Source organism: Polaribacter sp. IC073, assembly GCF_007997075.1.
Classification (GTDB): Bacteria; Bacteroidota; Bacteroidia; order Flavobacteriales; family Flavobacteriaceae; genus Polaribacter.
The window spans coordinates 1-56397 of record NZ_VORS01000012.1; the positions used below are offsets into that span (position 1 = coordinate 1).

General features: G+C 30.9%; 44 protein-coding genes, 3 tRNA genes, 1 rRNA gene, 2 pseudogenes and 1 CRISPR repeat array. Of the genes and pseudogenes, 42 read left to right on the forward strand and 8 right to left on the reverse strand.

Annotated features, from left to right (window positions below; genetic code table 11):
- Positions 1-91 (forward strand): 5S ribosomal RNA (rrf, locus tag ES045_RS14990); the annotation flags it as partial.
- A 222-nt stretch (positions 92-313) separates the two neighbouring features.
- On the opposite strand, the gene ES045_RS14995 is transcribed toward rrf, so the two are convergent.
- A complete protein-coding gene (locus ES045_RS14995) occupies positions 314-499 on the reverse strand; it encodes a transposase (RefSeq protein ID WP_223267273.1) in 186 nt (61 codons plus the stop codon).
- Between the two features lie 1119 nt (positions 500-1618).
- On the opposite strand from ES045_RS14995, the gene ES045_RS15005 reads away from it, so the two are divergent.
- The 19 genes and pseudogenes from ES045_RS15005 to ES045_RS15095 all read left to right on the forward strand — a co-directional run bounded on the left by ES045_RS15005 (position 1619) and on the right by ES045_RS15095 (position 24563).
- Positions 1619-2032: an HYC_CC_PP family protein gene (locus ES045_RS15005; protein ID WP_147117097.1), complete on the forward strand. Its 414-nt coding sequence runs from the start codon at positions 1619-1621 to the stop codon at positions 2030-2032.
- A gap of 109 nt (positions 2033-2141) precedes the next feature.
- Positions 2142-5879 (forward strand): efflux RND transporter permease subunit, encoded by a 3738-nt coding sequence (locus tag ES045_RS15010; RefSeq protein WP_147117098.1) that lies wholly within the window; start codon positions 2142-2144, stop codon positions 5877-5879.
- A complete protein-coding gene (locus ES045_RS15015) occupies positions 5879-7114 on the forward strand; it encodes a TolC family protein (protein WP_147117099.1) in 1236 nt (411 codons plus the stop codon). Before ES045_RS15010 ends, ES045_RS15015 begins: the two co-directional genes overlap by 1 nt.
- 10 nt (positions 7115-7124) lie before the next feature.
- Positions 7125-9481, forward strand: a pseudogene (locus ES045_RS15020) (multicopper oxidase domain-containing protein).
- Between the two features lie 35 nt (positions 9482-9516).
- Positions 9517-9903 (forward strand): DUF302 domain-containing protein, encoded by a 387-nt coding sequence (locus ES045_RS15025; RefSeq protein ID WP_147117100.1) that lies wholly within the window; start codon positions 9517-9519, stop codon positions 9901-9903.
- Between the two features lie 32 nt (positions 9904-9935).
- Positions 9936-10520 (forward strand): DUF3347 domain-containing protein, encoded by a 585-nt coding sequence (locus ES045_RS15030; protein ID WP_147117101.1) that lies wholly within the window; start codon positions 9936-9938, stop codon positions 10518-10520.
- Complete coding sequence (locus tag ES045_RS15035) at positions 10521-10979, forward strand: heme-binding domain-containing protein (RefSeq protein WP_147117102.1); 459 nt, start codon at positions 10521-10523, stop codon at positions 10977-10979.
- Positions 10980-10991: 12 nt separating this feature from the next.
- Positions 10992-13739, forward strand: coding sequence for a heavy metal translocating P-type ATPase (locus ES045_RS15040; protein WP_147117103.1), 2748 nt, complete (start codon positions 10992-10994; stop codon positions 13737-13739).
- Between the two features lie 11 nt (positions 13740-13750).
- Entirely contained in the window at positions 13751-14338 is a 588-nt protein-coding gene (locus ES045_RS15045) for a DUF2911 domain-containing protein (protein ID WP_147117104.1), read from the forward strand.
- A 32-nt stretch (positions 14339-14370) separates the two neighbouring features.
- Complete coding sequence (locus ES045_RS15050) at positions 14371-14853, forward strand: DUF305 domain-containing protein (protein WP_147117105.1); 483 nt, start codon at positions 14371-14373, stop codon at positions 14851-14853.
- Positions 14843-16615: an efflux RND transporter periplasmic adaptor subunit gene (locus tag ES045_RS15055; protein WP_147117106.1), complete on the forward strand. Its 1773-nt coding sequence runs from the start codon at positions 14843-14845 to the stop codon at positions 16613-16615. Before ES045_RS15050 ends, ES045_RS15055 begins: the two co-directional genes overlap by 11 nt.
- Before the next feature lie 21 nt (positions 16616-16636).
- Positions 16637-17050, forward strand: a complete 414-nt coding sequence (locus tag ES045_RS15060) for a heavy-metal-associated domain-containing protein (protein ID WP_147117107.1) — start codon at positions 16637-16639, stop codon at positions 17048-17050.
- A 252-nt stretch (positions 17051-17302) separates the two neighbouring features.
- A complete protein-coding gene (locus tag ES045_RS15065) occupies positions 17303-18517 on the forward strand; it encodes a M24 family metallopeptidase (protein ID WP_147117108.1) in 1215 nt (404 codons plus the stop codon).
- A 35-nt stretch (positions 18518-18552) separates the two neighbouring features.
- Positions 18553-19155 (forward strand): alpha-ketoglutarate-dependent dioxygenase AlkB family protein, encoded by a 603-nt coding sequence (locus ES045_RS15070; protein ID WP_147117109.1) that lies wholly within the window; start codon positions 18553-18555, stop codon positions 19153-19155.
- 33 nt (positions 19156-19188) lie between these two features.
- The gene (gene rluF / locus ES045_RS15075) at positions 19189-20079 is read left to right on the forward strand and encodes a 23S rRNA pseudouridine(2604) synthase RluF (RefSeq protein WP_147117110.1); all 891 of its coding nucleotides are present in this window, start codon (positions 19189-19191) and stop codon (positions 20077-20079) included.
- Positions 20080-20336: 257 nt separating this feature from the next.
- Positions 20337-21467, forward strand: a complete 1131-nt coding sequence (gene tgt / locus ES045_RS15080; RefSeq protein ID WP_147117111.1) for a tRNA guanosine(34) transglycosylase Tgt — start codon at positions 20337-20339, stop codon at positions 21465-21467.
- 76 nt (positions 21468-21543) lie between these two features.
- On the forward strand, positions 21544-22635 hold the full coding sequence (locus tag ES045_RS15085; RefSeq protein WP_189663120.1) for an LptF/LptG family permease: 1092 nt from the start codon (positions 21544-21546) through the stop codon (positions 22633-22635).
- The gene (locus ES045_RS15090; protein ID WP_147117112.1) at positions 22622-23536 is read left to right on the forward strand and encodes a DMT family transporter; all 915 of its coding nucleotides are present in this window, start codon (positions 22622-22624) and stop codon (positions 23534-23536) included. Before ES045_RS15085 ends, ES045_RS15090 begins: the two co-directional genes overlap by 14 nt.
- A 73-nt stretch (positions 23537-23609) precedes the next feature.
- Positions 23610-24563, forward strand: coding sequence for an acetyl-CoA carboxylase carboxyltransferase subunit alpha (locus tag ES045_RS15095; protein WP_147117113.1), 954 nt, complete (start codon positions 23610-23612; stop codon positions 24561-24563).
- Positions 24564-24757: 194 nt separating this feature from the next.
- Here the strand turns inward: ES045_RS15095 and ES045_RS15100 are convergent, their stop codons facing one another.
- The 3 genes from ES045_RS15100 to ES045_RS15110 form a co-directional block, all read right to left on the reverse strand.
- Positions 24758-25786, reverse strand: coding sequence for a TlpA family protein disulfide reductase (locus ES045_RS15100; RefSeq protein ID WP_147117114.1), 1029 nt, complete (start codon positions 25784-25786; stop codon positions 24758-24760).
- Positions 25787-25971: 185 nt separating this feature from the next.
- Positions 25972-27132, reverse strand: a complete 1161-nt coding sequence (locus tag ES045_RS15105; protein ID WP_147117115.1) for a DUF3095 family protein — start codon at positions 27130-27132, stop codon at positions 25972-25974.
- A gap of 97 nt (positions 27133-27229) precedes the next feature.
- On the reverse strand, positions 27230-29800 hold the full coding sequence (locus ES045_RS15110; RefSeq protein WP_147117116.1) for an ATP-dependent Clp protease ATP-binding subunit: 2571 nt from the start codon (positions 29798-29800) through the stop codon (positions 27230-27232).
- A gap of 264 nt (positions 29801-30064) precedes the next feature.
- Here ES045_RS15110 and gyrA point away from each other — a divergent pair, with 264 nt between their 5' ends.
- Positions 30065-32584, forward strand: a complete 2520-nt coding sequence (gene gyrA / locus ES045_RS15115; RefSeq protein ID WP_147117117.1) for a DNA gyrase subunit A — start codon at positions 30065-30067, stop codon at positions 32582-32584.
- 22 nt (positions 32585-32606) lie between these two features.
- A complete protein-coding gene (locus ES045_RS15120; protein WP_147117118.1) occupies positions 32607-33851 on the forward strand; it encodes a tetratricopeptide repeat protein in 1245 nt (414 codons plus the stop codon).
- Positions 33852-33907: 56 nt separating this feature from the next.
- Here ES045_RS15120 and ES045_RS15125 read toward each other — a convergent pair whose 3' ends face one another.
- Positions 33908-34678 carry a C40 family peptidase gene (locus tag ES045_RS15125; RefSeq protein ID WP_147117119.1) on the reverse strand — a complete coding sequence of 257 codons (771 nt, stop codon included), beginning with the start codon at positions 34676-34678 and terminating at the stop codon, positions 33908-33910.
- A 23-nt stretch (positions 34679-34701) separates the two neighbouring features.
- Positions 34702-35877 (reverse strand): acetyl-CoA C-acyltransferase, encoded by a 1176-nt coding sequence (locus ES045_RS15130; protein ID WP_147117120.1) that lies wholly within the window; start codon positions 35875-35877, stop codon positions 34702-34704.
- Between the two features lie 136 nt (positions 35878-36013).
- On the opposite strand from ES045_RS15130, the gene ES045_RS15135 reads away from it, so the two are divergent.
- The 5 genes from ES045_RS15135 (at position 36014) to ES045_RS15155 (ending at position 39826) form a co-directional block, all read left to right on the forward strand.
- On the forward strand, positions 36014-38077 hold the full coding sequence (locus ES045_RS15135; protein ID WP_147117121.1) for an HD family phosphohydrolase: 2064 nt from the start codon (positions 36014-36016) through the stop codon (positions 38075-38077).
- A gap of 100 nt (positions 38078-38177) precedes the next feature.
- Positions 38178-38261: transfer RNA gene (locus ES045_RS15140), tRNA-Ser, on the forward strand.
- Between the two features lie 18 nt (positions 38262-38279).
- A tRNA-Pro gene (locus ES045_RS15145) sits at positions 38280-38354 on the forward strand.
- Between the two features lie 29 nt (positions 38355-38383).
- A tRNA-Arg gene (locus ES045_RS15150) sits at positions 38384-38457 on the forward strand.
- 175 nt (positions 38458-38632) lie between these two features.
- Positions 38633-39826: a site-specific integrase gene (locus ES045_RS15155; RefSeq protein WP_147117122.1), complete on the forward strand. Its 1194-nt coding sequence runs from the start codon at positions 38633-38635 to the stop codon at positions 39824-39826.
- Here ES045_RS15155 and ES045_RS15160 read toward each other — a convergent pair whose 3' ends face one another.
- Together ES045_RS15160 and ES045_RS15165 are read right to left on the reverse strand one after the other, a co-directional pair.
- The gene (locus ES045_RS15160; RefSeq protein WP_147117123.1) at positions 39827-40468 is read right to left on the reverse strand and encodes a hypothetical protein; all 642 of its coding nucleotides are present in this window, start codon (positions 40466-40468) and stop codon (positions 39827-39829) included. It lies immediately after the preceding gene.
- Positions 40469-40576: 108 nt separating this feature from the next.
- The gene (locus tag ES045_RS15165; RefSeq protein WP_147117124.1) at positions 40577-40840 is read right to left on the reverse strand and encodes a helix-turn-helix domain-containing protein; all 264 of its coding nucleotides are present in this window, start codon (positions 40838-40840) and stop codon (positions 40577-40579) included.
- A gap of 50 nt (positions 40841-40890) precedes the next feature.
- On the opposite strand from ES045_RS15165, the gene ES045_RS15170 reads away from it, so the two are divergent.
- The 15 genes and pseudogenes from ES045_RS15170 to cas9 all read left to right on the forward strand — a co-directional run bounded on the left by ES045_RS15170 (position 40891) and on the right by cas9 (position 55198).
- On the forward strand, positions 40891-41688 hold the full coding sequence (locus ES045_RS15170; protein WP_147117125.1) for an RHS repeat domain-containing protein: 798 nt from the start codon (positions 40891-40893) through the stop codon (positions 41686-41688).
- A 367-nt stretch (positions 41689-42055) separates the two neighbouring features.
- Positions 42056-42399, forward strand: a pseudogene (locus ES045_RS15175) (DUF3127 domain-containing protein).
- Between the two features lie 33 nt (positions 42400-42432).
- On the forward strand, positions 42433-43083 hold the full coding sequence (locus ES045_RS15180) for a hypothetical protein (RefSeq protein ID WP_147117126.1): 651 nt from the start codon (positions 42433-42435) through the stop codon (positions 43081-43083).
- A gap of 30 nt (positions 43084-43113) precedes the next feature.
- Positions 43114-43641: an XAC2610-related protein gene (locus ES045_RS15185; protein ID WP_147117127.1), complete on the forward strand. Its 528-nt coding sequence runs from the start codon at positions 43114-43116 to the stop codon at positions 43639-43641.
- Between the two features lie 24 nt (positions 43642-43665).
- Positions 43666-44079: a hypothetical protein gene (locus ES045_RS15190; protein WP_147117128.1), complete on the forward strand. Its 414-nt coding sequence runs from the start codon at positions 43666-43668 to the stop codon at positions 44077-44079.
- Between the two features lie 4 nt (positions 44080-44083).
- Positions 44084-44827: a hypothetical protein gene (locus tag ES045_RS15195; RefSeq protein ID WP_147117129.1), complete on the forward strand. Its 744-nt coding sequence runs from the start codon at positions 44084-44086 to the stop codon at positions 44825-44827.
- A gap of 133 nt (positions 44828-44960) precedes the next feature.
- Positions 44961-45305, forward strand: coding sequence for a hypothetical protein (locus ES045_RS15200; protein ID WP_147117130.1), 345 nt, complete (start codon positions 44961-44963; stop codon positions 45303-45305).
- A 120-nt stretch (positions 45306-45425) separates the two neighbouring features.
- Positions 45426-46316, forward strand: a complete 891-nt coding sequence (locus ES045_RS15205) for an AAA family ATPase (RefSeq protein WP_147117131.1) — start codon at positions 45426-45428, stop codon at positions 46314-46316.
- Positions 46300-47280 carry a DUF3871 family protein gene (locus ES045_RS15210; protein ID WP_147117132.1) on the forward strand — a complete coding sequence of 327 codons (981 nt, stop codon included), beginning with the start codon at positions 46300-46302 and terminating at the stop codon, positions 47278-47280. Before ES045_RS15205 ends, ES045_RS15210 begins: the two co-directional genes overlap by 17 nt.
- 50 nt (positions 47281-47330) lie before the next feature.
- Positions 47331-47576: a hypothetical protein gene (locus ES045_RS15215; protein ID WP_147117133.1), complete on the forward strand. Its 246-nt coding sequence runs from the start codon at positions 47331-47333 to the stop codon at positions 47574-47576.
- A gap of 188 nt (positions 47577-47764) precedes the next feature.
- Positions 47765-48505, forward strand: coding sequence for a hypothetical protein (locus ES045_RS15220; protein ID WP_147117134.1), 741 nt, complete (start codon positions 47765-47767; stop codon positions 48503-48505).
- A 171-nt stretch (positions 48506-48676) separates the two neighbouring features.
- Positions 48677-50077 carry a primase-helicase family protein gene (locus tag ES045_RS15225; protein WP_147117135.1) on the forward strand — a complete coding sequence of 467 codons (1401 nt, stop codon included), beginning with the start codon at positions 48677-48679 and terminating at the stop codon, positions 50075-50077.
- Positions 50061-50498, forward strand: a complete 438-nt coding sequence (locus ES045_RS15230) for a GIY-YIG nuclease family protein (RefSeq protein WP_147117136.1) — start codon at positions 50061-50063, stop codon at positions 50496-50498. The genes ES045_RS15225 and ES045_RS15230 overlap by 17 nt, the downstream gene beginning before the upstream one ends.
- 54 nt (positions 50499-50552) lie before the next feature.
- Positions 50553-50705: an NUMOD1 domain-containing DNA-binding protein gene (locus tag ES045_RS16870; protein ID WP_223267274.1), complete on the forward strand. Its 153-nt coding sequence runs from the start codon at positions 50553-50555 to the stop codon at positions 50703-50705.
- A gap of 212 nt (positions 50706-50917) precedes the next feature.
- A complete protein-coding gene (cas9, locus tag ES045_RS15240; protein WP_147117137.1) occupies positions 50918-55198 on the forward strand; it encodes a type II CRISPR RNA-guided endonuclease Cas9 in 4281 nt (1426 codons plus the stop codon).
- An 86-nt stretch (positions 55199-55284) separates the two neighbouring features.
- A CRISPR array of direct repeats spans positions 55285-56374; the repeat unit is 36 nt; unit sequence GTTGTGGTTTGATTAAAGATTAGAAAAAACGATATT.
- Positions 56375-56397: the final 23 nt, after the last annotated feature.

Consider the following 56397-nt stretch of genomic DNA (forward strand, 5'->3'; position numbering starts at 1 on the left):
GGGCTCACCTCTTCCCATCTCGAACAGAGAAGTTAAGCCCAATCGCGCCGATGGTACTGCATTTATGTGGGAGAGTAGGTCGCCGCCTTTCTTAATTCTGATACAATCAGAATATTACAAACCTCATGTCGAAAGATATGAGGTTTTTTTATGCATTAAAATTAAATAATTGGTGACTTTTTGAACTTTGTTTAGGATAAAAAAAAGGGGGATTAAGAATCAAGTCCATAAATTAGGATCAATACCAAATGTTGTGGAATTTAGATTTTAAGCATAAATATTAGTTAATCTAAACAGGAGAATTCTATATTTCTTACACCTCTAAATTGTGCTCTAAACGCTTTGATTTTGCGTTAAAGGATTTTGCATAAGCATTTGTACTTCTGTTATCAAAATAATTGAGTATATTTTGATAATGTATCGGCATTGTTTTAGAGATACTATTGAAACTTTTAAATTTTGACTTCCTCGCTTCTTTATCCCATTTTGCAAATCTTATTTAAAAAAGCAGCAAAATTACTAGTAAATCTAGTGTTTTTTGCTACTAACTGTCAATCTTTTACAACGCTTTTCTTTAAACTTTATTCTACCCAACGCCGTCTAATAACATGTAGAAAAACGTTTTGCTTCGGTTTGGAAAATCTTGAATAGTCGCTTCCGGAAAAAAACCTTTAGAGCTTAATTTTAGTCTTTTAAATTCTTCAGGAATCGTATTTAATTCTGTGAAATGGAATTGAAGTTCTCATTGTTTTATTTCATGTTCGGTTGGTGTAAAAGAATCAACAAGCATTTCTGGTAATAGTAATTTAGCAAGTTCAATTGAAGTATCCAAAATAGAAATAATTTAAAGCCAAAGTTCTTAATTTTTAATTTACTTCACTACTTTTAGTATTGATCCATAAATCATATATGCAAAGTTGAGCGTTTAAAAAGAAAGAATTCTATGTTCCTCACAGTTCTATATTGTGCTCTAAAAGGCTTAACTTTAGTAATAAGAGATGCTGCAGAAGCATTTATGCTTCCATGATCAAAATAGTTGAGTATACTTTGATCATGAATAGACATTTTTCTAACGATACTATTGAAACAGTTAAACTTTGATTGGCTCACCTTTCATCTCATTTAGTAAGCCTAGTTAACCGATAGTTATGGGATTAAGAGGAAATATGGGAGTAGAGTATCTTTTATAGAGGTCAGTAGTTAGTCAAAAACAAATTATATGTAACTAACTACTGACCTCTAAAATAAAAATTCTGAATAGTTAGTTTACTTCAAAAATTTTGATATTTATTCTTGCATTCTCAATAAAAGAGGACTTACATATTTTATGAAGCACAACTAATAGAGAGTGTTTTAAGTATTGGTTAAAAAGGTCTGCAAGAGAAGGGTGAATAAGTAAGTATTCATAGATTTTTTTATCAAATAATAAGATCTTTTAATTATTGGACTTACTAATTTATTAATAATTTTATGAGTAGAATCATGAGTACCAAACTACCCTTTTTATTATTTATTTTATGTGAAGGGATATATTTGGTCTTATTAAATTTTTGATAAGGTTAAATTTTAGCCAAGTAAAATTACTATTTGTTAAAATTTTTCTATATTTGTAATTCGTATGAAACAAATTTCACATAAAATAATATCAACTGTATTGGCCTTTGTAGTCTTATTTTCTACAATGTCATTTACATTTAGTATGCATTTTTGTGGAGACACACTTGTAGAAACGGCTATGTTTCACAAAGCAGATGGTTGTGGAATGGAAATGGATAAATCTTTAAATGAAGGGTGTGCTATTACCAATGATAATTGTTGTAATGATGAACAATTAGTAGTTGATGGTCAAGACGAATTACAACTTCAAACAGCCCAAGTTTCTTTCGAACAACAAATATTTATAGCTTCTTTTGTATATTCTTATATCAACCTTTTTAAGGGGTTAGATAATGATGTACCATCATTTTTAGTCTACAAATCACCTCTCGTCACTAGTCAAATCTTTAAACTTGACGAGACTTATTTAATTTGATTTTTAAACAGTAGTTTATTTTATCCTATAGCTATAGTGTTATAAGGATAATTTCGTGTATTCGGTGTTTTTTCAGCACCAATTTATAACTGTTTAATAATCAAAACTAATGCTAAATAAAAGTATCAAATTTTTAATAGAAAATAAACTTGTTGCAGTTTTATTACTCCTTCTTTTTGTTGGTTTAGGAACTGTAAATGCTCCGTTTAATTGGGATACAGGCTTCTTACCAAGCAATCCTGTAGCTGTAGATGCTATTCCAGATATTGGAGAAAACCAACAAATTGTCTTTACAAAATGGGACGGTCGTTCTCCGCAAGATATAGAAGACCAAATTACGTACCCTTTAACGACCTCTTTATTGGGGATTCCCGGAGTAAAAACCATTAGAAGTTCTTCTATGTTTGGTTTTTCAAGTATATATATCATTTTTGAGGAAGATATTGAGTTTTACTGGAGTCGTAGTCGAATTCTCGAAAAATTAAACTCTTTGCCAAGTGGTTTACTTCCGGAAGATGTTAATCCTGCTTTAGGACCGGATGCAACTGGTTTAGGTCAAATATTTTGGTACACCTTAGAAGGTCGTGATACAGACGGAAATGTAACTGGAGGCTGGGATTTACAGGAATTACGTAGTATTCAAGATTATTATGTAAAATATGCTTTATCTTCTGCGAGTGGTGTTTCTGAGGTTGCTTCTATTGGTGGATACGTTAAAGAATATCAAGTAGACGTCAATCCAGAATTGATGCGACAGTATAATATTAGTTTAAGTCAGGTTGTAAAAGCGGTTAAAGAAAGTAATAAAGATATTGGTGCACAAACCTTAGAAATTAACCAAGCTGAATATTTGGTTCGTGGCTTGGGGTATGTAAAATCTGTTTCTGATATTGAAAATGCGGTTGTTGCTTCAGAAGATTTTACAGCGATTAAAATAAAAGATATTGGTAAAGTTTCTTTAGGGCCAGCAGCTAGACGTGGTATCTTGGATAAGGAAGGTGCAGAAGTTGTAGGTGCAGTTGTGGTTGCAAGGTATGGGGCAAACCCTATGGAGGTTATTAATAATGTTAAAGAGAAAATTAGTGAATTAAGTGCAGGTTTACCATCAAAGGTTTTAGAAGATGGGCGCACTTCTCAAGTTACAATTATTCCTTTTTATGATAGGTCAGAATTAATTCAAGAAACATTAGGAACACTAAATGAAGCTTTAACCTTAGAAATCTTAATAACTATTTTAGTGATTATTATTATGGTATTTAATTTACGAGCTTCCATTTTAATTTCCGGCCTACTGCCAGTTGCTGTACTAATGGTATTTATTGCCATGAAGTTTTTTAATGTAGATGCAAACATTGTTGCGCTTTCTGGAATTGCAATTGCCATTGGTACTATGGTAGATGTTGGCGTCATACTATCTGAAAATATTCTTAGACACTTAGATGAAAATGATGATAAACTACCAATAAATACGGTTGTTTACAACGCAACGACAGAAGTTTCTGGAGCTATTTTAACAGCTGTAATGACAACTATCATCAGTTTTATTCCAGTATTTACAATGATTGGTGCAGAAGGAAAATTATTTAGACCCTTGGCTTTTACCAAAACCTTTGCTTTAACAGCCTCTATAATTGTAGCCTTATTTTTAATTCCGCCTTTTGCAGCGTTTTTATTTAGAAAGAAAACCATAAAAAAGAATTTTAATTATGCTGTAAATGGAGTTTTGATTGTATTGGGAATTGTTACCATTATTTCTGGTTATTGGTTAGGAATCATTCTAATTGCATTTGGAGTTTCAGGTGTGTTAAAACTTCAGGAGAAGATTAGTGAAAAACGAGCGAATCTATATAATATTATAATCTCTTCGTTAGCGATTGTATTTCTTTTAGCAGAATATTGGAGACCCTTAGGAGTTGATAAAAGTATCTTTTGGAATCTTATTTTTGTAAGTCTTATTTGCTTCGGATTGTTAGGTGTTTTTACTGTTTTTAGAAGTTACTATACACGTATTTTAAGATGGTGTTTAGATCATAAAATTTTATTCTTATCCATACCAACTGCTATTGTTATTGCAGGTGTTTTTATCATGAAAAATACAGGAAAAGAGTTTATGCCCTCTTTAAATGAAGGCTCATTTTTATTAATGCCAACCTCGATGCCACACTCTGGTGTAGTAGAAAATAAACGAGTATTACAGCAATTAGATATGGCTGTAGCAAGTATTCCTGAAATTAAAACGGTTGTTGGTAAAGCAGGTAGAACAGAATCGGCTTTAGATCCTGCTCCTCTGTCTATGTACGAGAATATTATTCAATATAAACCAGAATATATGTTGAATGAATACGGAGAGCGCCAACGTTATAAAGTAAATGATAATGGCCTGTTTGAATTGAAAGACGGAAGGTTAATTTACAATGAAAATTTAATCATCAATTCGAATGCTTTAGAGAACAAAACTGCAACTATTTCGACAGTTCTTAATGTGTCTAACCAACAGTTAATAGAAGATGAATATGGTGAGTTCTATAGAAATTGGCGACCAGAAATTAATTCTCCAGATGATATTTGGAATGAGATTGTAAGAGTTACAAAATTACCAGGTGTTACTTCTGCTCCTAAATTACAACCTATTGAAACTCGATTAGTGATGTTGCAAACAGGTATGCGTGCACCAATGGGAATAAAGGTAAAAGGGCAAGATTTAAAGCAAATTGAGGCTTTTGGAGTTCAGTTAGAAACTATTTTAAAACAAGCAGAAGGAGTTAAGAAAGAAGCTGTTTTTGCAGATCGAATTGTAGGGAAACCGTATTTATTGATTGATATTGATAGAGAAAAAATAGCACGTTATGGTATTTCTATTCAAGATGTACAAGAGGTCTTAAAAGTTGCAGTTGGTGGTATGGTTTTAACGCAAACTGTAGAAGGAAGAGAGCGTTACGGCGTTCGTGTTCGTTATCCTAGAGAATTACGAGCAAACCCTAGTGATTTAGGACAAATTTACATTCCTGTTTCTAGCGGAAGTCCTGTTCCTTTAAGTGAATTGGCAACAATTCGTTATGAGAAAGGTCCGCAAGTAATTAAAAGTGAAGACACCTTTTTAGTTGGTTATGTTTTGTTTGATAAATTAGATGGCTTTGCAGAAGTAGGTGTTGTAGAAAACGCACAAGCTTTAATTCAGCAAAAAATTGATTCCGGTGAATTAATTGTTCCCAAAGGAATCAATTACAAATTTACAGGAACCTATGAGAACCAATTACGTGCAGAAAAAACATTGGCTGTTGTGGTGCCTTTAGCATTGGCAATTATCTTTTTGATTTTGTATTTCCAATTCCGTTCTGTCACCACATCATTAATGGTCTTTACAGGAATAGCTGTGGCATTTTCAGGTGGATTTATAATGATTTGGCTCTATGGACAAGATTGGTTTTTAAACTTTAATTTTTTCGGAGAAAACCTGCGCGATTTATTTCAAATGCATCCTATAAACTTAAGTGTTGCTGTATGGGTTGGTTTTATTGCACTTTTTGGTATTGCAACAGATGATGGTGTTGTAATGGCAACGTATTTAACGCAAACTTTTGATAAAAACACACCAGAAAACAGAAAGGAAATAAGAGCATCTATTGTGGAAGCTGGAGAAAAACGAATTCGTCCTTGTTTAATGACAACTGCCACAACAATTTTGGCATTACTACCTGTTTTAACATCTACAGGACGAGGAAGTGATATTATGATTCCTATGGCAATACCAAGTTTTGGCGGCATGTTAATCGCATTGATAACTTTGTTTATTGTGCCTGTATTATATAGTTGGAAAAAAGAATATCAACTTAAAAAAGCATCCTAATGAAAATGATAAAATTAAATATTAAAGCAGTCTTAATTCTTTGTTCTTTTTTCTTTTATCTAGAAGCGCATTCGCAAGAATTAGAAACGCTTATTAATGAAGCATTAACGAATAGTCCGGAAATTCAAAAATTTGAACTGCAGTATCGTATTGCTACTGAAAAAGTGAATGAAGTAAACACCATACCAAATACAGAGTTTGGTGTTGGTTATTTTGTGAGCGAACCAGAAACAAGAACAGGAGCACAGAGGGCTCGGTTTTCGGTAAAACAAATGTTGCCTTGGTTTGGTACCATTACGGCAAGAGAAAATTATGCGTCTTCTATGGCTGAAGCTGATTATATAGAGATTACGATTGCCAAACGTAAATTGATACTTTCTATATCTCAATTTTATTATCAGCTCTATGAAATAAGAGCGAAACAACTAGTGCTTGATGAAAACATTCAATTATTAAAAACTTACGAACGCCTTGCTCTTAACTCTGTAGAAGTAGGAAAAGCATCTGCTGTTGATGTGCTGAGACTGCAGATAAGACAGAATGAATTACAGCAGGAAAAAGAAGTACTTAGGCAAAAATCTAAAGGATTTCAAGCCGCTATAAATAGTTTATTGAATCGTGACTATGATAAGAATATCACGGTAATTGATACTTTGGAGATACCAGTTGAAGATATTTCGTTTTCATTTGATGCACTTTCTCTAAACCCAGAACTGTTAAAATATGATAAACTCTATGAATCTGTTACACAATCGGAAGTACTTAATTTACGTGAAGCACAACCAACACTAGGTTTTGGATTAGATTATATTTCAGTTTCAGAAAGAACAGATATGAATGTAGTAGATAACGGTAAGGACATTATTATGCCTATGGTTTCTGTTACAATTCCCATTTTTAACAATCGCTACAAGTCTATTTCGAAGCAAAATAAAATGCGTCAACAAGAAATTCAGTTGCAAAAAAATGCTAGATTAAATGTTTTGAAGTCAGAGTTGGCTAGAACTATATCACAACGAAATCAAGCACGTATAAAATTTAATACGCAACATAAAAACCTGAAGCAGGCAAAAAATGCAGAAGAAATTTTAATAAGAAGCTACGAAACAGGTACCATTAATTTTAATGATGTTTTAGATATTCAAGAATTACAATTAAAGTTTCAAATGAATCAAATAGAATCGGTAAAATCATATTATACAGAGACAACAATAATTAATTATTTAACTAATTAAAAAGACCGACATGAAATATATATATAAAATTAAAGAACTAAAACTATTAGTATTTCTGTTAATTTCTCAAGCTATTTTTTCACAATCTGTTGAAGGAAATGTAGACAATTTACCTGTTCATGAATATACCTTAACAATTAAGAAAGGTATGGTTAATAAAGCAGGTAAAATAGTAGAAGGAATTACCGTAAACGGAACCATACCAGGACCTGTTTTAGAATTTACAGAAGGCGAATATGCAGTAATTTATGTAAAAAATGAAATGACTGTAGAAACTTCTGTGCATTGGCACGGACTCTTATTACCTAACTTTTATGATGGGGTACCATACTTAACAACACCACCGATTAAACCGGGTACTACTTTTAAGTACGAATTCGCATTAAATCAATCTGGAACCTATTGGTACCATTCACACACTATGTTGCAAGAACAAAGTGGTGTTTATGGTTCTTTTGTTATCAAACCTAAAACCCCAACATTAGAATATGATAAAGAGCTTGTTTTAATGCTTTCTGATTGGACAAATGAAAAGCCACACAACGTACTGCGTAATTTAAAACGAGGTAATGAGTGGTACAGCATGAAAAAAGGAACATCTACACCTTTAAACAAAGTCATTAGGCGTGGTGCTTTTGGTGCACAACTCAATTTTTGGCGTCAAAGAATGGAAGGAGCCGATGTTGCAGATGTATATTACCCTGCATTTTTAATAAATGGTGAAGAAACTATAGAATACCCCGAATTTAATCCTGGAGAAAAAATAAGATTAAGAATTATTGATGGTGCTGCTTCTACATCCTTTTGGATGACATTTGGTGGTAGCATGCCTATGTTAGTTTCATCAGATGGTTTAGATGTTGTTTCTGTTTCTAAAAATAAAACTTTTATAGGAGTCGCAGAAACTTACGATTTTATAGTAACGGTGCCTGATGATGGTAAAATGGAATTTAGAATTACCGCACAAGATGGTTCTGGTCAAGCTTCAGCTTTTATAGGAAAAGGAAAAGTTATTCCGGCTATTGATGTTACAAGACCAGATAAAATTGGCATGATGAAAAAAATGGCTAAAATGGATATGAAAATGGGAGCACATGCTTTAAAGTTTCAACCAAAAAAAGATGAGCGTTATAAAATTAAAGCAGAATACGGGATGCAAATGGGCGATATGAAAGACATGAATATGTCTGAAAACTCATCAATAAAAGAAAAAACAGACCATTCAAAAATGAATCATTCTGCTATGAACATGACTAAAAGTGTTTCTAAAAACAAGTCTAGTATGCAAATGAAAGATGCTACGGTTAAAGATAGCGATATCAAAATGGGCGAGATGGCAATGTTTTCTGAGTACAACTATGATTACTTAAAATCACTAAAAAAAACCAACTATGATAAAAGTCTTCCTGTAAATGAAATTTTACTAAACCTTACTGGAAATATGAATCGTTATATCTGGAGTATGAATGGTGTACCTCTTAGTGAAGCCGATAATATTAAAATTAAAGGAGGAGCAGTTACCAGAATAACCTTTAATAACCTTTAATAACCTTTAATAACCTTACTATGATGCATCACCCAATGCATTTACATGGACACTTTTTTAGAGTAATTAATAAAAATGGTGATTATTCACCCTTAAAACATACTGTTAATGTGCCCCCAATGCAGGAAATAACAATTGAGTTTGAAGGAGATGAATATGGCGACTGGTTTTTTCATTGCCATATTTTGTACCATATGATGGGAGGTATGGCTCGTGTTGTTAGTTATGATACACCACGCGATGAGAGAATGAAAGATTTTCCGGTGTCTAATTTAATTCATGAGGCAGACATGTTTTACTCTTGGGCTATGGTAGATGCTGGGTCACACATGACTGGATTTAACTTTGTGGCATCAAATATTCGAAATCAATTTAATATTGGTGCAGAATATGGTTGGAATAAAAATATAGAAGCAGAAGTAACTTATGAACGATATCTGCATGATAATTTAAGGGTTTTTGGTGGAGTAAATATCGAAAATGAAACAGAAGGAAGCTTAGATGAAGTTTCTACAACAGCCATTGCGGGAATTCGATTTTTAACACCATACCTATTCAATCTTGATGTTCGTGTGGATCATAAATTACGTCCTCAAATTAGTTTGAGTCGCGAAATTCTAATTTTTCCAAGAACTGCAATTTTTGGTAATTATGAGTATCAAGCAGATTTTGGATGGGTAAATAATCTGTATGGAAATAACTTTGAAAAAGAAGTGGTTTGGAATGCAGGATTGGAATATTTCTTATCCCGAAACTTTTCATTAATGGCAAGTTACGATAACCGATTTGGAGCTGGAGGAGGATTATCTGTAAGATTTTAATGAAATAAACCGAGTACTAATTTAAATTTTAAAAAATGAACTATTATTTTAATAAAACAGTCAACGGAACATTTGAAGAAGTTATAGAGAAAGTAAAAAAAGTATTGAAAGAAGAGGGTTTTGGCATCCTTACAGAAATAGATATAAAAGAAACACTCAAGAAAAAACTTGATGTTGATTTTAAGCAGTATAAAATTTTAGGTGCTTGTAATCCACCATTTGCTTATAAGGCTTTGGAAGCAGAAGATAAAATAGGCACAATGTTGCCTTGTAACGTCATTGTTCAAGAAATAGGAACAGAAATTATTGAGGTGGCTGCTGTTAATCCGATGGCTTCTATGCAAGCAGTTGATAATAAAGAACTTCACACAATAGCGTCTGAGATAACATCAATGTTAGAAGTGGTAATTGAAAAATTATAAAGATTTTAATAATTAGTAAAAAATAAACAAAGATGAAAAAACTAAAAATAACAGTATTGATATTTACATTGTTAAGTCTTACAATAGTGTCTTGTAAAGACATTAAAAAGCAGGAGGTTAAAGAAGAAAACCATTCTAAAATGAACTACGATAATAGCAGTGAATTTAATAAAAAGATGGATTCAGAGGATAAATATTCTGACACAAAACAGGTAATGTCTAATTATATGGTACTTAAAGATGCTTTGGTAGCAACAGATAAAAATGAAGCGGCAAAAGCAGGAAACAAAATGGTAAGTACTTTAAAAGGTTTTGATGTTGAAGTTTACAGTGCGGAAGAGCAAGAAGAGTTAAAAGATATCATTATTGATGCTATAGAACACGCAGAACATATTGCTAAAAGTGAAATGGACCATCAACGTGAGCATTTTAAAACCTTAAGTAAAGACATGATTGATCTGATTGTTATTACTGGAACAGAAAACACACTATATCAACAATTTTGTCCGATGTACGACAAAGGTTCTGCTTGGTTAAGTATGGATAAAGAGATCAAAAATCCATATTACGGTAGCAAAATGTTAACCTGTGGTAAAGTACAAAATGAAATAAATTAAATGAAAACTGTGAAAATCATAGCATTGGTTTTATTGGTTGTTTTTGTGGGAATTCAGTTTGTGCCCAAAGAACTGAACCAAAGTAAAGCTGTGCCAAAGACAGACTTTATGTTGGTTCATAATGTGCCAAAAGCAATTCAGCATAAATTAGAAGCTTCTTGCTATGATTGTCACAGTAATAATACTGCGTATCCTTGGTATAATAAAATACAGCCTGTGGCTTGGTTTTTAGAAGATCATGTTAAAAACGGGAAAGCAGCATTGAATTTTAGTGAATGGGGTACATTATCAAATCGAAGAAAAGCAAGTAAGTTTCGATCAATAATAAAACAGCTAGAAGGTAATAAAATGCCTTTGAGTTCTTATACAGTAATTCATAGTAATGCTATTTTTTCTAGAGTTGAAAAACAGCGTGTTATTCAATATATAACTCAATTGAAAGATAGTTTATCAAATTAATTTTTAAATATCATGAAACATACATATCACATACACGGAATGACTTGCAACGGATGTCGGAGTCACGTTGAAAAAATACTTTCAAAAGTAGCAGGAGTTTCAAAAGCTACCGTCAGTTTAGAAAAAGCAGCGGCAACTATAGAAATGGAAGCACATATTCCGATAGAAACCCTTCAAGAAGCTTTAAAAAATGACGGTGGAGCCTATAGCATTCATGAGTTAGATGATAAGGACCACCTTTCGAGAGTGGCAAAGGAAGGAAAAACAATGAAACATACATATCACATACACGGAATGACTTGCAACGGGTGTCGCAGTCATGTAGAAGAAACACTTTCTAAAGTAAAAGGCGTTTCTAAAGCTACCGTCAATTTAGAGAAAGCAGCGGCAACTATAGAAATGGAAGTACATCTTCCGATAGAAACCTTTCAAGAAGCTTTAAAAAAGGATGGTGGTAGTTACAGTATTCACAAATTAGGAGCACATCAACCTAAAAAAAATAAGGAAGAAGCACCTAAAGGAAAAGGAACGGGTACATTTTATTGTCCGATGCATTGCGAAGGTGAAAAGACCTATGATAAAGCTGGAGATTGCCCTGTTTGCGGAATGGATTTAGTGGAAGAACAAAACCTAGCAACAAATACAATAGAGCAATGGACCTGTTCAATGCACCCAGAAGTTCTAAAAGAGGAGTCTGGTGCTTGTCCTATTTGCGGAATGGATTTAGTGCCAATAGAAGCCGATATTTCATCAGAAGATAAAGCTTATAAAAAGTTATTAAAAAAGTTTTGGATTGCAGTTGCTTTTACATTGCCAATATTTATAATAGCGATGTCAGAAATGATTGAAAACAATCCGTTATACAACATTTTAGAGCAAGAAAAATGGAATTGGATTCAATTTTCATTATCAATTCCGGTTGTTTTCTATGCAACTTGGATGTTTTTTAAACGCGCTTGGACCTCTTTAAAAACAATGAATCTAAATATGTTTACGCTTATCGGTATCGGCTCTGGTATTGCTTGGATATTTAGTGTTTTTGCGATGTTTTTTCCAGAAGTATTTCCGCAAGATTTTAAAACTGCAGATGGTAATGTTTTTGTCTATTTTGAAGCAACCACCGTTATTCTAACATTGGTATTATTAGGGCAGTTATTAGAAGCAAGAGCGCATAGTCAAACAAGTGGAGCTATAAAGGAACTGTTAAAATTAGTACCGGCAACAGCAACTTTAGTTACAGAAGGAGAGGATAAAGTAATTGCAATAGATAAAATTGAAAAAGGTAATTTATTACGAGTAAAACCAGGAGAGAAAATTCCTGTAGATGGAAGTATTGTTGAAGGACAAAGTAGTATAGATGAAGCTATGATTACAGGAGAACCAATTCCTGTTGATAAAGAAGTGGATGATAAAGTGAGCTCGGGTACTATTAATGGTACAAAATCATTTGTAATGAAAGCCGAGAAAGTAGGTTCAGAAACCTTACTTTCTCAAATTATCCACATGGTAAATACGGCAAGTCGCTCTAAAGCACCAATTCAAAAATTAGCAGATAGAATTGCTAAATATTTTGTTCCTACAGTATTTTTAGTTTCAGTAATAACATTTGTTGTTTGGGCAATTTTTGGTCCCGAACCAGCGTATGTTTTTGCTTTTGTAAACGCCATTGCAGTATTAATTATCGCGTGCCCTTGTGCATTAGGTTTAGCAACGCCCATGTCTGTTATGGTTGGTGTTGGTAGAGGTGCACAATCTGGTGTTTTAATCAAAAATGCAGAAGCATTAGAGAAAATGAATAAAGTAGATACGCTTATTGTTGATAAAACAGGAACGATTACAGAAGGAAAACCATCCGTAGAAAAAGTAATTTCTGTTCATGAAATAGAGGAAACAACTTTACTTCAATACATCGCATCTTTAAATCAATATAGTGAGCATCCTTTAGCAGCAGCAATTGTTAATTATGGTAAATCTAAAAAGATCATTATTTCTAAAGTAAATGACTTTGAAGCAATAGCAGGAAAAGGAGTTGTTGGTACGGTTGGTTCTAAAAAAGTAACTTTAGGAAATACGAAATTATTGGAACAGTTTTCTATTGCTATACCAGATAGTTTAATGAACAAGGTAGTTGCCGAACAAGAACATGGTAAAACAGTTTCATTTATCACTGTAGACAATAAAGCGGTAGGTTATGTTACTATTTTCGACGCTATTAAAGCAACGAGTCTAGATGCGATTAAAGAACTACAAGACAATGGCGTAGAAGTTATTATGTTGACTGGTGATAATGCCAATACTGCAAAATCGGTAGCAGAACAACTCAATCTAAAACACTATAAAGCAGAATGTCTGCCCGAAGATAAACTGAACGAAATAAAAAAATTACAAGAACAAGGTAGGGTAGTTGCTATGGCAGGAGATGGTATTAATGATGCACCAGCTTTGGCGCAATCTGATGTTGGTATCGCTATGGGAACAGGAACAGATGTAGCTATTGAAAGTGCCTCAATAACTTTGGTAAAAGGTGATTTACAAGGTATTGTAAAAGCTAAAAAATTAAGTCATGGTGTGGTTAAGAATATAAAGCAGAATCTATTTTTTGCTTTTGTGTATAATGTCTTGGGTGTACCAGTTGCAGCAGGAGTTTTATACCCAGTATTTGGGCTATTATTATCGCCAATGATTGCTGCATTGGCAATGAGTTTTAGTTCGGTATCAGTAATTGTAAATGCATTAAGGTTAAGAAACATTAAAATATAATTTATACAATCATGAAAAAATTAATACTAGTATTTGCATTGGCAGTATCAATATTGAGCTGCAAAAAAGAAACAAAGAAAACAGAAATTAAGGACCATGATAATCATGTGACAATAATTAAAAAAGATGAAACACCTAAAAAGAAGGTTTTGAGTCCGCATGCATCTGCAATGACAATGATTGGAGACGCTCATATTCATATCGATTATTCTTCTCCTGGTGTTCGAAATAGAATCATTTTTGGTGGTTTATTAGCTTATGATATGGTTTGGCAAGCAGGTGCACACAAGGCAACTTGGTTAGAAACAAACAAAGATTTAATTATTGATGGAAAAACACTTGCTGCTGGTAAATATGGTTTGTTTACAATTCCTTCAAAAGAAGAGTGGACTATCATTTTTAATTCTAATTGGGATCAGCATGGGAAAGATGAATATGACGAAAAAGAGGACGTTTTACGATTTAAAGTAGCACCAATTATTTCTGAAGCAATTACGGAACATTTGGAGTATAAAATAATAAAAGAGGACGATGGCGAAGGATCAATTTCATTGGCTTGGGAAAAGATCTTAGTTAATTTCAATTTTAAATTAAAATAATAAAATAGATTGTTAATGTAAAACCAAAAATTATGAAAAATTCAAATCAACACTCAAACAACGGAAACTACAAAAACTTCTTTGTAATGTTAGGCTTGTCATTTGTGGCAATGTATATTATTATGTACTTAAACACGTATGAAATGGACCATGTGTATTTTAGTTTAACTCGGTTTTATATGGTTTGTTTAGGCATTTCTTCTATGGCAGTAATTATGCTACTTTTTATGCTGAAAATGTATAAAAATAAGAAGAAAAATATATTAATTCTTGTTGGAAGTTTTGTGCTTTTTATAAGTGCTTTAGGTTTGGTTAGAACTCAGAAACCTATTGTTGGAGATGTTCTTTGGATGAAGGCAATGATTCCGCACCATTCTATAGCCATTTTAACTAGTGAAAGAGCAGATATTAAAGATCCAGAAGTTAAAAAACTGGCAGATGACATCATTAAAGCACAGAAAAAAGAAATTGAAGAAATGAAAGCAATGATAAAAAGATTAGAAAATGAAAAATAAAAACGGAATTATTTATATTGGTATTCTTGCTGTAGGTATTTTGTTTGGTTGGTTGCTTTTTGGAGGCGCATCAACAACTGAAACAACACACAATCATTCGGAAACAACTGAAAAAAGCCAAATGTGGACCTGCTCTATGCATCCACAAATTATGCAGCCAGAAGCAGGAGATTGCCCTATTTGTGGAATGGATTTAATTCCTGCAGAAAGTAGTGCAGAAGGCTTAATGGCAGATCAGTTTAAGTTAACTAAAAATGCAATGGCATTGGCAAACATTTTAACATCTACTGTTGGAGAAGGTAAAATGGCTAATAGCACCATTAAATTGTCTGGTAAGATTGTAGAAAATGAAGAAGCAAATACTGTTCAGGTAAGTTATTTTTCTGGTAGAATAGAAAGGTTGAATATTAGTTTTACAGGTGAAAAAATACGTAAAGGGCAATTATTGGCAAGTATTTATTCACCAGAATTATATGCTGCACAGCAAGAGTTAATAACCGCAAAATCTTTAAAAGAAACACAACCAGAATTATACAATGCCGTGCGTAATAAGTTAAAAATATGGAAACTCTCTGAAAAGCAAATAAATCAGATAGAAACTTCAGGTAAGGTGAAAGAAAATATTCCTATTTATGCAACCGTTTCTGGTACCGTTTCCGAAAAATTAGTGGCCGAAGGAGATTATATTAAACAAGGGCAACCTTTACTAAAAATAGCAAACCTCTCTACTGTTTGGGCTAATTTTGACGTGTATGAAAATCAGATCAATCAATTTAAAAAAGGACAAGACATTTCTATAACAACTAATTCTAATAAAGAGTTAAAGGCAAAAGTAGCTTTTATAGATCCTGTTTTAGATACAAAAACCAGAACTGTAAAATTAAGAGTTGTTTTAAATAATAGAGAGAATGTCTTTAAACCAGGAATGTTTGTTGAAGGAAAAATAACGGAAAGTATTTCAAATAAAAAAGAAGTAGTGTCTATACCTTCATCTGCAGTTTTATGGACAGGTAAACGGTCTGTTGTCTATTTAAAATCGAACCCTAAAGAACCTATTTTTGAAATGCGTAAAATTACATTAGGTGCTAAAATAGGTGATAACTATCAAGTGTTAGAAGGTTTAAGTAACGGTGATGAAATTGTAACAAACGGTACTTTTACGGTAGATGCTGCGGCGCAATTACAGAGCAAAAAATCGATGATGAATACAGCTGGTGGCAAAACAACAACAGGCCACGAAGGGCATCTTGATATGGAAGGTGCAACTTCAACAAAAAAAGAAGTTTATTTGAACATAAATGAAAGAATGAAAGTGTCTAAAGATTTTCAAAAGCAATTGAAAACTGTTTTTAATGCGTATATTAAATTGAAGGATGCCTTAGTAAAAGAGGATTCAAAGAACGTAATAGCAGCATCAAAAAAACTATTAGATAATTTGTCTAAAGTAGATATGACGTTATTAAAAGACAAAGAAGTTCATAACCATTGGATGTCTTTAGAAAAAGAATTAAAAGTAGCAGGCAATTCAATTTTAAATACCTCTAAAATTAAAGAACAAAGAACAGATTTTAAAATTCTTTCTTCATATTTAACCAATGCGATTGAAGTCTTTGGAATTAATGAAAAAGTGTATCATCAATTTTGCCCAATGGCAGATAGTAATAAAGGGGCTTATTGGTTAAGTAAAGAAGAGAAAGTAATGAATCCGTATTTTGGGGAAGCAATGTTAACCTGCGGAGAAGTAAAACAAGTAATAGAATAATAACAATTAAACTTTAAAATAATGAAAAAAGTAATTTTAAGTGTTGCTGTAATAGCAGCGATGACATTTACAAGTTGTAAAAACGATGCGAAAAAAGAAACAAAAACAGAAACAATAGAAGTTTCTAAAGAAATGGCAACAACAGCTGTGTCTTTTGGAGTAAGAGGAAATTGTGGTATGTGTAAAACCACCATCGAAAAAGCAGTAAATAGCTTAGAAGGTGTAGCTAGTGCAACTTGGGATGTAGATAAAAAGAAAGTTGATGTTTCTTTTGATGAAACAAAAACAACTGAAATGAGCATTCACGAAGCAATTGCAGCATCTGGTTATGATACTGATAAAGTATCTGGAAATGAAGAAGCGTACAAAGGTTTACCAGGTTGTTGTAAATACGACCATGATATGGCAATGAGTTTATCTAGTAAAATGGAGTAAGAATTCGTTCTTAAACTTCATTACAGTATATTAAAAGAGTCCTTTTTTAAGGACTCTTTTTTGTTTTATAAAAAAGTGTGTCGTACCTTAAAAACTTCACAGAATAAGAAGCCTTAAGAATTGTAACGGCGCATATAAAATAATTATTGAAGCCCAGAATCAACATCAGAAAAAATAGTATCGAAAATAATTGCAGAGAAGAAAATATCTTTGGATATTTCTTTTTTTAACGCAGACAAAAAAACTAAGAATATGAATACATTTGGAATTGGTGGTGCTACCATAGAAAACGAATTAAAAGCATTGAAACCTTTAGAAAATAATATAAAACCAATACAGAAAGAAGAATATAAACAACGAATTCATAAAGTTTGTGACTTAATGAAAGCAAACAATGTAAAAGCAATGTATGTAAATGCAGGTACAAATTTGCTGTATTTTACAGGAACACATTGGCATGCAAGTGAGCGGCTTGTGGGGGCAATTATTTTACCAAATGAAGAGGTTCATTATATAGTACCAAACTTTGAAATAGGAACTATTCAAGATTTTTTAGAAATAGAAGGCACAATTCATGGTTGGGAAGAACATGAAAGTCCGTATGCATTATTTTTTGAGGTTCTAAAAAACAACCATACAACACAAGGAGAAATTCAGGTAGACGAAACCACCCCTTTTTCTATCATAAACGGTTTAAATAAAGAAGTCCACTCTTTTTCAATACAAGTTGCAACGCCACTTATTTCTGACTGTAGAATGGTGAAATCGAAAGAAGAAATTGCTATTATTCAACATGTGATGAATATGACAATAGTCGTTCAAAAAGCAACGGCAAGAATTTTAAGAGTTGGTATTTCTACAAAAGAAGTAGAAAACTTTATTCATGAAGCGCATAAAAAAATGGGTGCTCCTGCTGGTTCTTATTTTTGTATTGTTTTGTTTGGCGTAGATTCTTCTTTTCCACACGGAGTGAAAAGCCCGAAGAACTTAGCATTGAATGATATTGTTTTGGTAGATACCGGTTGTCAATTGTATGATTATATTTCAGACATCACAAGAACTTACATCTTTGGAGAAGCAAATGAATTGCAACGCAAAATTTGGAACATAGAAAGAGAAACCCAATTAGCCGCTTTTAATGCTTCCGTTTTAAATAATACCTGTAGTTCTGTAGATGATGCTTCAAGAGTCGTTTTAGAAGCTCATAATTTAGGACCCGATTATAAATTACCAGGTTTACCGCATAGAACAGGACACGGAATCGGATTAGATATTCATGAATATCCATACATAATTAGAGGTAACAACACCAAGCTAGTAGCAGGAATGACATTTAGTAATGAGCCAATGATTTGTGTGCCTAATGAGTTTGGTATCTGTTTAGAAGATCATATTTACATGACAACAGAAGGAGCAAAATGGTTTACAGAAATTGCACATTCTATAGAAAATCCTTTTAATGTATAGTTTTTAAGATACCGTAATAGTTGTATTTTTATAAAATGGATTTATTCTCTTCAGAAAAAATAAAAAATGTGCTGCCTTTTGACGGTGTTACAAATTATCACGGACTTGTTTTAGATAAAAAGCAATGTGAGTTTTATTATCAAAAATTGATGGAAACCATTCAGTTTAAAAATGATGAAGCTCTTATTTTTGGTAAGAAAATCATTACCAAAAGAAAAGTTGCTTGGTATGGAGAGTTAGAGTATTCTTACACCTATTCTAAAATAACAAAAACGGCAAATATTTTTACCAAAGAACTATTAGCGTTAAAAGAAGTAGTAGAAAAAGAAAGTGGCGAAACGTACAATTCTTGCCTCCTGAATTTATACCATTCAGGAGAAGAAGGAATGGCATATCATTCCGACGGAGAAAAAATGCTAAAGAAAAATGGTGCAATTGCCTCTTTGTCTTTGGGTGCAGAACGTAAATTTTCTTTTAAGCATAAAGTAAATAAACAAAGAATAGATGTTCTTCTAGAAAATGGTAGTTTATTGGTGATGAAAGAAGAAACACAAACACATTGGTTACACAGATTACCTCCTACTAAAAAAGTAAATTCGCCAAGAATTAATCTAACTTTTAGAAGTATAGAGTTGTAATATTATACTTACTTTTGCAAAAAATATTTTTCATTGGAAACTAATAATCAACAGTCTATAAATCTTAATAAATATATAAGTTCATCAGGTGTTTGCTCTCGTAGAGAAGCTGAAAAATTTATAAAAGAAGGCAGAATTACTATCAACGGTAAACCAACTCAATTAGGGAATAGAGTGGGTAAAAAAGACGTGGTAAAGTTCGATGGAAGATTGGTAGAACCTAAAAATTTTACCATATACATTGCTCTAAATAAACCTGTTGGTATTGTTTCTACCACAGATGATAGAGAGCGAGATAATATTGTAAAGCATGTAAATTACCCAGAAAGATTGTTTCCTATTGGGCGTTTAGACAAACCGTCTGAAGGGTTAATTTTCTTAACAAATGATGGCGATATTGTAAATAAAATATTGCGGGCAGCTAACAACCACGAAAAAGAATATTTTGTTTCTGTAGACAAATCGATTACAGAAGATTTTTTATTAAGCATGAGTAATGGAATTCCTATTTTAGGAACCGTTACTAAAAAGTGTAAAGTTGAAAAAGTAAGCGATAAAATATTTAAAATTGTTTTAACACAAGGTTTAAATCGTCAAATTCGCAGAATGTGCGAATATTTAGATTACGAAGTGACCAAGTTAAAACGAACTCGAATTATGAATGTTGAGTTGGGATATTTACAAACTGGAGATTGGCGAGAACTCACTGAAGATGAAATGAAAGAAATTAATAAAATGATTTCTAGTTCTTCTAAAACTGTAGAAGCTTCTGAGGTAGAAGAAAAACCAAAGCAAGCCAAACCAAAGAGAAATAAAGCACCTACCAAAAACGATTTTAATAAAAAAAGTGCCTCTTTTAGAAAATCGTCACCCAAAAGTAAAAGAAGTAATGCTAGTTTTTCGGCGAAAAAGAAACGTTGGTAATATTCGAGCGTTCCTTTTCTGGTTGGGCTTGGAATTTATATTGAAGGAAATCGAAAGGCTGCAATCTTATTTATTTAAGCAAGTAAAAAAGGATTTCCATTTTAAATGTATTGCATTCACGATCTCAACAAAAATATAAAACCATGCGTAATCATTACCTCACTTGTTTGGTCACAAAACACAACTCCATAACTTTTCATTTTTTATAACACTTCATTTAATTTATCAATTCTTAAATAATAGTATATTTGCCTACGATGAAATTTGACTTAAAAATTACCGATCCAAAGAGTAAAGCCAGAGCTGGTGTAATTACTACAGATCACGGAACTATTGAAACGCCTATATTTATGCCAGTTGGTACAGTTGGTACAGTAAAAGGCGTACATCAAACAGAATTAAAAAACGAAATAAAACCAGATATTATTTTAGCAAATACCTATCACTTATTCTTACGTCCAGGAATGGAAATTTTAGAAAAAGCTGGAGGATTGCACAAATTTATGAACTGGGATAGTAATATCTTAACAGATTCTGGTGGTTACCAAGTATATTCTTTATCAGGAAGAAGAAAAATTAACGAAGAAGGTGTAAAATTTAAAAGTCATATAGATGGTTCTATGCACTTTTTCACACCAGAAAACGTAATGGAAACGCAGCGAACTATTGGGGCAGATATTATAATGGCTTTCGATGAATGTACACCGTATCCTTGTGATTATAATTATGCAAAAAGATCTATGCATATGACCCATAGATGGTTAGATAGGTGTATAAATCATTTAGATAAACTACCTTATAAATATGGTTTTGAGCAAACTTTTATGCCAATTGTTCAAGGAAGTACCTTTAAAGATTTACGTAGACAATCTGCAGAATATATTGCAAATTCAGGTCAGCAAGCAAATGCAATTGGTGGTCTTTCTGTAGGTGAACCAGCAGAAGAAATGTATGCAATGACAGAAGTTGTTACAGAGATTTTACCAGAAGACAAGCCACGTTATTTAATGGGAGTTGGTACGCCAATTAACATTTTAGAGAATATTGCGTTGGGTATTGATATGTTCGACTGTGTAATGCCAACAAGAAACGCAAGAAACGGAATGTTGTTTACCGCACACGGGTCTATCAATATTAAAAATAAAAAGTGGGAAGATGACTTCTCTCCAATAGACGATATGGGAATTACTTGGGTAGATACCATGTATTCAAAAGCATATTTACGTCATTTATTTGCTGCCAAAGAAATGTTAGGAAAGCAAATTGCCTCTATTCATAATCTAGGTTTTTATGTTTGGTTAACTAGAGAAGCTAGAAAACATATTCTTGCAGGAGATTTTAGAGAATGGAAAGATAAAATGGTAAAACAAATGGACAAACGCTTGTAGTTGTTCGTTTCTGGTTGGTCGTTATTCGTTAGCGGCAGAAATTAGAAACCAATAACAAAAAACCAACAACAATAATTTGAAAATAATAGATTGGTACATATTAAAAAGATTCTTGGTAACATTTTTGTTCACCTTATTAATCTTAATTCCAATAGCAATTGCTATTGATGTTTCTGAAAAAATAGATAATTTTTTAGAGCATACAAACTTGGGGCTAGATGAAATTTTAAATGATTATTATTTAAATTTTATTATTTATTATACCAATACATTTATGCCTTTGGCATTGTTTATTGCCGTAATTCTATTTACGTCTAAACTATCTAATAACACAGAAATTATAGCAATTACAAATGCGAAGGTTTCATTTACACGTTTTTTATATCCTTATTTTGTTGGTGCAACAATAGTTACCATACTGTCTTTGGTTATGAACCATTATGTGGTGCCAAATAGTACTAAGATTAGAAAAGGATTTGAGAAGGAATATATTAGCAATTCAAAGCAAAAAAATGAATTAAAATATGTTTCAGATTTTAGTTTACAATTGACAGATAGTACCTATATTTTTATCAGAAATTTTAATACAGCTAATAATGTGGGTTATGATTTTAATTCAGAAACCTATGATGGCTTAGAGTTAAAATCGAAACTTTCTGCAGACAATATAAGATTCAATGTAAAAGACTCTGTTTTTACTTTAACGGGTTGGAGAAAGCGTTTGGTTTACAAAGATAGAGATAGTATTTTTTCTGGGAATAAAATAGACACGGTATTTAATTTTACACCAAGAGATTTAATATACAAATCTGCTTTTGCGCAAGAAATGCCTTCAGATGAATTAGTTAAATTTATTAATATCTCTAAAAAAAGAGGGGTAAAAAATTTGAATGCTTATTTGGTAGAGCTATACAAAAGAACAAGTTTACCAATAGCATCATACATTCTTACAATAATAGCTGTTGCCTTAGCTTTTAGAAAAAGAAGAGGAGGTACAGGAGTAAATTTAGCGGTGGGTGTTGGTATTATGTTTTTGTATGTTTTCTTTATGAAAATTGGCGAAGTACTCGGTTCCGTTGCAGGTGTTAACTCATTATCTTACGTTTGGATTCCTAATATTATGTTTGGCCTTGTCGCTATTTATCTTTACTTCCATGCAAGAAAGTAAATTAAAAAACTACCTATTACTTCACTTGATTGTTTTTATTTGGGGTTTTACCGCAATCTTAGGTGCTTTAATTACCATCGATGCAATTCCGTTAGTTTGGTACAGAATGTTATTGGCAGTATTATTTATTGCTATTTATTTTCTATGGAAGAAAAAATCATTTAGAGTCGATAAAAAAGGACTATTAAAATTTTTATTTACAGGAATTGTAATTGCTGTACATTGGGTTTTCTTTTTTAAAGCGATAAAAGTTTCTAACGTATCTGTTGCTTTAGTAACCATGAGTACGGGGGCTTTTTTTGCATCATTAATAGAACCTATTTTTTTTAAAAGAAAAATAAATGCGTTAGAAATATTTTTAGGATTACTTGTAATTGGCGGTTTGTACATTATTTTTAATTTTGAAAGTCAATATAAATTAGGAATTATTTATGCATTAATCGCTTCTTTTTTAGGAGCTTTGTTTGCCGTTTTAAATGGTTTGTTTATCAAAAAATACACAGCAAGTTCCATTTCATTTTATCAATTATTTTTTGGTGTAGCATTTATAACAGTTTACTTATTGTTAACCAATGGTTTTACAGTAAGTTTTTTTCAGGTAACATCAAAAGATTGGTTGTATCTAATAGTCTTAAGTAGTATTTGTACAGCCTACGCGTTTATTGCTTCTGTAGAAGTAATGAAATACTTATCTCCGTACACAGTAATGCTAACCATTAATTTAGAACCCATTTATGCAATTATCTTAGCGTTGCTTATTTTTGGTGATGAAGAAAAAATGAGTAATACCTTTTATTTAGGTGCTTTTATTGTGCTATTTGTTGTTTTATTAAACGGAATTATAAAAAACAGAAGTACTTTAAAAGATACGTTTCAACAAAAGTTGAAGAGAAAAAAGTAAGTTAAATTTACCAAAAAAGTAATTTTTATAGTATGTTTGTCCCTACAAACAACAAAAATCAAATCACTACAATATGGAGTATTTAGAATTTGAAATGCCAATAAAAGAGCTTCAAGATCAGCTGCAAAAATGCCAAATTATTGGTGAAGAAAGTGAAGTAGATGTTACTGCTACTTGTAAGAAAATAGCAAAAAAATTAGAAACTGCTAGAAAAGATATATATAAAAATTTAACGCCTTGGCAACGTGTCCAATTATCTAGACACCCAAGTAGACCTTATACTTTAGATTATATTAAAGCCATTTGTGGAGATACCTTTATGGAGCTTCATGGAGACAGAAATGTTGGTGATGATAAAGCAATGATTGGTGGTTTAGGTAAAATTGGCGATCAATCTTATATGTTTATTGGTCAGCAAAAAGGATACAATACTAAAACACGTCAGTATAGAAATTTTGGGATGGCAAATCCTGAAGGATATAGAAAAGCGTTGCGTTTAATGAAAATGGCAGAGAAATTCGGAATTCCTGTGGTTACTTTATTAGACACTCCTGGTGCATACCCTGGTTTAGAAGCAGAAGAACGCGGACAAGGGGAGGCTATTGCCAGAAATATTTTTGAAATGACCATTCTAAAAACACCAATTATAACGGTTGTTATTGGTGAAGGAGCTTCTGGTGGAGCTTTAGGAATTGGAGTAGGAGATAGAGTGTATATGATGGAAAATACTTGGTATACGGTTATTTCTCCGGAATCTTGTTCTTCTATTTTATGGAGAAGTTGGGAGTTTAAAGAACAAGCTGCCGCTGCTTTAAAACTAACAGGAACAGACATGAAGAAAATGAAACTGATTGACGGTATCATTAAAGAGCCTGTTGGAGGAGCGCATTCTGATAGACAAGGTGCTTTTGAAGCGGTTCAAAATCAAATAGTTCTTGCTTTTAACGAGTTGAAAGACCTATCTGAAGAAGATTTAGTAGCAAAGAGAATGGACAAATACGCTAATATGGGCGTTTATAAAGAGTAATTTTTGTTTCAGAAGAGAGATAAGACGTAAGATTATTACTAAAAAAAGACGAAATTCTAAATGGAATTTCGTCTTTTTTATTTTAGATGAATACTAGAAAAATTTTAACTAAAAAAAAGCGAAATTCATTCATTTGAATTTCGCTTTTTTATATCTAAACATCTAAACATCTAAACATCTAAACATCTAAACATCTAAATTCCTAAAGAAGTAAATAAATCTTTTAATCTTTGTTCAGAAGGTCTTGGAGCATTTGCATCTACAATATTCCCTTGAGGATCAATTAAAATAAATCTAGGAATTGCATTTATTTGATATTCTTGTTGAAAAGAAAAATCTTGTCCAGCCCACAATTGCGTTCCTGTTAATTGTTTTGCTTTTACAAAATCTCTCCATTTTTTTTCTGCAGCTTCCCAAGAACCACCACTTCTTCTAGACTCATCTGTAGAAAGGCTAATAAATGCTATGTTTTTTCCATGGTATTCTTTTTCTAAAGACTTTAAAAAAGGAATTTGTTGAATACAAGGTCCGCACCAAGTAGCCCAAACATCTATGTATACGTATTTACCTTTAAAAGAATCTAAAGATTTTTTGCCACCTTTAAAATCAGTGTAGTTTTCAAATTTAGGAGACGGAGTTCCTTTAGCCATTGTTTTGCTTTTACTGTAAGCTTGGTTAAAGTAGTTCATCATTTGTGTATTTTGTTGATTAGCCATTGCAACCAAAGAACTATCGATAGCATCATAAGATTTTAAAATGCTATCATATTTATTTCTAATAAGCTCTAATTTATTCTTAAAAGCGGTTTCTTCAAGCTCTAAAATTAAAGCAGGATTTCCAATTTTTTGGCTTTCCTTAATTTGTGCAAGCATAAAATTACTGTTATTTGCACCTTTACCAGAAAAGACAAAGCTTTCCATAAATTTATCCGAATCACCATTTAATTTAATATCAAAACCATTTTTTAAATAGATTGGAGATCTTTTAGATTGACTTGTGCTAAAAACATATACATCTGCTTTTTCAACTTTTAAAGTATCTTTAAAAGTGCCATCAGTATTTATAGCAATTGTTTTAAGAAGGCCTTTTTGTCCGGATATTGTAATAACAGAATCTTTGTTGTTATCTAATTTACCTGATACCGAAAGATATTTTTTAGAATGTTCTTTCGTACAAGAAACCATTGCCATAACAGCAAGAAATACCATGCTTATTTTTTTCATTTTGTAATATTATAATTTCGAACAAATATAAAATTAAATTAGATTAGAAAGTGTTAATCTCTTGTTAGTTTTAAGATTGATTTAGTTTTGAATACAGCTATTTAAAACTTCCTGACTCTAGAGTTATTTGTGTTTCATGGATTTTATTGATTGCAACCAGGATTGGGCAGGAAAGGGTTTAAGGATTAATGCAACCCTTTTAATTTTGTTTTAAACATTTTTGCGGCAGAAGTATAACCGCCTTCAGTTCCGTCTACAAAGTGTGCGTGTTTTGTTTTTCTATCTAAAACGTAGCAAGACATTATAGATGCATGTGTTACATGAATGCCATAAATAATTTTATTTTCCTTTTCTAGTTGATTTAAGTAGGCTACAAAAAGATTTATTTTGCTTTGTTCTGCTGTGAAAATTGTATTGATCATGCCGTCTAGCATAAAAGTGTGCGATAGCTGCCCTATTTGATGTAAGTATTGTTTTCCGTTTTCAGACATATTAAAATACCATTTCCCTACAAGTGTAGCAATCCAATTTTTAAGCAAGTAAAGGAAGCTTTTATTGGCAATACTAATTTTCATTTCTTTCCAAATTTTAGAAATACTAAAATTTAATTTTAGATTGTTAGACTTTATAGGTTGCCTCTTGTTAAATGTGCCAAAAATGGCATCCATTTTAGTAAGAATAGCTCTATAAACATCTTTCTGATCTGTTTCTTTTACAGCATCTAATAACAAACAAATAACTTTCTTTTTGTTCTGTGTAGGGTTGATTTCTTTCCACCTACATTCCATTCCTTCTAAGTTTAAAAGATGCTCTTTAAAACCATCGGAATCTATTTCTATAAAAGTACTTTTAATAATTTCTTCTGCTTTCTTTAAGCCATTTCCTAGCACAATAGGAATTGCCAATTGCTCTGTAAGTTGATGTTTTACTATTTTTAAATTCGCTTTTTGATCAACTAAATCCTGAATCGAAACATGACCAACTCTAAGTGTTAGGTTTACATTTCTTTTAATGTGAAGACTGTAGTTTTCTAAAACGAGTGTAACTTTCTTAAGAAGTAATGTTGGAATAATAAATGTAGCCCCATCACCACCAAAAAAATAAGGAATTTCAATATTCTTTTTTTCTTTTCTAATGGTGTTTAAAACCGATATAATTGCACCGGTTGCTGTTAGGTTTACTTGTTGGTGTTTGCCTTCATTAATCGCCTTTGTAGAATTTTTAATATCTACAACAACTACATGCCAAGTATTCGGAATCTCAGAGAAACCAGATTCATCTGCTAATAAATGGACCAGCGTTTTATTAGATTTCTTTAATTGCGTGTAATATTTTATATTCTCCATTGTTACAACTACAAATTACTTCTTTTAATCTGTAGTTAGCTAAGTTAGTTTTTTTAAACAAAAAAAATCCCAAACTTTCGTTTGGGATTTTAATACTTTAAGACTTTGTTTCTGTTTCAGTTCTTATTTCAGGTTTCTTTTCACCTTTTTCAATTTTAATGGTGAGCTTATTCTCTTTCTCATCCAATTCCATAGAAATCGTATCACCTTCAGAAAGTTTAGAATTTACAATTTCTTCTGCCAAGGCATCTTCAATGTATTTCTGTATGGCTCTTTTAAGTGGCCTTGCTCCGTATTTCTTATCGAAACCTTTGTCTGCGATGTAATCTTTTGCTTTTTCGCTTAATTTCAACGTGTAGCCTAAATCAGAAATTCTATTTAATAATTTATCTAATTCGATATCTATAATTTTATGAATATCATCTCTTTCTAAAGCGTTAAAGATAATTACGTCATCTATTCTGTTTAAGAATTCTGGTGCAAAAGACTTCTTTAAGGCACCTTCAATTACAGATTTAGCATGTTCGTCTGCTTGTGCTGTCTTAGTAGCAGTACCAAAACCAACGCCACCACCAAAATCTTTTAATTGACGCGCACCAATGTTAGAAGTCATAATAATTATGGTATTTCTAAAATCGATTTTTCTACCTAAACTGTCGGTAATATGCCCGTCATCTAAAATTTGTAACAACATATTAAACACATCTGGATGCGCTTTTTCTATTTCATCTAACAAAATTACAGAATACGGTTTCCTTCTCACTTTCTCTGTTAATTGGCCACCTTCTTCGTAACCAACATATCCTGGAGGTGCTCCAATTAAACGAGAAATTGCGAACTTCTCCATGTATTCACTCATGTCAATTCTAATTAAAGAATCATCAGAATCGAATAATTCACGCGCTAAAACTTTTGCCAACTGTGTTTTACCAACACCAGTCTGACCTAAGAAAATAAACGAACCAATTGGTTTGTTCGGGTCTTTTAAACCAACTCTATTACGCTGTATTGCTTTTACAACTTTGGTAACCGCGATATCTTGTCCCACAACTTTCCCTTTAATTAACTGAGGCAGCTCGTGTAATTTATGTGTTTCTGCTTCAGCAACTCTATTTACAGGAATTCCTGTCATCATAGAAACTACTTCTGCAACATTATCTTCTGTAACTACTTCGCGGTTTAATTTAGAATCATCTTCCCATTGTTTTTGAGCAGAATTTAGCGCAGCTTCAATGTTTTTTTCATCATCACGTAATTTGGCAGCTTCCTCATATTTTTGTCCGTTTACAGCTTTTGTTTTTTCCTCACGAATGCGTTCTAATTGCGCTTCTAGTTCTAAAACTTGCCCTGGTACCACGATGTTTGTAATATGAATTCTAGAACCCGCTTCATCTAAAGCGTCAATTGCTTTGTCTGGCAGGTATCTATCTGTCATATATCTATTTGTTAATTTTACACAAGCTTCTATGGCGTCATCTGTATAATTTACATGGTGATGCTCTTCATACTTGCTTTTTATGTTTTGTAAAATTTGAATGGTTTCTTCTACAGAAGTAGGGTCTACAATTACCTTTTGAAAACGACGTTCTAAAGCGCCATCTTTTTCGATATTTGTTCTAAACTCATCCAACGTAGTTGCACCAATACATTGTATTTCTCCTCTTGCCAAAGCAGGTTTTAACATGTTAGAGGCATCTAAAGAACCTGTTGCGCCACCCGCACCAACAATGGTGTGAATTTCATCAATAAAAAGAATAATATCTTCATTCTTTTCTAGTTCATTCATTAATGCTTTCATGCGTTCTTCAAACTGACCACGGTATTTTGTACCCGCAACTAAGCTTGCTAAATCTAAAGAAACCAAACGTTTGTCAAATAAGATTCTAGACACTTTGCGTTCTACAATTCTTAAGGCTAAACCTTCTGCGATGGCAGATTTACCAACACCAGGTTCTCCAATTAACATCGGGTTGTTCTTTTTTCTTCTACTTAAAATTTGTGAAACACGCTCAATTTCTTTCTGTCTACCAACAACCGGGTCTAACTTCCCTTGTTCTGCCATAGCAGTTAAATCTCTACCAAAATTATCTAAAACAGGTGTTTTCGATTTTTTTACGTTTTTTCCTTTAGGAGCTTGCTCAAAAGGATTCGATTTTTCTGATGCAAATTCGTCATCATCAGAAGGTGTTTCTGCAATTGGGTTATTTGGTAAATCAATTGCATCATCTGCATGTAATTGCTTGTACAAAGCTTTCGCCTCGTCGTAATTTACATGGTACTTCTGAATTAATTTTGTTGTAGGATCATTTTCGTTCCTTAAAATGCATAATAATAAATGAGCTGTGTCTATTGACTCACTTTGGTATAGTTTAGCTTCTAGAAACGTAGTTTTAAGCGCCTTTTCTGCTTGCCTTGTTAAATGCAAGCTTTTCTTTTCTGAAGTTTCTGTAAACATTGGGTCTACAGGGTTTAATTGTTCTAGCTTTTTACGCAAAAGAATTGTGTCTACATCAAATGCAGTTAAGATTTCCATTGCTTTTCCTTCTCCTTCTCTAATTAAACCTAATAATAAATGTTCTGTCCCAATAAATTCATGCCCTAATCTTAGTGCTTCTTCTTTACTGAAAGCGATTACATCTCTTACTTTTGGTGAAAAATTATCGTCCATATTTTATTATCTATTGATGTAAATTTAGTCCTTTTTTATTTGAATAATTACAAAAAAGGTGCCAAGGCTGAAAAACTGACAGTTTGACTTCGGATCTAAGTTAGAAAACTGTTGAAAATCAGCCAAATAAAAAGGAGATAAAAATTATCAATAAATGTTGATAACTCTCTTTAAATTCAGTAGATGTAAACCTTTGTAGATAGCCCTAGAAAGAGTATCTTGCCTTGTTTTAAAAAAATGACTAAATATTAATAGAGAATATATATGGCAGACGGAGAAAAGTTAATTCCGATTAACATTGAAGAGCAGATGAAATCTGCGTACATCGATTACTCGATGTCAGTTATTGTTTCAAGAGCATTACCAGATGTGAGAGATGGTTTAAAACCCGTTCATAGAAGAGTTTTATTTGGTATGCATGAGTTGGGGATTAAAGCAACGGGGTCTTACAAGAAATCCGCAAGAATTGTTGGGGAAGTTTTAGGTAAGTTTCACCCACACGGTGATACATCCGTATACGATTCTATGGTGCGTATGGCACAACATTGGAGTGTGCGTTACATGATGGTAGATGGGCAAGGGAATTTTGGTTCTGTAGATGGAGATTCTCCGGCAGCAATGCGTTATACAGAGGTAAGAATGCAGAAAATATCAGAAGACATGTTGGCTGATATTGAAAAAGATACCGTAGATCATCGTTTAAATTTTGATGATACTTTGCAAGAACCAACCGTTTTACCAACACGTATACCTAACTTGTTAGTTAACGGAGCCTCTGGTATTGCTGTTGGTATGGCTACAAATATGGCGCCACACAACTTAACAGAAGTTATTAACGGTACACTTGCATATATAGATAATAGAGATATTGAGATAGATGAGTTAATGCAACACATTACGGCGCCAGATTTTCCTACAGGAGGAATTATTTATGGTTATGATGGTGTAAGAGATGCTTTTCATACCGGCCGTGGACGTATTGTAATGCGTGCTAAAGCTGTTATAGAGGAAGTAAAGGGACGTGAGTGTATTATTGTTACCGAGATTCCTTACCAAGTGAACAAAGCAGAAATGATTAAAAAAACTGCAGAACTTGTTAATGATAAGAAAATATCTGGTATTTCTAATATTAGAGATGAGTCTGATAGAAACGGAATGCGTATTGTGTACATTTTAAAACGTGATGCAATACCTAATATCGTCTTAAATAAATTATTTAAATACACACAATTACAAACTTCTTTTAGTGTAAACAATATTGCCTTGGTAAAAGGAAGACCAGAGCAATTAAATTTAAAAGAGCTTATTCATTATTTTGTCGAGCACAGACATGAAGTTGTTGTTCGTAGAACAGAGTTCGATCTTAAGAAAGCAGAAGCAAGAGCACATATTTTAGAAGGATTAATTATTGCATCAGACAATATTGATGAAGTAATTAAAATTATTAGAGCTTCGAATAATGCAGATGAAGCTAGAGAAAGCTTAATTGAACGCTTTGCGCTGACAGAAATTCAGGCGAAAGCAATTGTAGAAATGCGTTTGCGTCAATTAACAGGTTTAGAGCAAGATAAATTGCGTGCAGAATTTGATGCAATTATGTTAACAATAATCGATTTAAAAGATATTTTAGCAAACGAACCGAGACGCTATGAAATTATTAAAGATGAGTTAGCTCATATTAGAGATAAATATGGTGATGACCGCAGATCTATTATAGAGTATGCTGGTGGTGACATGAGAATTGAAGACATGATACCAGATACAGAGGTTGTTGTTACCATTTCTAATGCGGGTTATTTAAAACGTACAAATTTAGAAGAATATAAAGTTCAGAATAGAGGCGGAAGAGGTCAAAAAGGAGCTACTACAAGAAATGAAGATTTCTTAGAACACCTATTTGTAGGAACAAATCACCAATATATGATGTTCTTTACTCAAAAAGGGAAAGTATTCTGGATGCGTGTATATGAAATTCCTGAAGGAGGTAAAAACACGAAAGGTAGAGCAATGCAAAACTTAATCAACATAGAGCAAGATGATAAAGTAAAAGCATTCTTAGTAACAGAAGATTTAAAAAACGAAGACTACATCAATAGCCATTATGTGATTATGGCAACGAAGAAAGGTCAAGTTAAAAAGACTTCTTTAGAGCAATATTCTAGACCAAGAACAAATGGTATTAATGCAATTACTATTAAAGAAGGTGATGAATTATTAGAAGCAAAGCTAACAACTGGTGATAGCCAAGTAATGTTAGCATTAAAATCTGGTAAATCTATTCGTTTCGAGGAAGCTAAAACACGCCCAATGGGAAGAACTGCATCTGGTGTTAGAGGAATTACTTTACAACATGACAAAGATGAGGTAATTGGTATGGTTGCCGTAAACGATATGGAAAGCAATATTCTTGTTGTTTCTGAAAAAGGATATGGTAAGCGATCTAAATTAGAAGATTATAGAATTACCAATAGAGGAGGTAAAGGTGTAAAAACTTTAAATATTTCTGAAAAAACAGGTGATTTAGTAGCAATTAAAAATGTAAATGATTCAAATGATTTGATGATTATTAACAAATCTGGATTGACTATTAGAATGGCGGTTGAAGACTTAAGAGTTATGGGACGTGCTACACAAGGGGTTCGTTTAATTAATATTAAAGGTTCAGACAGTATTGCAGCTGTTGCTAAAGTAGCTCATGAAGAAGAAGTTGAAGAAGAGGATATTGAAGGCGAAATAGAAAATGGCACGGAAATTGAAAATGGTTCAGATGAAAATCAAGAATAACAATAAACTAATAACTAATAAAATGAAAAAACAAATATTAGCAATCTCGCTAGGTTTAATGTCTGTAGTGGCTTTTGGTCAAAAAAAGGAATTAAGATCTGTAGAGAAGGCAATTAAAAAAGGAGATTTAAAAGAAGCTAAAGTTATCATAGAATCTCTAGAAAGTATGGAGGCTACTATGGATTCTAAATACAGAGCAAAGTACTACTTTTTAAGAGGTGCTGCTTATGGTAAAACAGATGTTCAAAAAGCTGCGGATGCATATACTAAGTTATTTGAATATGAAAAAGAAATTGGAAAGCAGAAATACACAGAAGAAGCTCAGCCTAAATTAAATGACTTAATTCAGTTTGTATCTAACAAAGCGATTGCGCAATACAACGAGAAGAATTATAGTGTTGCAAAAGACAATTTTTACTTAACATATAAATTAAGTCCTAAAGACACTAGTTTTTTATACAACGCAGCAATAAGTGCATCTTTGTCAGAAGATTATGATGTTTCTTTAGATTATTATAAAGAATTAAAAGCAATTGGTTATACAGGTATTTCTACACAATATTTAGGAACTAATAAAGAAACTGGCGAAGTAGAGAATTTAGGTTCTAAAACCAACAGAGATTTATTGGTAAAAACTGGTCAATATACTAACCCTACTGAAAAAGCGCTAGAATCTAAACAAGCCGAAATTGTAAAAAATATTGGTTATATTTTAGTAAATCAAGGAAAAACGGAAGAAGCTGTAATTGCTTTGCAAGAAGCTAGAAAAGCAAATCCTAAAGATGTAAACTTAATTTTGAACGAAGCTCAATTGTACATTAAGCTTGATCAAATGGATAAGTTTGGGGAGTTAATGAAAGAGGCTGTTAAATTAGATCCAACAAACCCCACCTTGTTTTTTAATTTAGGTGTTGTAAATGCAAACGAGGGTAAAACTGAAGATGCGGTTAAATACTATAAGAAAGCTATCGAGTTAGATCCTGAATACGGAGATGCATACATGAATTTAGCAGTTACAATGCTTTCAGAAGAAAAAGAGCTTGTTGAGCAAATGAACAAAAACTTATCTAATTTTAAGAAATATGATGCGTTACAAGACAAGCAAAAAGCATTGTATAAAAAAGCGTTACCTTATTTGGTAAAAGCAGATAATATTAAAAGGTCTGCAGATACAGTTAGATCTTTATTAAATATTTATGATACTTTAGAAATGGAAAAAGAAGCAGATGCTTTAAGACCTATTTATAAAGAATTAAGAGGACAGTAATTCTCTTTAATTGATATTATAAAAAAAATCCGAAACCTTAAAGTTTCGGATTTTTTTTATATCACTTTTTTAATAACTCTTAATTTGTGCGTATGTTTTTGAAGATCTTTATTGAAGATACCACTATGATCTAAAGTGTCTACTCTTACTTTTCCGTGTGCGTGAATGATGTTGTAATCATTCAAAATAATGCCCACATGAATTATTTCGCCTTCTTCATTATCGAAAAAAGCCAAATCTCCTGGTTCACTCTCTTCAATAAAACTTAAAACTTCTCCTTGTGCTGCTTGCTCTTTTACATTCCTAAATAAGGTATAGCCACAAAGTTTATATACTATTTGGGTAAAACCAGAAGAGTCGATTCCAAAGGGTGATTTTCCTCCCCATAAAAAAGGAGCATTCAAATACGTGAAAGCTGTTTTTAAAATATCATTTTTAGAGGATACTCCATGGTAAACAGTATTGTCATAAGAATAATTACAACTTCCTAGTTTTAAATTTCCTTCCTTTAAAAAAGGCAATTGAGAACCAATAGCAATTGTTGTTAACTCGTTATTTTCACTGGTTACAAAATCTAAAATTTCACTAGAATACGCAGGCGTTTCATTACAAATTTGAGTGTATGAATCTTCTGTAATTTCAAGATATTGTTTATTGTCTATAAAACCTTCAAAATTATCGAAAGCTAAACGGATTTTACTCCAGTTTTTTTGCTTTTCAATGATTTCAAAATGCTCACCAAAAAGTACCTGACTAATCATTTCAGACGTGTCAGATTCTTCTAACCTTAAGGGAACGATGCTTAAATTACAAATGCCAAAAAGCATAAATAGATAAAGTTTTATAAATTTTAAATTCTTTCTATTACCATTGCACTAGCGCCACCACCACCATTGCAGATTGCTGCAGCACCAATTTTTGCATTATTTTGCTTTAAAATAGATGTTAAAGCAATAACTATTCTTGCTCCAGAAACCCCTAAAGGATGCCCTAAAGAAACAGCACCACCATTTACATTTACGTTTTTATCTGTAAGTCCTAAAATTTTCATGTTGGCTAAACCTACGATAGAAAAAGCTTCATTTAATTCAAAATAATCTACATCATCAATAGAAATATTTGCTTTTGCCAATGCTTTAGGTAATGCTTTTGCCGGTGCAGTTGTAAACCATTTAGGTTCATGTGCAGCATCTGCATAACTTTTAATTTTAGCAAGCGGAGTAATGTTTAATTCTTTGGCTTTTTCAGCAGACATTAAAACCAATGCAGCACCACCATCATTAATTGTAGAAGCATTTGCAGCTGTAACTGTTCCGTCTTTTGTAAAGGCGGCTCTTAAGGTTGCAATTCTATCCATCTTTACGTTCTTATATTCTTCATCTTCAGAAAAAATAATAGGATCTCCACGTCTCTGAGGAATTTCTACAGGTACAATTTCATCCGCATATTTTCCTTCGCTCCAAGCTTTTGCAGAACGGTTGTAAGATTGTACAGCAAATGCATCTTGATCTTCTCTTGAGAAGTTATATTCGGTCGCACAATCATCTGCGCAAACTCCCATAGGAACTTTATCATACGCATCAACTAAACCGTCCTTTTGCATTCCATCTTCCATGGTAATTGGTCCAAATTTAGCACCATTTCTTGCATGTTGATAATGTGGAATTGAACTCATGTTTTCCATTCCTCCAGCAACCACAATATCAGCATCACCCAGAGCTATTGTTTGAGCAGCCAGCATGATAGATTTCATACCAGAAGCACACACTTTATTTACAGTTGTACAAGGTACAGAATTAGGAATGCCAGCATACATAGCAGCTTGTCTTGCAGGAGCTTGCCCTAAACCAGCAGAAACTACATTTCCCATATACACTTCTTGCACCATTTCTGGTGATAAATTAATTTTGTCTAAAGCTCCCTTTATTGCTACAGCACCTAGTTTTGTTGCAGGTATAGAAGATAAACTTCCCATAAAACTTCCGATAGGTGTTCTAGCAACAGATACAATTACTACTTCTTTCATATGATATTTTGAGATTATTTTAATGTAAGATTGTGTGCTAAATTAATCTTTTTTAATCAATTTTTGGAGGTTTGTTTCCCTTGAATTTCTAAGCTTAACTTTTTTGCAGTAAGTTTGTATTCACAAGAAAATAAATATGAGCAACTTCGTAAATAAACTCTATCAAAACAATACCATCATTTATAAAGTAATTTTATTTTTAATCACAACGGTTGCTATTGTTTATTTATTTCCGAAAGGAGGACAATTTAAATATGATTTTAATAATGGGCAATTATGGAAATATGAGAATTTATATGCACCTTTTGATTTTGCTGTTCAGAAATCTGAAGCCGAAATTAGAATAGAGAAAAAACAAATAGAAGCAGACATTAAACTTTATTTTACATACAATAATTATATTGTAAATGAAGTGAAAACTAATTTTGAAAAAAGAATTTCTCCAGCATTTTTAAGCGACTCCTTAACAATTAAGCAAAAATCCTCTTTTAAAGAAATGGGGCTTTATATAATTGATGAGGTTTATAAACTGGGGTTTTTAGAAGTGGTTAGTCAAGATAAAATTGCGAATAAAGACGAACTGATTACGATTAGAAAAGAAAATGTAGTAAAAGATATTCCTTTTAAAAATTTACACAACTCTAATGAAGTTTTAAAAATTATTACAGAAAATTTAGAAAATAACTTTACAAAAGAGCGAAGAAAACAACTTTTTAACATATTATCAGAGGTTATTAAACCGAATATAACTTATGATGCAGAATTTACTGAAAAAGTAATTGCCAATGAAACTAAAAATATATCCTATACAAAAGGAAAAGTCTCATCGGGAGAATTAATTATACAAAAAGGAGATATTGTTGAAGGAAAAAAATTAGCCATTTTAAGTTCTTTAAAAAGTGAGTCTGAATCTAAGGTTTGGACCGAGTCTAATTACAATTGGATTATTTTAGGATACACCATTTTGGTTTCTTTAGCATTATTAATGCTCTTATTATTCTTGAAGAAATACAGGGTAGAAATCTATGACAATAACAATAAAGTAACGTTTATCTTTTTCAACGTTTTTGCGATGATTTTTATACAAACGTTGGTGATAAAGTACAATTCAGATTATTTATATGTTGTTCCTTTAAGTGTACTTCCCATTGTCTTAAAAGCTTTCTTTGATGCGAGGTTAGGTTTATTTACACATGTTTTAACGGTATTACTTTTAGGGTATATTGTACCAGATAGTTTCGAGTTTATTTACTTGCATATTATTGCGGGTATGGTTACTATTTTAACAGTTTCAGAATTATATAAAAGAGCTACTTTATTTATTTCTGTAGCTCAAATTACAGGGATCTATATGCTTACCTATTTTGCGTTTTCAATTATTAAAGAAGGAAATGCATCACAAATAAATTTAGATTATTTTATTTTATTTGCAATGAATGGTTTGCTATCTTTCTTATCGATCATATTAATTTATATGTATGAGAAAGTTTTTGGTTTGGTCTCTGATGTTACTTTATTAGAGTTGTCAAATACAAATACAAAGCTTTTAAGAGAGTTAAATGAAAAAGCCCCAGGAACGTTTCAACATTCGATGCAAGTTGCAAATTTAGCGGAAGCAGCAGCCAATGAAATAGGAGCAAACTCTATGCTGGTAAGAACGGGAGCTTTGTACCATGATGTAGGTAAAATGGTAAATCCTATGTATTTTACAGAAAATCAAACAACCGGTGTAAATCCTCATGACGAATTATCTCCAAGAGATAGTGCTAAAATAATTACAGATCATGTTATTAAAGGTGTAGAAATTGCCAAGAAATATAAGTTACCAGATAGAATTATCGATTTTATTAGAACGCACCATGGTACAAGTACGGTTTATTATTTCTTAATGAAAGAAAAAGAAATGAACCCAGATACAGCTATAAATATCAAAAAATTCCAGTATCAAGGCCCAAATCCGTTTTCAAAAGAAACAGCGATTTTAATGATGTGTGATGCTGCAGAAGCAGCTTCTAAGAGTTTAAAGATCCCTACAGCGCAATCAATCAGTGATTTAATAGATAGAATCGTTGAAAAACAGATGTCAGATAATCAGTTTTTAAATTCAGACATTACTTTTAAAGAAATAGAAACTATAAAAAAAGTAATAAAGAAAAAATTGCTAAACATCTATCACTTAAGGGTTGAATACCCTGAGTAGAAAAAAAAGTAAAAAAAAGGCAGAAACATCTTGCTAAATTGTAAATCTAGTAGTACATTTGCACTCGCAATTTTAAACAACTGCGGTAAGTTCATTAAAGGGAGAGATGGCAGAGTGGTAATGCAGCAGATTGCTAATCTGTAGCCGGGTAACTGGCTCCAGGGTTCGAGTCCCTGTCTCTCCGCAATTAAAAAGTTACACTCGGGGTGTAGCGTAGCCCGGTCATCGCGCCTCGTTTGGGACGAGGAGGTCGCAGGTTCGAATCCTGCCACCCCGACTAGTTGTACGTAGCAACTTTAAAACTACGGGCTCTTAGCTCAGCTGGATAGAGCACCTCCCTTCTAAGGAGGCGGTCGAAGGTTCGAATCCTTCAGGGCTCACTTAAAGCTTCACAGAAATGTGAGGCTTTTTTGTTTTCTATAGGTTTTGTAAGGGTTTTCAGTACTTCCTATCATTTTCAATATTACTTCATAATTAATCAAATCACATCTTTTAGGTGTACAATCAGGTGTACCACTTTTTCTTCTGGTGTACCATTTTATAAAAACAAAAACTATGAATAATTACAAACTAGCTGTACTCTTTTTTCTACAAAGAAACAGGATAAATAAGAAAGGGAAATGTCCTATAAGGTGTAGAGTTACATTTTTAAAGAGTAGAAAAGAATTCTCCACAGGAATTTTTATAAATCCAGATTATTGGGATAGTGGTAAACAACTAGCAATACCACCTAGTAATAAAGAAAATATAATTTTAAACAACAAATTAAGCCTTATTCATCAACAGATAGATAAGGCTTTTTTAATGCTTCAAATTCTGCCTAATGACTTTGATGTAGATGATATTTACAGAAAATATAAAGGAGAAGACTCTAAAGAAGAAATAACCATTTTAGGAGCTTATGATTTGCATAACGAAAAGACTAAAAAACTAATAGGAATTGACTTTAATAAACTGTCTTGGACTAGATATGTTGAGAGTAGAAGAAAGGTAGCTTTGTTTATAACTAAATTCTATAAAAGAAAAGATGTTAGATTGAAAGATTTAGATTTAAAATTTATCCAAGACTTAGAGTATTTCTTTAAAACTGAATTGAAATTAAGGCAAGCCACTGTGTACAGAAGTATTCAGAGGGTAAAGAAAATTATTCAGTTTGCTATTTCAGATAACTATTTAAAAACAGATCCTTTTCACTTATATAGGAATAAGAAATATAAAACTGTAATTGTCTATTTAACTGATGAAGAATTGAAGAGCTTGGAAAAACATACTTTTAGTCAAGTGAGATTGCAACAGGTGAAAGATCTATTTATATTCTGTTGTTATACAGGATTGGCTTATCATGAAATGTCAACTTTGACAACTAAAAATGTAGAAATTGGTTTTGATGGAAAAGAGTGGATTCAGATGATTAGAAAGAAAACTAATAAGAAGATATCTGTTCCAATATTACCTAAAGCAAGAGAGATTTTGAATAAGTATAATGATGAGTTACCAAGTATAAGTAATCAGAAATTTAACTCTTATTTAAAGGAGATTTCAGAGCTTTTAAGCATAGATAAGAAACTAACACATCACATTGCTAGAAAGACTTTTGCAACTACTGTATTACTTTATAATAACGTGCCAATGGAAGTTGTTTCAGAACTTTTGGGGCATTCTAATATGAATATTACGCAGGCTCATTATGGCAAAGTTGTGCAGAGAAAAGTGAGTGAACAAATTAATATTCTAAAAAATAAGTTATGATTATAAGGTATCTAAAATGTATTCCCAAGAAAAATATTCTTTATTTTCAAGATCTACTACTTTCCTTTTTGTTTTAAACCAAGACCAATAGTATACTACTTTGTATGTTTTAGGATACTCATCATATCTTGGCAAGGGAATAGTTTCTTTTTCTATATGAACTGCACAAGGTATAAAAACTTTCTTTTCAAAGAAATTAAAATTATCCAAATCTTTGTGATAGCATTTTTTAGGTAAAGTTTCTTTAGTAATCTTAGCTATCTTATAAAGCAATGCATATTTTTTATCAGATTTAATGTTTTCAAACTCATCAACTAAAATTTCTTTAATTTCACTCAATAGTTTTAATTCTTTAAATTTTGTATCAAAAATTGAATACTTTTTAGTAGAATATCTATACTCATTGTTTTCAAATACAATTGGTGCATTAAACCCTAAAGCATCACTTTTTAGAATTTTTAAATCTTCTCTTATAGTCCTTTCTGAAACACTTGTATTTTTTCCTTTAAATTCAGACAGGGCTTCAGAGCATTTTTCTATTAAATACTCAATAGTGCATTTTTTGAATTGGTTTTTTAAGCATTTATCTATAGTCTTATATCTAAGTAGTGCGTTTAAATTTGCTGGCATATTTTTTTTCAATGCAGATAGGCTGCAATGAATATTTATATTATTGCACTAAAGTAAACATTAACAACTAATAAATAAAAAAATGAGCAGAATTTTAGACAATAAATTAAGGGTAAAACCTTATTGTGAGAAGTTAAATAGATCTTTTACTTCAATATCTAAAGCTTTAGCTAAAACAAATAAAGTTGAAATAGTAGTATTTATTTCTCCTCTTTCAATCCTACCAATTTGTGATATAGATATATCGCAGTCATTTGCTAAATCTTCTTGAGAAAGATTAGCATCAGTTCTAAGCATTTTTAGACTTTCACCAAATGCTTTTATGAATTTTTTGTTCTTGACTTTTATCACTAGGTAAAAGTCAGTAAACAATACACAATACATTAACGCATATATGCGTTATAATTATTATATTTAACAAAAAAAAATAAATTATGAAAAACAGATTTTTATCATCAGTATTACTATGTCTAATTTTATTAACTTCTTGTGGAGGTAATGATGAAAACATCACAGGAAACTTTTCCAATGATGAAAAACTAATAACGCAAGTTACAGTACAGAATCCTGAATTTCCAGATTATTACAACCCAGACACATTTATATATGAAAACGGAAAACTTATAAAAGCGTGGCTTGTTGGGGGTTCTGGTTCTTTATATGAATTTGAATATGGTGCAAATGGGAAAATAGCAACTGTATATAAAGGATCCTCTAATTATTCAGATATAAATACCTCTATTAAAGATACAGGTCAAATAACAAAACAAATCTATAACGGGGATGGAAATTTAATTTCTATTACTGATAGTGGAGGAAAAGTGCTTTGTAGCATGGATTATGATTCAAACGGAAGGTTCTATAAAGTAGATGTTAAAGATAATTTGATTGGAAAACTAGAAACTTATATTTATTCCGATTTTGATACAAATGGGAACCCTAGAAAAATGAGTGATCTTACCATTACTTATGATAATAAAGTAAATCCAATCTATGTTCTATTTAAAAAGTATGGTTTTTTTAATGTAATAATGAGTAACTCTCTAGAAGGAAGCCTAGGTGGACTTTATTTTTCTCCCAACAATATAAAAGAAATAATAGATACCGACGACAATAATAAAATATTATTTAGTGCAATTTATTCTTATGATGCAGACAGGTATCCTGTCTCTAATAGCTTTAGTGGTTATGGAAACGGCAGTTATAGTGATGTTGAAGTCTTTGAGTATTAAGATTTAACTGTATCTATGAAAATTAACCTAAATTTAAACAAATAAAGAAGGTATACCAAATAGCTAATTTGCCTTATAATAAAATATAGGAAGAGGTTAAAGTGAATTCATCTATTTGCTTTTTCGTAGATTTAGAAAAGTAAAATATTTTACAGGTCTTCTTTGATGAGATTGCAATTAGCTAAGGACAGCAAGCATCTAATATTTATCAATGCAAGTAGAGAGACATTATTTTTGAATCATAGAAATCACATTGATTCTATTTTAAGTATGTACTTATATTTTGTAATAAATAAACTAATTTTAATAAAAAAAACCAATAAATCAATTTAATTATTAAAAAAACAAATATGGAAATAGTAGGAAAATAAAAGTTTTAAACGAGACTCAAAATATAGGTAGTAGTGGCTTTAGGAAACGAGAAGTAGTTATTACAACAGGTGATCAATATCCACAGCATGTTTTAATAGAATTCATTCAGGATAAATGTGATTTACTAAATAATTATGCAGTGGGGCAGGATGTGAAAATAGGCATTAATGTTAGAGGGAAAGAATGGATAAATCAGAGGGTGTTGCAAAATATTTTAATTCGCTTCAAGGATGGAGAATTGAACTTTTAAATACTCAAGAAATAAAAGAAGATACGCTACCAGAAGTTCCTCCTATGAGTCTTGTAAAGGGTGAAGAGGAGGATGATTTACCATTTTAAAATAATAATTGCAACATTAATAAATTCAGAAGAATGAAGAATGAAATTATAGAAGCTATAAAAAACTTTGACATAGCTAGGCTTAATGTATTACTTGATGATGATACTTCATATATGGATGTTACAAAATTCCGATTTCTAAATAGGCTAGAAAAAAAGTTTAACACTGCTAGAAAAGAGGGGTGTTGTCATTTTGATGAGATTTTTTTTGGAATCTGTGGAGATTGTAATAAAGGTTGTGAGGGATTGACTTTTTTATCTACATCTGGTTACTACTTAGACCTACTTATTAAAAGTAAAGACGAGAAATTTGTAGATGATATTTACACATGTTCTAAAATTATAGGGTCTAATATTATTGAGAAAAAATATAGTTTAGAGCCACATTTTTATGAAGATGAAAAAGTGAGTTTTCAACCATACTCTGATTACAAATTTGTAGAAGAACAGTATAAATTAATGATAACAGATATTGATAGTTTTAAAGAAGATTTAAGCTTTGAAGATTTTATAGCCTGGTATGAAACATACGGCGATTTAAGAAATTTAAATTTTTTAGAAACAACTATTCTAAAATTATATACCAAAATATATGATGATGTAAATGCGATAAATAAAATTCTTGAGAAAGAAATAGAAACAGAGAATTTTGTAAGGTCTATAAAAGAGGCAGTAAGTGTTTAACAGAGAATTCACCAAGTATTATAAAAGTACATGCTAAAAAATAGATTTTATTTTTTCTTATTGTTAACATCAATAACCTATTCACAAGATAGGTGGGTTAATTTTGCTGATGAAAACGAAATAAATATTAAAATAACAAAAGACACAAATAAGTTTAAAGTTAACGATTTAGAATTTGTAGCTGTTTGGAATAGCAAAATGACACCTAATGAAAAATATGGGTATTTAGGAGGTATTAAAAACCTTAAAATATTCTATAAAGAGCAACAAATGGATGAGCATGTTAATTTACCTGACAATATAGGATTGGGTTATGTTATAATGAAATTCTATGATTATAATTTTGATGGATTCTTGGATTTTACAATTCAAGTGGATTGTGGAGGTAGTTGCTATTCTCATTATTATTTATATGATATAAAGCAGCAAAAATTTATATATCAAAAAGATTGGAATTTTAGAATTCAAAAAATAAATAAGAAAGAAAAACTAATATTAACACAACCAGATGGGATGCTGGATAATAGAGAGTTATTTAGAGTTGAAAAGATAAATTAATAAAATTAAAAAGAGAGTAACAATATGAAAATATCAACAATGTACCCCAATTTTAAACCAGCAGTAAAATTTTGGTTAGATGGTAAAAACTATTCTTTAGTTTCAGATGATTCTAAAAAAGTAAGTTTTATGATTCCTTTAGCTTCTCATAAAAAAGGATTTGATTATTATGAATTAGATAATGTAAATGGAGGGGTAGTTTTTTCTTTAGTAACAATGTTAGGATTTAAAACTATTAAAAAGTCAAGCTCTAAAATTATTAATGATGAATTACCTTATGATGATTGGCGTTATTTAATAGATGAGGTTATGAGCCCACATTTAAGAAGTGAAGAATATCAAGCACTAAAAAAAGGTTATGCTAAAACAAGCACTGGTTGTTTTGGTATGTTAGCTGTTTTATTTATTTCATTTTTATTAGTAATTAAAAATCTTTAAAATCATGTGGTTATTTTATATTATAGTATTATTAGTAGTGTTTTATTTATTAGATAAGTACACCCCAAAATATAAGCCAAAAGTAAAAGACTTAAATGTTAAGGAAAAAATCTCATTAAAAAAAGAGGTATATATTGATAATTCTAAAATCAATAATATTAACATTAACGATAAATTTAAGAAATCTGTGGAGTTTGTTAACGAATTTGTTTACAGTTATTTATATGTAAATTTTATTAATAAAGAAGATAATACTTATTCTATTGTTGAAGGTTACACAGAAGAATTTGAAAAATCTTTTTTTGTAAACGAATTAATTAAATTTTCCATTGTTAAAGGAATAAAAATTAATATTCCAGATGAATGCCTTATTTCTTTCGAAGAATTTAATACTCATAGTATCTATAATGTATGGACTGAAATCTATTGGGAAACTGAGCATAAAGTTTATCAATTCGAATTTGGTTTATCTCAAGATTTGGATTATTCAGATATGGCAGTTATTGATTCTGTAATTGTACTTTTAGATTCTGAAAATACTGTAATAGACATAACTATTAAAGAGAATTCAAAATTAGGAGGAATTCCAAAGCTAAAACATTTAACAGCAGATGGAGCTTTTAGTTTGAATACACCACTTTATTTTGAGAATGATTTTGATTTGAAAAATAGTCAAAATTTCCGTATAATTAATGAGCAATTTAATGACGCCTTATATTGTTATTATAAAGATTCCAAAATAATATAAAAATAATTTTTTTCAAAATTTTTAAAAACTTTTCCTATCGTGAAAGCGAGGTAATCTAATATCAACCCCCACTCACTTTTACCATTGCGGGATACCCCCGCACTATTAAATAATCTTTAAAATTTAAGAAACTATGGTAAAAATTGTAGGATTTAAGACCTTTGAAAGAAAAGATGGGTCAGAGTTTTGTGCATTAATTGTACAAGGAGGAATTGAAGCTGTAAAAAGCAGTGAAACAGGAAGAACTTATTTTACAGCACGTAAAGTAAATGTCAGTTGTACTTTTGATGAAGAAATGTGTGAAAGTTTAATTGGTTCAGATTTTCCTGGTAGTATTAAAAAAGTAGAGGTAGAAGCATATGAGTATGCAATACCAGATACTGGGGAGTTGGTTATACTTACACATAGTTATCAATATGTAAGTGAAGATGAAAACGTTGTTAAAAACAATGTAGTGGAAAAAGAATTGGTTTTATAAACTAATTTTTTAAGTTAAGATAGAATAAAGAGTTTACAGAGATGTAAGCTCTTTTTTTATGTCTTTTTTTTAGTGAGATAATCTCATTGAATTTAATTATAAACAATAATATTTAAAATTATGCAATTACAAAAAGCAAAAAGGCACCAAGTAAAATTAAGATTAGGATTGTCTGGTGCATCAGGTTTTGGAAAGAGCTATTCCGCTCTTTTATTAGCCTATGGAATTACAAGAGATTGGACTAAAATAGCTGTAATAGATACAGAAAATAATAGTGCTTCCCTGTATTCTCATTTAGGGGATTTTAATGTGGTTTCTTTAAATCAACCTTACAGTCCAGAGCGATATATAGAGGCTATAAGGCTATGTGAAAAAGAAAACATGGAAGTAGTTATAATAGATTCAATCACTCATGAGTGGCAAGGAAAAGGAGGTTGTTTACAAATACACGAACAATTAGGGGGTAGGTTTCAAGATTGGGCTAAAATTACGCCTAGACATCAAGCTTTTATAGATGCTATTCTACAGTCAAAATGCCACGTAATAACAACAGTTAGAAAGAAAATGGACTATTCTATGGATAGGGATTCAAGTGGTAAAACAAGGGTGGTGAAACACGGTTTAAAGGATATTACTCGTGAGGGTTTTAGCTATGAATTAACCGTTGATTTTGAGATAATTAATGAGAACCATATGGCGAAAGCAACAAAAGATAGAACAGGTCTATTTATGGACAAACCAGAGATTTTAATTAACAAAGGAGTTGGCAAAATGCTAATAGATTGGTGTAATCAAGGAGTTTCAATTGCAGATGCTAAAAAGGAAATAGCAGAATGTACAACTGTTGAAGGTTTAAGACATTTATATCAAAAGTATTCAAGTCTTAAAAAGGAGTTGAACGATACTATTTTAAATCGTAAGCAAGAGATTGAAAACGTAAAATCTATGGTTATAGAAAGCAAAGAAATTATTAACAATAATAAAACATCAGAAAATGGAATTAGTAGCTAATCACCAAGTAGAAAGTATGATTGAAGATACTAAAAACTTAGTAAAGAAATCATCTAGTAAATTTATAGAAGCGAATACTGTAGAGGTAAGTTTAAATCATCTTAGAGAGGAATGTATAATCCCTGTTTTTGCAAAAGATAACGAAACTACGTTATCACATTTTCAATTTATTGATGCTACCAAAGAAATTGCAGAATCTACGTTTAATGGAGTGTTAATAATGCCTTCTATAAGGGTTTCTCATCAAATTAAGGGAAGAATTCCTTCAGCAATTGGGAAGTCTGTAAAAGAGCTCTTAGAGCATGAAAAAACTACCTACTATGAACGTATGGCTTTTATGATGGAGATACCAAATAGACAAATAGTGGTAAATAATCAGATACTAAATTTATCTATTGGAGGTGTGAGAGCGTACAATAAGGAGAACTTATTTTCAAAGAAATCAATAGAAAAATTTCAAGTTTTTATTGGTTACGAAAACACGGTTTGTACAAATCTCTGTATTGCTACTGATGGTTTGAATTCTGAAATTAGAGTTAGTAGTATTCAGGAATTACAGGAAGCTGTTAAGAACCTGATATATAATTACAATCAAGAAGCTCATATTGATAAGTTAGAAAGATTAAGTAATTATTATTTAGATGAAAAGCAGTTTGCTCATTTAATTGGCAAAATGCGGATGTATCATTTTTTATCTAAAATAGAGAAACAAGGTAAGTTTCCATTGCAACTAACAGATTCACAGATAGGATCAGTTGTTAAGGATTATTTTACAGACGACAATTTCAAAAGGTCAGAAAATCAAATTAGTTTATGGAATGTTTACAATCTTTTTACTGAAGCAAACAAGTCGTCATACATTGATTCTAATTTAGAACGAAACGTTAATACACACGAGTTTATACAAAACCTAGCTAATTCTATTGAAAACAGGACACCTAACTGGTACCTATCAACATTATAATATAGCTATTTTGTATAAACTGATTATTAACCTAGTGTAAAATAATGGAAATGGATGATGAAGAATTAGCAGACTTATTAAAATATATTTCTCCTTTTGAGATTTATATTGTGAATTCAGAAAATGAATTAGAATGTTTAAAATGCCCTTTTAAAGTTAGAGTGAAGTATAATATTGGTGTTTTGGTAAAGAATGAAATTGTTTTAGTAGACAAAGTTAAAATAACAAAAGACCTACTATCTGTTTATGTGATTAGAAATCAATCTTATTATTGCTATCATTTTATACTTGTTTAAATATAATGGGAGTCTATGTTGTATTTTGAATATTCAAACTTTTGAGACTTTTCCTCCTATATAATTAAAGAAATACTGAAAAAGTTTAGCTAAAGTATACACAACATATTGGAATATAATATATGTTGTGTATTTTTATAAAAAAAACTTGTCAGACTTGACGAGTCAACTTGTCAACTTTTTAACAGATGAAAAAGAACATAACTTTTAAAGACATTTTAATTCCTGAAAATTTTCTTGAATTACAGAATCAATACAAATCAACAGATAATAAAAACTTAGGGAATAGAGATTTTTTTCAAGAAGCCCAAATAGAAGATTTTAGTGTTTCTTATTTTAATTTTAATTTTGAAAACGTAACATCCAAAGAGGTTGAAGTTTTTTTTTATAAAGATTATTTAAAACCACAACTGATTGAAATACACGAGGTGTTTATGCAATCTTTTCAAAATGAAATGGATAGACTTAATTTAAATAAAGGTGATGTAGATTTATTTTGTAGTCAGAAAATTAATGATTTATTGAGTTTTGAAAAGATTCTCCTAAATTGTTCTTATTTATCTAATGATATTAAAAATTTAATTGCTTCAAATATAATTTTTTGTTTAGATCAGATTCAAGAATTTAATTTTAACAAAGAGGTTTTAACTGGAGATAAAATGAGCTTTAATTTAATAAGACAAGATGTTCTTGTTTTATTTTTTTTACTTAGAGAAAAAAAACATATTAAATGGCATAGTAATTCAGAATTAAAAGTTTTATTAGAAAATAACTTTATGTCTTATGATGTAAAAACTGAAAAGCATATAAACTTCAAAGTTGGTAAAAATAATTTCTCAGATTTTAAAAGTGGTAGTAGAACTATAAATCAATCAGTAGAGAGGTTAAGAAATATTTTTCAAGAAAAAAACTTCTTTGATATCACTTAGTTTTATTAGGGGTGCGTTACTTTATCCCCCACTAAATTTTCCTTCCAAATATACTTTTGCAACAGCAAGAGACAAAACTGTCCGTTAAGAATAGTTGCTATAGAGACTCAACAGCAAATCTAACACAGTTATTCCTTTGTGAAAATAATAATAAATTTAAAAGTATTAAAAATGATTAAAAAGGAATCTCCATTTTGGAGTTATGATGAAGGAAGTCTAAAAATATCACATTCAAAGTTATATGATTTTTTAGCATTACATGGTTTTATGAGGTTAAAATTGTCGCCTACAAACTATTTGTTAGTAAATGAAAAGAACAATATAATTGAACTATCATCCGAGGATGAAATGATAGGACTTGTTGCGAATTATTTGAGAAATAATGGTGAATATAAAGTTTATGAGACTTTTGTAAAAAGTGTTGGTCAATATATATCTAATAAAAAATTAAGCTTTTTACCATTAGGTGAGTTGCCAAAAGATAGAGATAGTAAGGATACAGGTGTTTTTTATTATAAAAACTGTTATTGTATAGTTTCTAAGGATGGAATTGACGTGAAAGATTATAGTGAGTTACCATATGTTATATGGAGAAATAGGCTTATTGACCATAACTATAAAGAAGACAAGAGTGATGTAATTGGACAATTCCACCAGTTCTGTAACAATATATCTAAGAATGATATAAATAGATTTTTATCATTAAAAACTATTTTAGGGTACTTGTCACATAGGTGCAAAACCAAGGATGAGTCAAAAGCTATTATATTTTATGATGAAAATATGCTTTTAAATGATAAAACAAATGGAGGTACAGGTAAAACTCTATTATCTGTTGCTTTATCTAAAGTTAGAGATTTAGAATTATTTGATGGAAAATCTATAAAAGCTGAGAGTTGGTTTAAAAATCAAAGAATAAACTTGACAACAGATATTATTACATATGATGATCTAAACAAAGCCACAAGCTTAGAGTTGTTTTATTCCATGATTACAACTGGTGTTGAGGTAGAGAAAAAAAGGAAAGATGCATTTTACATTAAACATGAAGAGTCTCCTAAAATTATAATTACTTCAAATTATCCAGTAAAAGGTCCAGGAGGCTCATCTGATTTAAGAAGAAGGTTTGAATTTGAAGTTGCAAATTACTACAATGAAGAGTTTACACCTGAAATAGATTTTGGTAACAGGTTTTTTAACGATGCTTGGAGTGTTGATGAATGGCAGAAATTCTATTATTTTTTAATGGAGTGTTTAATGGAATATTTGAAGCACGGTTTGGTTGAAGCACCTTCTATAAACCTTGAAGAAAAGAAATTAGAGATGAATACTTCTAAGGAGTTTGTTGAGTTTGCTAATGATTTTTTTGAATTTAACAAATGGGAGGATAAAAGAGAAGCCCAAGAGTTATTTCAAGGTTACTTTCCTGAAGTAGGATTTTCTGCTCACACATTTAAAAAATGGATGGATGAGTTTTGTAAAGATAATGATGCGAAATTAGAAATAAAATCTACTGGTGGTAACTACTTGTTTAATATGGTCAAAAGTGCAGAGGATGAAAGTGATATATAAAGTAACAAATAAGGAATCAGAAGAAGTCTATATTGGGGCAACTTCTAAAACTTTAGAAGAAAGAAAAAAAGACCATTTAAAAAAGTCTAAAAAAGGCAAGAGTTATGCATTTCAAAATGCGATCGCTACTTATGGAGCTGATGCTTTTAAATGGGAGCAGATTGATACAGCAATCACAACAGATGAATTAGCAAAAAAAGAAAAAGAATATATTTTAGAATATAATTCAAAAGAAGAAGGCTATAATTCTGATAGTGGAGGTGGAATCCAAAAAACAGTTTATCAGTATGATATTATAACAGGAGAATTAGTAGACAGTTACTCTAATTTGACCATTTCAGGAGCTGTAGTCGGTTTAAATAAGCAAGACTTGTCAAAGATTTGTTTAAGTGTTAATAAGGTCTGTAAAGGCTTCTATTGAACTTATGACTTTATAGATGAGTTTATTCCTTTAACAGATAAGAGGAGAAAAAAGATACATCAATATTCTATACAAGGTATCTTTATAAAAGAATTTAACTCTGTGTCTGAAGCATCAAAATTGACAGGGTGCAATAAAACAAGTATAGCCAAAGTTAGCAGAGGTGAACGAAATAGTTGTGGAGGTTTTATTTGGAAGTATTTATAGAATTAATTAAAAAAGAAAGGTAGTTTAAAAGCTACCTTTTTTAAAAATAAAAAAGTCCTACCGAAGCAGGACTAAAGATTTTCATCTACGGCATATAGCCTTATTGTGATAAGATTAAAGATTAGAAATTTTAATCTGTATCAAATATAGGAAAAGTTTTTTTATTTTAACTATTATCTCTAACTTTATGAGAAAATAAAATTGCTATAATTATGACAAAAATACTTGGACTAGATTTAGGTACCAACAGTATTGGTTGGGCTATTGTTGAAAAAGATAATAATGAAAAGGAATATAAATTAATAGATAAAGGAGTTAGAATATTTTCTGAAGGTGTTAATATAGAAGCAAAAACAAGTAGCGAAAGCTCTAAAGCTGCTCAAAGAACTAGCTATAGAAGTGGTAGAAAACTAAAATATAGAAGAAAACTTAGAAAGCTAGAATTGTTAAAAGTTTTATCAGACAATAATTTATGTCCTAAATTAACAGATGAAGAATTAAATCTTTGGAGATATAAAAAAAAATACCCTACTAATGACGACTTTAGGATATGGTTAAGTACCGACAATCAGAATGATAAATTAGAAAGGAAGGAACAAAATAAAAACCCATATGCATTTCGCTTCAAAAGCTCTACTCAAAAACTTGAATTAAACAATGTAATTAATCGACATGAATTAGGACGAGCTTTCTATCATATGGCTCAAAGACGTGGCTTTTTAAGTAATAGGCTAGACACTTCTGATAATTCAATAATTGAAGAAAAAAATAATGAGATTGAAGATATTATTCAGCAATCTAATACTAAAGAAGAGTTATTTCTTGATTATAATAATTTCCTTGAAGCTTATGATAAAACAGACACGCAGAATAAAGCTTTATTTACTTTAGGTAGAGCATTTAAAACCATTTTAAAAGATAACGCAAATGAAGAACTAGTTTCTTTAAAAGAAAAATTGTTAGAACGTTTAAATCGTAAGGAATTTTTAGGAAAAGTTAAAAGTGCAATTAATAATTTGTCTGAAAAAATTACGGAAGCTAATTGTAATACTTTAGGTGAGTACTTTTATGGATTGCATATAAATGGACAAAAAATAAGAAATAATTACACGCATCGTGAAGAACATTATCTTCAAGAGTTTCATATTATTTGTGATAAGCAAAACCTTTCATTAACATTAAAAAAGGATATTGAAAACGCTATCTTTTTTCAGCGACCATTAAAATCTCAAAAAGGTTTAGTTGCTAAATGCCCTTTAGAAAATGACAAGGCTTGTGTGCCAATATCTCACCCAGCTTTTGAGTTATTTAGAATGTTTAGTTTTTTAAATAATATTAAAATAAAACCACAAAATGAAGATAAATTAAGAATTTTAAATACTGATGAAAAAGCAATTATAAAACCACTTTTTTACAGAAAATCTAAACCTAATTTTGATTTTGAAGAAATAACAAAAAAACTAACCCCCAAGCACTTAAAATCAGGATACTACAAGGATAAGAATGCAAAAGATTTGGATGTTTTATTCAACTTTGGGAACTACACAAATGTTCCAGGCTGTCCTACGATTGCAAATTTAAGATCTGTTTTTGGTGAAGATTGGATAACCTATTTAAATCAGAATTTTACAAAAAAGAACAAAGACAATTCTAATAAATCAGAAAATCAAATCATTGATGCTATTTGGCATGTGCTTTTTAGATTTGATAAAACAGAAAAATTAGAAAAATTTGCGATAAATAACATTGGCTGTGATAAAATTACTGCTTTAAAATTTTCAAAAATAAAATTAAAACAGGATTACGGATCCTTAAGTTTAAAAGCAATTCGTAATATTTTACCTTATTTAGAGAAAGGATTGCTTTACTCACACGCTGTTTTTCTTGCAAATATGAAAACTGTTTTACCAAAAGATATTTGGAATAATGAGAAAGATAGAAAAATCATAAATAATGAAGTATTTTCAATTATAGAAAATTATAATACTTATAAAAATATAGTTGACATTGTTAATGGATTAATTAAAAATGTTAAAAACAATAAGGAAACGTGGAGTGATTCAAATATTTTTGTTATAAATGCTTATAAAAAAGACCTTGATAAAAATATTAAAGAATATTTTGGTTTAAAACTTTGGGATTCATTTTCTGAAGATAAAAAAGAAATGCTTTTAAAAGATAGTTTTACTCTTTTTTCAACTCAAATGAAATTAAATTTTGAACGTGGTCAATTCTTAAAAAAAGAAACATTAGATGAGCGTATAAAAGAGTTTTTAAGAGATAACTTTAATATTGAAGACTATAAACTTAAAAATCTCTATCATCCTTCAGCAATTGAAGTTTATAATAAAGCTAAACGTAGCGATAAAGATGGTAAATTATATTTAGGAAGCCCACTAATATCATCTATTAAAAATCCAATGGCAATGAGAGCATTGCATCAACTTCGAAAAGTTATTAACCAATTAATAAAAGATGATGCAATTGACGAGAATTCCACTATTCGTATTGAAATGGCTAGAGAGCTTAAAAGTTCGAACGAAAGAGTTGCAATAAGGCAATGGCAAAACGATTTGGAAAATAACAGAAAGAGTTATGTTAATGATATAAAAAAATTATATCAAGAACAATGCAACTTAGAGATTGAACCAACACAGGATGAAGTATTAAAATATCAACTTTGGATAGAACAGAATAGAGTTTGTCTTTACACTGGAAAAAGCATAAGAGTTTGTGATTTTATAGGAGCAAACCCAAAATTTGATATAGAACATACCATTCCTAGAAGCAAAAGTTTAGATAATTCTCAAACAAATAAAACTTTATGCTGTTCTATTTATAATAGAGACATTAAAAAAGATAAAATACCAGCAGATTGTGTTAACCATAGAGAAATTTTACTACGAATAAAACATTGGTATGCAAAACATAAAAATTTAGAAGATCAAATTAGAGACATTACCAAAAAAGTTAGGGCAGCAACCACAAAGGAAAATAGAGACAGCAACATTCAAAAAAGAGCTAAATTACGTTTTGAATATAATTATTTAAAGCATAAATATAACACTTTTACAATGACTGAAATTCCAAGAGGGTTTAAAAATAGTCAATCTGTAGATATTGGAATCATTAGTAAATATGGAAACTTATTTTTAAAATCACTATTCACAAAAGTATATCCTGTTAAAGGTAAAACAACATCTAATTTAAGAGATATATGGGGGCTAGAGAAAAAAGAAAGAGTTAACCATGCGCATCACGCAAAAGATGCGGTAGTCGTTGCATGTTGCTCAAAAGACATAAATGATGCTTTAGCAGAATATTACCATAATTATGAAGATTATACTTTTTATGGTAAACAAAAACCATCTTTTAAACATAGAATTCCATGGAAAGGTTTTAATAATGATGTTAAGAATTTTGATAAAAATATATTAATCAGCCATCATACTCCAGATGCTTTACCAATACAAAGTAAAATAGCTATACGTAAACGTGGAATTATTCAGAGAAATGAAAAAAGAGAAATTAAATATAAACAAGGAGATACTGTAAGAGGATCCTTGCATAAAGAAAGTTTTTATGGAGCCATAAAGAGAGAAGTAATCAATAAAAAAGGGGAGTCCTCAGAAATCATAAAATACGTTTTAAGAAAACCATTAGAAAGTTTCTCTGATACAGATTTAAAAAACATAGTAGACGATACCGTAAAGGAAATTGTTTGCAATGCCCGCAAACTAGAAAAAGGATTAAAAAAAGAAATTGAAGGATTAAAAAAAGAAATTAACAAAGTAAATGATGTAGAAGAACAAATTATAAAAGACAAAATTGGAGTTTTATCAAACAAAATTGAAAATGAACTTTATGTATTGCCGAATAAAAACGGAAATCCAGTACCAATAAAAAGAATTAGATATTTTACAACAGATGTTTCAAATCCATTAATAATAAAGAAGCATCGCGATGCTTCAAGACACCAATACAAACAACATTATTTTGCTAAAAATGATGGAAATTATTGTTATGCAGTCTATGAAGGTATTAATAATAAAGCTAAAAAACTAAAAGAATTTAGAGTTGTAAATAATTTTGAAGCAGGCAAATATTTCACATCAAATGAGAGTAACAGTAAGGAAGCATTAGAGTCAAATATTATTGATAAAAACAAAAATATATTGACACTTAAATTTATATTGAAGACTGGCACCTTGGTTTTGTTTTATGAGAATTATAGAAGTGAAGTTCATGATTTAGATAATATAGGAATTTCTAAAAGACTTTATAAAACAGTTGCTATTGAATCTGATGGAAGAGTACAATTTAGACACCATACAATAGCTAAACCAGACAGTGAATTAAAAAAATCATCAAGTGTTAATTTTCAAGAACCTAATGAAAAATTGAGAATATCAAAATCTGGTTTAAACATATTGGTTCAAGGGTATGATTTTGAAATATCGCCCTCTGGAAAAGTGAAATTTAATAATCATTAAAAAAAAGGTTAAGTTCATTGACATATTGCGTAGCTTTATAAGACTGAAATCGCAAATAAAAATTTAGTTTTCTTTGGCTAGTTTTTGTTCAGGTTTGATTAAAGATTAGAAAAAAAGATATTTCATCCGAAGTAATTAATTTGTCTATTGAAGTTGTGGTTTGATTAAAGATTAGAAAAAACGATATTTGAGAGCGTGCAAACCGCACCAACTCAAAAGTTGTGGTTTGATTAAAGATTAGAAAAAACGATATTACCTTTTTTATTATACTTAACTAATTGGTGGTTGTGGTTTGATTAAAGATTAGAAAAAACGATATTCTTTCTAAATTGGTACTACACCAAACCATGGTTGTGGTTTGATTAAAGATTAGAAAAAACGATATTTATGTTTTCGAAATCTTTAGGATGCGGCAAGTTGTGGTTTGATTAAAGATTAGAAAAAACGATATTTTCGGCAGAACGACCAACAACGTACCCACCGTTGTGGTTTGATTAAAGATTAGAAAAAACGATATTAAATGTGATACAATATCTAGTGAGAAAGCAGTTGTGGTTTGATTAAAGATTAGAAAAAACGATATTTACATCAGGAACATTAACATCTACTGTTTGTTGTGGTTTGATTAAAGATTAGAAAAAACGATATTTTACTACTTACTAACGCAACGTTACTTGTAGTTGTGGTTTGATTAAAGATTAGAAAAAACGATATTAGCATGCTATAGGTTCGTAGGCACTTGTACGTTGTGGTTTGATTAAAGATTAGAAAAAACGATATTCAGATAATAGGTGGGATGTTAGGATTCTAGTTGTGGTTTGATTAAAGATTAGAAAAAACGATATTTAGAGCTAAGGATTTACAAGGCAGGTTTACGTTGTGGTTTGATTAAAGATTAGAAAAAACGATATTAATGGGACACAACAAAGTCATCCACGGTAAGTTGTGGTTTGATTAAAGATTAGAAAAAACGATATTTGTTGGAATTGCATTGCCTTGTAGTGAAAGGTTGTGGTTTGATTAAAGATTAGAAAAAACGATATTAGTGTCATGTATAGCTCCTCAGTAGTTACAGTTGTGGTTTGATTAAAGATTAGAAAAAACGATATTGGTATCTATAATAGAACGCAATGCTCTGTGGTTGTGGTTTGATTAAAGATTAGAAAAAACGATATTCGATAGAAATGGCGCTGTTGAAG

What these genes read in the sequence shown, in the direction of transcription:
- ES045_RS15005 (WP_147117097.1), top strand. Translation starts at nt 1,619, where the DNA reads ATGAAACAAATTTCACATAAAATAATATCAACTGTATTGGCCTTTGTA.
- ES045_RS15010 (WP_147117098.1), top strand. Translation starts at nt 2,142, where the DNA reads ATGCTAAATAAAAGTATCAAATTTTTAATAGAAAATAAACTTGTTGCA.
- ES045_RS15015 (WP_147117099.1), top strand. Translation starts at nt 5,879, where the DNA reads ATGAAAATGATAAAATTAAATATTAAAGCAGTCTTAATTCTTTGTTCT.
- ES045_RS15025 (WP_147117100.1), top strand. Translation starts at nt 9,517, where the DNA reads ATGAACTATTATTTTAATAAAACAGTCAACGGAACATTTGAAGAAGTT.
- ES045_RS15030 (WP_147117101.1), top strand. Translation starts at nt 9,936, where the DNA reads ATGAAAAAACTAAAAATAACAGTATTGATATTTACATTGTTAAGTCTT.
- ES045_RS15035 (WP_147117102.1), top strand. Translation starts at nt 10,521, where the DNA reads ATGAAAACTGTGAAAATCATAGCATTGGTTTTATTGGTTGTTTTTGTG.
- ES045_RS15040 (WP_147117103.1), top strand. Translation starts at nt 10,992, where the DNA reads ATGAAACATACATATCACATACACGGAATGACTTGCAACGGATGTCGG.
- ES045_RS15045 (WP_147117104.1), top strand. Translation starts at nt 13,751, where the DNA reads ATGAAAAAATTAATACTAGTATTTGCATTGGCAGTATCAATATTGAGC.
- ES045_RS15050 (WP_147117105.1), top strand. Translation starts at nt 14,371, where the DNA reads ATGAAAAATTCAAATCAACACTCAAACAACGGAAACTACAAAAACTTC.
- ES045_RS15055 (WP_147117106.1), top strand. Translation starts at nt 14,843, where the DNA reads ATGAAAAATAAAAACGGAATTATTTATATTGGTATTCTTGCTGTAGGT.
- ES045_RS15060 (WP_147117107.1), top strand. Translation starts at nt 16,637, where the DNA reads ATGAAAAAAGTAATTTTAAGTGTTGCTGTAATAGCAGCGATGACATTT.
- ES045_RS15065 (WP_147117108.1), top strand. Translation starts at nt 17,303, where the DNA reads ATGAATACATTTGGAATTGGTGGTGCTACCATAGAAAACGAATTAAAA.
- ES045_RS15070 (WP_147117109.1), top strand. Translation starts at nt 18,553, where the DNA reads ATGGATTTATTCTCTTCAGAAAAAATAAAAAATGTGCTGCCTTTTGAC.
- tgt (WP_147117111.1), top strand. Translation starts at nt 20,337, where the DNA reads ATGAAATTTGACTTAAAAATTACCGATCCAAAGAGTAAAGCCAGAGCT.
- ES045_RS15090 (WP_147117112.1), top strand. Translation starts at nt 22,622, where the DNA reads ATGCAAGAAAGTAAATTAAAAAACTACCTATTACTTCACTTGATTGTT.
- ES045_RS15095 (WP_147117113.1), top strand. Translation starts at nt 23,610, where the DNA reads ATGGAGTATTTAGAATTTGAAATGCCAATAAAAGAGCTTCAAGATCAG.
- ES045_RS15100 (WP_147117114.1), bottom strand. Translation starts at nt 25,786, where the DNA reads ATGAAAAAAATAAGCATGGTATTTCTTGCTGTTATGGCAATGGTTTCT.
- ES045_RS15105 (WP_147117115.1), bottom strand. Translation starts at nt 27,132, where the DNA reads ATGGAGAATATAAAATATTACACGCAATTAAAGAAATCTAATAAAACG.
- ES045_RS15110 (WP_147117116.1), bottom strand. Translation starts at nt 29,800, where the DNA reads ATGGACGATAATTTTTCACCAAAAGTAAGAGATGTAATCGCTTTCAGT.
- gyrA (WP_147117117.1), top strand. Translation starts at nt 30,065, where the DNA reads ATGGCAGACGGAGAAAAGTTAATTCCGATTAACATTGAAGAGCAGATG.
- ES045_RS15120 (WP_147117118.1), top strand. Translation starts at nt 32,607, where the DNA reads ATGAAAAAACAAATATTAGCAATCTCGCTAGGTTTAATGTCTGTAGTG.
- ES045_RS15125 (WP_147117119.1), bottom strand. Translation starts at nt 34,678, where the DNA reads ATGCTTTTTGGCATTTGTAATTTAAGCATCGTTCCCTTAAGGTTAGAA.
- ES045_RS15130 (WP_147117120.1), bottom strand. Translation starts at nt 35,877, where the DNA reads ATGAAAGAAGTAGTAATTGTATCTGTTGCTAGAACACCTATCGGAAGT.
- ES045_RS15135 (WP_147117121.1), top strand. Translation starts at nt 36,014, where the DNA reads ATGAGCAACTTCGTAAATAAACTCTATCAAAACAATACCATCATTTAT.
- ES045_RS15155 (WP_147117122.1), top strand. Translation starts at nt 38,633, where the DNA reads ATGAATAATTACAAACTAGCTGTACTCTTTTTTCTACAAAGAAACAGG.
- ES045_RS15165 (WP_147117124.1), bottom strand. Translation starts at nt 40,840, where the DNA reads ATGTATTGTGTATTGTTTACTGACTTTTACCTAGTGATAAAAGTCAAG.
- ES045_RS15170 (WP_147117125.1), top strand. Translation starts at nt 40,891, where the DNA reads ATGAAAAACAGATTTTTATCATCAGTATTACTATGTCTAATTTTATTA.
- ES045_RS15180 (WP_147117126.1), top strand. Translation starts at nt 42,433, where the DNA reads ATGAAGAATGAAATTATAGAAGCTATAAAAAACTTTGACATAGCTAGG.
- ES045_RS15185 (WP_147117127.1), top strand. Translation starts at nt 43,114, where the DNA reads ATGCTAAAAAATAGATTTTATTTTTTCTTATTGTTAACATCAATAACC.
- ES045_RS15190 (WP_147117128.1), top strand. Translation starts at nt 43,666, where the DNA reads ATGAAAATATCAACAATGTACCCCAATTTTAAACCAGCAGTAAAATTT.
- ES045_RS15195 (WP_147117129.1), top strand. Translation starts at nt 44,084, where the DNA reads ATGTGGTTATTTTATATTATAGTATTATTAGTAGTGTTTTATTTATTA.
- ES045_RS15200 (WP_147117130.1), top strand. Translation starts at nt 44,961, where the DNA reads ATGGTAAAAATTGTAGGATTTAAGACCTTTGAAAGAAAAGATGGGTCA.
- ES045_RS15205 (WP_147117131.1), top strand. Translation starts at nt 45,426, where the DNA reads ATGCAATTACAAAAAGCAAAAAGGCACCAAGTAAAATTAAGATTAGGA.
- ES045_RS15210 (WP_147117132.1), top strand. Translation starts at nt 46,300, where the DNA reads ATGGAATTAGTAGCTAATCACCAAGTAGAAAGTATGATTGAAGATACT.
- ES045_RS15215 (WP_147117133.1), top strand. Translation starts at nt 47,331, where the DNA reads ATGGATGATGAAGAATTAGCAGACTTATTAAAATATATTTCTCCTTTT.
- ES045_RS15220 (WP_147117134.1), top strand. Translation starts at nt 47,765, where the DNA reads ATGAAAAAGAACATAACTTTTAAAGACATTTTAATTCCTGAAAATTTT.
- ES045_RS15225 (WP_147117135.1), top strand. Translation starts at nt 48,677, where the DNA reads ATGATTAAAAAGGAATCTCCATTTTGGAGTTATGATGAAGGAAGTCTA.
- ES045_RS15230 (WP_147117136.1), top strand. Translation starts at nt 50,061, where the DNA reads ATGAAAGTGATATATAAAGTAACAAATAAGGAATCAGAAGAAGTCTAT.
- cas9 (WP_147117137.1), top strand. Translation starts at nt 50,918, where the DNA reads ATGACAAAAATACTTGGACTAGATTTAGGTACCAACAGTATTGGTTGG.